The organism is Streptacidiphilus sp. MAP12-20 (genome assembly GCF_041262525.1).
GTDB lineage: Bacteria > Actinomycetota > Actinomycetes > Streptomycetales > Streptomycetaceae > Streptacidiphilus.
The window spans coordinates 1-40,931 of record NZ_JBGCCK010000040.1; the positions used below are offsets into that span (position 1 = coordinate 1).

Below are 40,931 nucleotides of genomic sequence, written 5' to 3' on the forward strand. Positions count from 1 at the left end.
GATCCCGCGAATCCGACCCCATCAGGGGACGCTTGCCCACGGCCATCGGAAACTCCTTCGAGTGGTCTCACCCACCACATCCCTGACAGTCCCGCCATGGAGACCCTGTTAGACGGCGATGCCGTTGTCAGTCGCCTGGGCCCAGCGAGCGGGCGGCGCTGTCGAGCCGTTGGATGATCTCGTTAAGGAGCTGCTCGAACTCAGCTTCCTCGTCCAGCGTGCGGGGGTCGAGGACCCCAGTGTTCAGCAGCTGCTCGATCGCTTCGACGTGGACGAGCACGTCCCGGAAGGCGTCCGCAGCCCGCCGGGCCCGACGGATCGACTCGGAGGAGATCGGCGAAGGCCTGCCGTAATCGGCCCCACTCGGCGCCGCGACGGGCAGTGTCGCCGTTACTCGCTCGTGACTTCCCGCAAAATTCTGCAGAGCAGGAACGGGCACCTCCGACCCCCCGTCCCCGGTAGCGGCTCGGACCGCCCGGCCACCGGCGCAATCTGTCCCTGAATTCCTCGCGCGCGCAGGGCGGCGCTGCGGTCGGTGCCCGACGGGTGACCATCTGGGTGGTGAGCTCGTCGCAGGCCGACCCGTGGGCGATGACCGGCAGGAGCATCGACTGGGCAATAGCGTCCGATCCAGGTGCGGCCTCGGAGTCCTGTCCCGACTCCGACACGGCGCAGCAACCTGCTGGATAAGCGGACGCAAGGTCACGTGCGTGAGGTGGGCCAGGACTCAAGGATCTCGACGGCGTCGATGCTGGGTTCCTCACGCTGGCGCGGCACGAGCGGCCGTGCTGCCTCGCGCGTGTAGGTCGCGCCGTCGGACGTAACGAGAGACTGGCCGGCGCCCGGGTCGAGGTCCTCGACGATGTGCAAGGAGCTGAGGTGCTCCCCCGTGCCGAAGACGGTCTCACCGCGATGGCGGAGCTGGATCGACTGAGGGGCGGGCTCGCCGGGGGGCACGGCCCAGGTACCGGTGCAGCCGTCGAGTACGGGATCGGCGGAGCTGAGGTGGAAGCTGCCTGTGGCATCGAGGTGAAGACTCGCGTCGGACCCAATCCAGAGCCCCGGGAGCGCTGGCGGCAGGTCGCCGGTGGGTGCGGCCTGCCGCAGGGACCTGCGGCCGTGCAGGATCCAGGCGCCGAAGACGGTGGGCAGCGCCAGGTCGGTGAAGGCGTTGCCGCCGGAGAAGAGCAACATTGCCGGGTCATGGACGGGGTTCAACGGCTGGCCGGCGAACCAGAGCCACACGGCGACGGCCAGGAGCTGCAGTCCCGCACCCACGAGCAAGGGCAGCCGACCCTCGAAGAGGCGCGGGCTGAGGAGGACCGTCGCGACCAGGACCAGGAGTGAGGTTGCTGCTCCGATGCCCGTCGCCTGGAGCAGGTTCCACAGCGCTGCCGCGTCGGCGATTCCCGCCGCCGGGAGGTACTGGTTGAGGTCCCAGCTGAGTGCTGTGGGCCCCAGCTGGACCAGAAGCGCCCCGCACAGCGTCGCGCCGGACGCGCGACACCACCTCGCGACGGCGGGCGGCAGCAGGTGCTCGCGAGGCATGCGTCTCCCTGGGAATTCGGGGTGGGGGTCCTGTGGTCCAGCTCCCGTCCGGGCCTGGTGCGACACCGTAAACCCGTGCTGACCAGCGCAGTCAAGAGTTCCAGGCAGATTCAAATCTGACTGGCTGTGAGTGCCGCACCCGCTGGTTCGCCAGGGCGAAGCGGCTTGTCCGAGTTCGTGCCAGGCTGACCGCTGTTCCTAATCTCACCAAGCAGCTCTTGACCCCCATAGACGACTAAACCCTAAAAATCGGGCGAACCCTCCTGCTCGCCATCCACATCACCATCCTGGCTACCTCGCTCACCACCTCCGGGACCGAGCAATGACAGCTGCTCGGCCTTCGTGCCCGTACCGGGGGTCGCTGGTATGTCGGTTGGCAGCGCGGGGCCTCTTCGGGCCGCCGCCCGCGCTGCGGCGGACCGCGGCCACGTGAGCTCAGGCTTCGGCTGTGAGCGAGTGCAGGATCTTGGCGAGCCGGGTGGTGATCTGCTCATGGAGTTGGTCGAACTCGGCTTCCTCGTCCGGTCCGTTCGGGACGAGGCATGGCGAGCTCGCGAGCCGTTCGATGGCCTCGATGTGGCTGGCGATGTCCCGGCTGAGCCCGACCGCGGTCCTGGCCATGCCCACCTTCGGAGCCGTTACCGGCACTGCACCGAGTTCACCGCTCGACGGCTGGCTTTTCCTGCTGTTCCGCATCCTCGGCGACATCTTCCGCAGCCAGGACATGGGCGGCTTCGCGAAGGCGATGTGGATCCTGTTCGTGATCCTGGTGCCCTTCCTCGGCGTGCTGGTCTACGTCATCGTGCGCGGCCACTCCATGGGCCAACGCGACGTGGAGCAGGACCAGAAGCAGGAGCAGGCGCTCCGCGCCTACGTCCGCGACGCGGCCGCCACCGATCAGCAGAACGCCGGCGGCGGCTCGAGCGTCGACGAGCTGGCGCGGCTCGCGGAGCTACGTGACAAGGGTGCGTTGAACGAGGAGGAGTTCCAGCAGGCCAAGACCAAACTCCTGGCTGCATGACCGCCGGACCCACGCACCGAGCAGCCGGGGTGGCCGCTTCCGCGTGCTCCGCTCGCGCATCGGACGCACGATAGGAGAGACCCGGCACAGGGCCGGATCAACACCATCCTGCTCTGGCAGGTGAGACCCGTGGGAGGACCGCATGGACCTGTCGGACATGGGACCGGTGGAATATGCCGTGATCGCGTTTCCCGGCAACCGCTTCCGCGGTGAGATCGCCGCCGAACTGGCGAGGCTGACCAGCCAGGGCATCGTCCACGTCATCGACCTGACCTTCATCAAGCGGGACGCCGCCGGCACCCTGGAGATCCTCGAACTGGACGCGCTGGACACCCAGGAGGCGCAGCAGTTCGCCGAGATCGACGGGGAAGTCTCGGGCCTGCTGAGCCAGGAGGACCTGGAACTGGTCGCCGAGGAGATCCCGCCGAACAGCTCCGCGGCGATCGTGGTCTGGGAGGACCGCTGGGCGGCCAGCCTGGCCAGGGCGGTCCGCCGCGCTGACGGCATTCTCATCGCTCACGAGCGGATTCCCGCGAACATCCTCGAGCTGGGCGCGGCGGACATCGCCGCCTGAGCCACGTCCCCGCTGCCCGTCCGCTCACCCCTGCGGACGGCAGACATGCCAACCCCGGGAGCCTCACCATGATCGGACGTCCCGTCGCCCGCGCCGGCCGTCGCGGCCTCATCGGCACCGCCGCCCGCACCGCCGTCGTCGCGGGCACCGCGACTGCGGTCAGCGGCCGTGTCGCGGCCCGCCAGCAACAACGCGCCACCGGGCAGATGGCCGAGCAGCAGCCACCTGCAGCCCAACCGCCAGCGCCGGAACCCGCGCCCGCAGCCTCGACGGGTGATTCGATTGCCGACCAGTTGGAGCGGCTCGGGGCGCTGCAGACCCAGGGCCTGATCACCGCGGAGGAGTTCGCCGCAGCAAAGCAGCGCCTGCTCGGCCTCTGACCCAGCCGCGGGCGGCACCACGCACGATCAGCTCGTGCGTGGTGGCGTACCGCCGCAGCGCCAGGTCGCTTGCCCTCGTGCACGCGTCGGCAGGCCACGTGGCTGGACATCTCCTCGGAGGCGTACTGCAGCCGCAGCCGCCCACGCCATCGGATACCTCCAGGCTGTTCTCAACGTGTTCTCAACGCGCTCGACCTCGAATGACAGCCGCGACACCGGCCTCCCCAAGCCCATGAGCAAGTTCCGGACCTGGGCAATCGAAGGGCCGCGAAAGCAGGGGAGAGCGCGAGACGCGAAAGGGGGGTCACGGACCGACGAATGGCGCGGCGCGGGCCTCCGCGTTCACGCGGCCTGCGCGGCGACGCGCCTGGAGTGCACGGCGTCGACAAGCGCCTGGTGCTCGGGCTCGTCGTCTGTGGAAGCCACCTGGTGATGCCCCTTCCGGGCGGACGGCTACGACCGGAACGTCGCCGCCCATCACCAGGGTCTCGCGGCACACCGACACTCGCTCGCCGGTGGGTGCGGCACACCGACACTCGCTCGCCGGTGGGTGCGGCTCACCACCAGCGTGCGGCGGTTGACTGCGACGGCCGGGTGGCGGACGTAGGCGTCGAACTGGTTGGCGCAGCGGCGCCGCCACGCCGAGGCACAGCCCTCAGGCGCAGCCCCCGTTACCCTCTTCGTAGCCCCGCAACGGGGCTCCCAGCCTCCGGCCCGGCATGACTGTTCCGCCCTGTAGTTCGATGATCCGGGGGGTGGTGTCACGTCGGCTCGTGCGGTGACTCAGTAGCCGGTCCCTCCCTTGACCCGGGCCCGCTCGACGTCGCTGGTCGCACCCTTCTGGTCCAAGGTGGCACATGCGCGGGCGATGTCCTCGGTCAGGCGCTCGATCTGCTCGCGGCTCAGGGTTTCCTTGACGAGTGCACGCAGGATCTTCACCCGCTCGGCGTTCGGCGGAAGCGTGTACGCCGGCACCATCCAGCCGCGCTCGGCCGAGAGTTGCCAGGCAATGTCGGACTCGTCGTAGGCGTGCTGGCCGGTGAGGCGGAAGGCGACCAGGGGTAGCTGCTCGAGGTCGCTGCCGATCACTTCGAAGCGGCCGCTGCTCCGCAGGTTGTCCGCCAACGCGAGAGCGTTCGACTGCATCGTCTCCATGACGTAGGCGTAGCCCTGGCGACCCAGCCGTACGAAGTTGTAGTACTGCGCGAGCACCATCGAAGCGCCGGTGGAGAAGTTCAGTGTGAACGTCGCGTCGGTCTTGCCCAGGTAGTTCTCGTAGAACACAAGGTCCTTGGCCAGGTCGGACTCCTCGCGGAAGATCAGCCAGCCGATGCCGGGGTAGACGAGGCCGTACTTGTGACCCGAGACGTTGATCGATCGGACCTGCTCGAGCTGGAAGTCCCATTTCGAGTCCGGGTAGAGGAAGGGCCACACGAAGCCGCCGCTGGCGGCGTCGACGTGGATCGGGATGTCGAGGTCCCGTTCCTTGCGGAAGTCCCGCAGGAGCTTGTCGATCCCGACGACGTCGTCCTTGTGGCCGGTGAATGTGGTGCCGAGGACGGCGACGACGCCGATCGTGTTCTCGTCGAGGTGGGGCTCCACGTCCTCAGGGCCGATCGTGTACTTGTCTTCGGCAAGCGGCACGATCCGCGGCTCGACGTCGAAGTAGCGGCAGAACTTCTCCCACACGACGTGGACGTCGCCGCCGAAGACCAGGTTGGGCCGGTCGACCGACAGGTTGGCCGCCTTGCGGCGCTCCCGCCACTTCCACTTCAGCGACAGCGCGCCGAGCATGATCGCCTCGGACGAGCCCTGGGTCCGACATCCGGCGGTCTTGCCCGGTGCGTGGAAGAGATCGGCGAGCATCCGCACACAGCGCTGCTCGATCTCCGCGGAGATGGGGTACTCCGCGTGATCGATGAAGTTCCGGTGGAGGTTTTCGGCGATGATCCGCTGCGCCTCCGGCTCCATCCACGTGGTGACGAAGGTGGCGAGGTTGCGCTGCGGGTCGCCCTCCATGACAAGGTCCTCGTCCAGCAGCCGCATGGCGTCCGTCGCGGTCATGCCCTCCTCGGGAAAGGTCGTCGAGGGAGCTGGCATGGTCAGAAAGCGGTTGCCAAACAGGGCTCCGGCGTCACTCTTGCTCATGTCGGGGACTCAACCACTTTCGGTCCGGGAGCCATGCCCAGGACTCGTGAGCCGGACTCGAAAACACCCGAACGGCCCAGTGCGGCGCGTTGCAGGCCTCGCTGGAACCGGTGTTGCTGGAGAGCCTGTCGAAGGAGCACGGACGGTTGCTCGGGCTGGCCACGTTCGTCCGCTCCGACCGCCCGGACGCCTTCGCGACGGCGGACCTGGACCTGGCGACGGCGCTCGCGGGGCGTGCAGCACTGAGCCTGGAGAAGGCGCTCGCCTTCATGGATGGGCATACGCGACGTGGCAATGAGCTTGCAGCGGCACCTGCTGCCCCGGGTTGCGCCGCGGCTCTCCGGCGTCGACTGCGCGCACGCCCACCACCATGGCGCCGAGGCGGCCGACTGGTTCGACGTCATCCCCCTGTCCGGGGCCCGAGAGCCTCGGAGACGCTCCGGGCGGCAGGCCGCGGGGTCGCCGGAGCCGGGAACCGATCCCCAGCTGCGGACCGTCCGCTCTCGGCTGTGACCTGCAGGATCGGTCTTGGGCAAGCGGGGTCGGCCGGATGGCCCCATGATGGAATCGCCACGTTCTGCAGCCCCGCACTCGAGAGGTCCCGGCCATTCGGACCGTTGCCTCCCACGGAGGACAAGGGAGGCGGTGGCCACGTCGTCATCCGCGCCGCAACCACCGTGGCCCCTGCCCCGGCGGCGGAATCCGCTGAGGCGCCGCAGCGACACCCTGCGAGGGTGGTTGCCGGCGCTCCTGGCCCTGGGCCTGGTCGCCGCCGCCGCTCTGTGCGTCTTGTTGGGCTTGCTCACCTACGTCGTCGATCGCGCCTCCGCCATGCGGCAGGCAGAGAATCTGCACGAGGTCCCCGCGGTGACCGTCGTACAACCCTTCGCGGCCGGCGTCGGCGTGAGGATCGCGACGGTCGACTGGATCGACGCCGGCGGCCGGCATGCAGCACAGGCGAGGGTCTCGGCCTCGACAGGGCTGGGCGACCATGTGGTCATCTGGGTCGATCGGAACGACGTCCCGCAGACCCCTCCCACCGGGGCCGCCCAGAGCGCCGGCACTGCCGTGGCGTACGCGGTGGCGTCGTTCGCCGGGGCCGCCACGCTCCTGGTCGGCGGACACGCCTGGGCCCGGTACGCACTGAACAAGCGAGTGGAGCGGTCCTGGGAAGAGGAGTGGACTCTTGTCGAGCCGGAGTGGAGCCGCTGGGGCCGTCGGGGCTGAGCTGGTACCAGGCCGCCCGCGGCAGCCCGTCATGCCGCCCCGTGGTCGCGCAGGTCCGCTTGGCGTCCGTGTGAGTCGCGGCGGCCGACCCGCCGCCAGACGGCCTGCTGGGCCTTGAGTGTGAGTGTGCCGACCGCGATCAGCACGACGATGTTGACGAGCAGTTGGATCAACGATCCACGGGCCTCGCTCCAGCTCCCGAACGCGGTGGAGACTCCGATGTCCGCGGCCGCCGGGATGGTGGTGACGGGGATGAAGACTCCGAGCAGTGCGCTCCGCACCTCGTGGCCCGATCTGCTTTCGACCATCCGTCATGTCCTCACGACGACCGGACGGCCACCGCATCAGGACGCCGGGGTGTCCGGGAGAACGGGGCCGCCTTCGACGTCCGCGTCCGTCTGAGCTTCGAGCAGACCGCGCGTGTCGAGGCGGTAGAGCAGGAACAACGCCGGCCCGACCAGCACGATCGCGATCGCGGTGACCAGGATCAGCCACTGCAACGTCCTGGTCGCGCCGGCCGCCTGCTGCACGGTGAGGGAGGTCGGCACCAGGTAGGGGCGCTGCGCCGTGCCCCAGGCGGCGATGACCAGGGCCACGGCGGCGACCGAGCTGAACCGGGCCCATCCCGCCCGCCCGACGACCAGCCACGCGGTGGCCACGGCGGCCGCCAGCGAGAGAAGCACCAGGAGGAGTCCGAGTCCGTGGGTGAGCCCGTGGTAGACGTACGAGGTGTGCTTGTGGGTGGTGGCGAGGCCGATCAGGGCCAGGACACCCACGACCACCAGGGCGCACCAGGCCCGCAGCCGGAAGTAGATCTCGAGGTCCCGGGCGTCGAAACGGCGGGCGTCCGCAGTGAGGAAGACCGCTCCCAGGAAGGCCGTGGCCGCGACCGCGAGCAGGCCGGCGATGACGGAGGTCGTGTTGGCCCAGACCTCGGCCGAAGCCGTGACGCCGGGGGCGGCACGGCCGGACGCCACGCCGCCGATCGCGGCTCCGAGGAAGAACGGGGTCAGCAGGGAGGAGACCGCGAAGACGGCACCGTAGATCCGGCGTCGGGCCAGCCGGCGGGTGGGCTTGCGCAGGGCGAATCCCGCGCCGCGCAGCACCAGGCCGACGGCGGCCAGGGCGAGCGGCAGCCACATCGCGCTGAACACGGCCTCGAAGAAGACGGGGAAGCCAGTCCACATGAGGATGAACACGAAGATCAGCCAGACGTTGTTGACCTCCCAGACCGGCTCCATGGCGTGGTCGATCAGCCAGCGCGGACGTTCTCCCCGCTCGGTGCCGCCAGCGACCAGGTCCCAGAATCCCGCGCCGTAGTCGACCCCGCCGCCGCAGGCATAGGCGGCGACAGCCAGGAGCAGGATCCACGCCACGACACCGGCGGTCATTCGGTGCCCCCCTTTGCCTGTCCGGTTCCGTGGTCGGGTGGCGGCGCCGAGGACCCCGGGGCGACGGCGGCCGGTTCCGGCCGGGGCCCGTAGGGCGTGTCGGTCTCCGGGCCCTCGTCCGCCGGGCGGGCCGGCCCCAGGTCGGCGCGGCGCCAGCGTCGGCTCATCATCCGGAGCACTCCCACGAAGGCACCGCCCAGGAGCAGGTAGACCACGACGATGATGCCGAACATGGTCCACAGCGAGCTCGCCTTGGTGGGTGTCACCGCGTCGGAGACCCGCATGTACTGGTAGACGATCCAGGGCTGGCGGCCCACCTCGGTGGTGATCCAGCCGCACTCCACGGTGATCCAGCTGGCGACGCCGGCCAGGGCGGCGCAGCGGAAGAACCACCGCGTCCTGGGCAGGTCCCGGCGCCGCCACCAGTACGCGGCGTACCACAGGGCGAGCGGGATCAGCACGCTGCCGATCAGCGCCATGATGTCGAAGGTCCAGTGCACCAGGGTCGCTTCCGCCGCGGTGGGCCGGTCGGCGGCCGGGACCGACGTCAGGCCGGTGACCTGTGTTTTCGCGCTGAATCCGGCGAGGAAGGAGTCCAGGTCGGGGATCTTCAGGCCGCCTTTGACGCCTCCGTCGGACTGCAGCCGGCCGAAGAGGTACTCGGGGACGTGCGTGCCGGTGTTCCAAACGATCTCGGCGGCGGCGAACTTCTCCGGCTGCTTGTGGTAGATCTGCCGGGCGATGTTGTCGCCGAGGAAGAACTGCACCGGGGTGAGGATCGCGGCGACGGTGAACGGGACGCAGAAGCCGAGTTTGTGGTAGCGGTCGCGGCGTCCACGGAGCCAGCCCACCGCGTAGACGCCAGCCACGACGTAACCCGCCGTCAGGAACATGGCGGCCACGAAGTGCCAGTACTCGGGGCCGAACATCGGGGTGAAGATCGCCTGCTGTACGGTCACGTTCATCGGCTTGCCGCTGGAGTCCAGGGTGAAGCCCTGGGGGGTGTTCATCCAGGAGTTGGCGCCGATGATGCCGAAGGCGCCCATCAGCGCGGCGAACGGCAGCGGCATGGCGAGCCAGAAGTGCGTCCACGGCTTGAGGCGGCGCCAGCCGTAGAGGTAGATCGCGATGAGCACGGCCTCCAGGAAGAACGCCCACGCCTCGACTCCGAAGCCGAGGCCGAAGACGCCTCCCCAGGTGCCCATCATCTTGGGCCACAGCAGCCCGAACTCGAACGTCAGGACCGTGCCGGTGATGATGCCGACGGCGAACTGGACGGCCATCACGGCCGACCAGCGCCGCGCGAGCAGCAGGGCGACGGGGTCGTTCCTGCGCAGGGCCCGGTGGTGCATGACCAGGGTGATGAACGGCAGTGCCACGCCGAAGGGCACGAGGAGGATGTGGTAACCCAGAGTGAAGGCCATCATCTGGCGGGCGGGTGCCTCCTGCGCGGGGCCGCTCGCCAGCAGAGCCGTGAGGGTGTTCATGCGGGCCTCGGTGGATCGTGCCGGATGATCGTGGGATCTGCCGGGGGGCCGGGCAGGGACGCCGGGTCCGCCAACGCAGCCTGCGGTCGAGGCGAGGTGAAGGCGCGTTCGCGCCGGGAGCCGGAGGCGAAGACCACCGCCCAGCTGATCAGCGCCCCGAGCCGGCTACGGAAGCCGGTGAGGAAGACGATGTGGATGAACAGCCAGATGAACCAGCCCGGCAGCCCGGACGCGTGGAACCTGCCCATCTTGACGACGGCACGGCCACGGGAGATGTAGGCCGCGCTGCCCAGATCCAGGTAGCGGAACGGACGCGCCTTCCGGGTCCGGCCCTCAACGGCGTGGCGGATCCGGCGGCCCGCGTAGGCGCCGCTCTGCATCGCGACCTCGGCCAGGCCCGGCAGCTTGTTCAGGCTCATGAGATCGCCGACGACCCGGATCTCTGGATGGCCGACGAGGGTGAGGTCCGGTTCGACCATGATCCGCCCGGCCCGGTCCTGCTCGGCTCCGGTCGCCCGGGCCAGCGCCGCGGCCAGGGGCGGGGCTTCGACCCCAGCGGTCCACAGCACGGTGCGGGCTTTGAAGCGTTCCGAGCCGCCGTCGTGCCGACGGACCGTCAGTCCCCGCTCGTCCACGTCGGTGGCGATCGAGCCGAGCCGGATCTCGACGCCGAGCTTGCGCAGCGTTCGGGCCGCGCGACGGGCCAGGACCGGACCGAACGCGCCCAGGACCGCGTCCGATCCCTCGAAGAGCAGCACCCTCGCCTGGCTCGGGTCGATGCTGGAGAACTCCCGGTCGAGGGTACGGCTCGCGATCTCCCGGATCTGCCCGGCCAGCTCGACCCCGGTCGGGCCCGCGCCCACCAGGGCGAAGGTGAGCCAGGCGTCACGTTCCTGCGGGTCCTCGGCCGACTCCGCCATCTCGAATGCACGGTAGATCCTGCGCCGCAGGCCGAGAGCGTCGTCCAGGGTCTTCATGCCCGGGGCGTGCTCGGCGAAGTCGTCGTGCCCGAAGTACGACTGCTTCACGCCGATGCCCACGATCAGGTCGTCGTAGGGAAGCGTGAGGCTGCTGCCGTCCGGGCGCACGGCGTGGACGACCCGCCCGTTCACGTCCAGGTCCGTCGCCGTCGCGAGCAGGCAGCGCACGCTCTCGTGACGGCGCAGGACAGCGCGCAGCGGCTGCGCGATCTGACCGCTGGACAGAATCCCCGAGGCGCACTGGTAGAGCAACGGCTGGAACAGGTGGTGCGCGCAGCGGTCCACCAGCGTCACCGCGACGGGTGCCCGCCGCAGGGCCCGGACGGCGAACAGTCCGGCGAAACCGCCGCCGAGGATGACCACGCGGCGTGGAGTGACGTGATCCTCCACCGGGGGTCAGCCTCCGGTGGCGAAGCCGGGGAAGAGGGTCATCCCGCCGTCGACGTAGAGCGTCGTGCCCACGACGTAGTCCATCAGATCCGACGCGAGCACGGTCACCGCGTCGGCGATGTCCTCCGGGTCGCCGACCCGGCGGTACGGGATCAGCTTCAGGAGCTCCTGCTCGGCCTCGGGCGTGTCCCAGGCGCTGCGGTTGATGGGGGTACGGATGGCTCCCGGTGCGACAGCGTTGACCCGGATCCCGTGCGGGCCGAGCTCCTGTGCCAGGGTCTGCATCAGCATCAGCACCCCGCCCTTGGAGGCGGCGTAGTTCGCATGGCCGGACCAGGGAATGATCTGGTGCACCGAGCTCATGCAGACGATCTTCCCCGCGGAGCGCGACACCTCCGGAACGACACCCCGGCGCAGGAACTCCTTCGCGGCTTCCCTGGCGCACAGGAACTGCCCGGTGAGGTTGACGTCGAGAACCTTGTGCCACTGCTCGACGGTCATGTCCGTCAGGGCGGCATCCCGCTGTAGGCCGGCGTTGGCCACCAGCACGTCGATCGTGCCGAACTCCTCCATCATGCGGGCGAACATGCCGACGACCTGGCCCTCGTCCGACACGTCCGCCTCGTGCGCGAAAGCCCGCACGCCGAAGCTCTGGATCTGGCTCACCACGTCCTCGGCGGCCTCCTTGCCGAAGACGTAGTTGACGACCACGTCCGCCCCCGCGCGACCCAGCCCGATCGCGGTCGCCAGGCCGATGCCGGAGTTCGCTCCGGTCACCAGGGCCTTCTGCCCGCGCAGCAGCGGCAGCGCCGCCGGCTGCCGTTCGCCGTCCGCCGGTGAAGTCACTGACGTCTCCCAACTTTGGTGTGTCCGAGCACAAGGGCCGACCGGTCTGCCGTTGCGACACAACCACCTTGAGCAGCCGGCCACGCGCAGGCACTCGCTTCGTTGGGCCGTCGGAGGTACCGCCGTCCACCCGATGGCGCAGCGGGGAGTATCACGCCCGCCGCGACCGCCCTCACGTCGGTGACACGACGACGTTCTCGACCTGCTCCCCCGCCAGATAGCGCTGTACCTGGGCGCGGATGAGCCGGTGCGCCCGCGGCAGGAACGCGGAGGTGTTGCCGCCCGTATGAGGACTGATCAGGGTACGGGGGGCATGCCACAGCGGATGCCCGGCCGGCAGCGGCTCCGGATCCGTCACGTCGAGGGCCGCGCTCAGCCGTCCCCGCCGCAACTGCGCCAGCAGTGCGGCGGTGTCGACGACGGCCCCCCGCGCCACGTTGACCAGCAGGGCGTCATCCCGCATCGCGGCGAGGAAGCCGGCATCGACTAGACGACGGGTCTCGTCGGTGAGCGGGAGAGTCAGGACCACGACGTCGCACCTGGGGAGAAGGTCCGGCAACTGCGCCAAGGCATGCACCGGTCCCCGGGCCGCCACCCTGGCCGATCGGGCCACCCGCAGCACCTCGCACTCGAAGCCCGCGAGCCGGTCCTCGACGGCCTCGCCGATCGAACCGTAACCGAGAACGAGGACGGTCCGGTCGGCGAGCGAGGGGAAGGAACCGCTCTGCCACGACTCGGCGTTCTGCGCCCGCACGAATCCGGCGATGCCGCGCAGCGCCGACAGGATGAGCGTCACCGCGAGCTCCGCTGTGCTCGTGTCATGGACGCCGCTGGCGTTGCAGAGGGAGACACCCGGAGGCACGAACGCCAGGAGGTCCTCCACCCCGGCCGACAGGCTCTGCAGGACCCGAAGCCGGGGCATGCGCCCGAACAACGGCGTGGACTCGGAGGCGAAGCCGTAGGGGATGACGAAGAACTCCACCCCGTCGAGCACGCCCTGCGGCGGCGGTTCGCCACGGCCGTTCCAGAGCGCCACCGGCACCAACGGCAGGAAGCCGATCTCGGTGGGCGCATAGGGAAGCAGCATCCGAGCCGGAGACCGGCCCGGCGGGTCCGCAGGGCTCATGGAACGAATCCCAGCACCGATCGCCGGCTCGGGCATCTCGGCCGACAGGGACACGGGACACGGACCGGACCCATTCGGGTCATTTGCGCGGGTACCGCGGCGCGGCAACGCTCGGCACGGCGCCTCCACGCGCGCAGGATCAGCAGGAGTGGTCGCAGGGACCACGCGAGACCCAGGAGAGGCTTCGTGGGCACATCCGGGACAGCGCCGACGATCGTGGTCGTCATGGGCGTCTCCGCATCGGGCAAGACCACCTTCGGTCGGCTGCTGGCGCAGCGCCTCGGAGTGCCCTTCCTCGAGGGCGACGACTTTCACTCGGCGGAGAACCGCGCCAAGATGACGGCGGGGCACCCGCTCGACGACGCGGATCGCGTGCCCTGGCTGGAGGCCCTGGCCGACTGGATCCGCGAGACACGGCGCGAGCACCGGGGTGGCGTGCTGGCGTGCTCAGCGCTCAAGGTCGAGTACCGGGATCTGCTGCTCGCGGCCAGTCCCGGCGTCTGGTTCCTGCACCTCGCCCTGGACCGGGAGGTCGCCCGTGAACGGATCTCCCGCCGGGCCGGACACTTCATGGCGCCGGAGTTGCTGGACTCCCAGTACGACACGCTCCAGCCCCTACGCGCGGGCGAGCCCGGCCTGACGATCGACGCCGCTGCGGACACCGCTGCCAACCTCGACCTGGTGCAGAGCGCCGTCACCCGGTTCGAAGGCGCGCACCATCGGACGCCGGACTCCGGCGATCTCTGACCGAGCGCGGTGGCGCGCGACCGTGGGGCTCCGTGTTCGACGGCGGCGCCGATCACGGCTTACCGAGCGCCTGGCGGCCCTGGGCGAGGACCCCTTGGCCATCGCGAGCCCGATGCGGGGACCGACTGAGACGACACCGACAGGCCGGGTGGCGGGACGGCCTGGGCCCCGCACAGCACGGCCACGCGGGGCGGCCTCAGGGCGTCTCCGCGGCCCAGGATCCCCAGGGTGTCAGACCCCAGCGCAGGACGTGCTGGTCGCCGCTTGCGAGGGTCACCAGGGTGTCGCCGCTCCGGAAGGCGTTCGCAGGGCAGGTCATCGGCTCAACGGCGAGAGCCCGCCGCCGGGCACCCTCGGGAAGCGTGTCACCGCTGTACACCTGCACGAAGTCCGCTCCCTCGCCGAGCCGGACGTCCACACCGCGCACACCGGACGGATGGGCCAGACGAACCACGGACCGGCCCGCGGCGTCACGTTCCAGGCCGGTGAAGGCGGTGTCGAGACGCCGCTCGGAGATGCGCTGCGGGGTGCGGAAGTCGTAATGGGTGCCCGAGACAGACTCGGTCGACGAGGGAATGCCCCGTTCGTCCGTGCGGAGCCAAAGACCGGCGGGCACGGTGAGCACGACGTCATCGACCAGCGCCGTCCCTACCGTGAGGTAGGGGTGCTGGCCGACGCCGTAGGGCGCGGCGCGTGAGCCGGCGTTACGCGCGGTGATCGCGACGTCGAGGCCGTCGGCGGTGAGCTCGTACGCGGCGGTGACGTCCAGGAGGAACGGGTAGCCCGGCTGGGGCCAGAGGGTGACGCCCAGCGTGACGCGGTGCTCAGCCGTCTCCCGCACCTCCCAGGAGGTCCAGCGCAGCAACCCGTGGATGGCGTTGCCGTGCTCGGGCTCGGTCAGCGGCAACTGGAGCTCTTCCCGTTGCCACGCGTAGGCGCCTTCGCGGACGCGATTCGGCCACGGGACCAGCAGCTGACCGCGTCCTCCGTCAATCGTGTCGTCGGCGCCGAATCCGTCGACGACGGACCGCCCGGCCACGCGGTAAGCGCGCAGGGCAGCGCCCAGCTCCACGATCACGGCTGTCTGCTCGCCTTGCCGAAGCCGGTGCTGGCGGCCGGTCAGGGAATCGGTCACACGCGGCCTCCTCGTGAGCCGTCGCGGCCTCGTGCCGCGCAACCGGTGCCTTCAGCGCCACCGGCAGGCTCCCCGGGCGACTCTGCTGGTCCGTGCTCGGGGGATCAAGACCGACACGGGTGAAGTCACCCGCTCGCACGTCCACCCGAGCCCGCCGACGGCTCACCGCCCGCCGGCTCGGATGCCTCCTGCCCGGCGGCGGGCGCGCCGTGTGGCGCGGCGGGTGGCTGCGGCAGCCTGAGCGTGAGGACGTAGGAGACCACGACAGCCACGATCACCAGCGGCATCACGGTGATTCCTTGCGTGCCCAGGAGAAGGGTTGCGAGCAGCACGGAGACCATCGGGAACCTGAGCATCGCTGCGGACATCGCGCCGACGCCCAGCGCAAGCCCGGTGGTCACGCCCAGACCGGGCAGATGCGAGAGCGCGATCCCGCCGGCAGCACCGACGAACATGGCCGGGAAGACGGGGCCGCCCCGGAACGCCGCCATGGACACGGAGTATGCCACCGCCTTGCAGGCCACCAGCACCACGAGGGCGCCGCCCGAATACTGGGCGCTGGTGTCGAGGAGGGGTCCGAGTCCGCTCTGTCCCGAGTACAGCACCCCCGATGCCGCATGCCCGGTCCACTCCGCGTAGCCGAGGGCGATCACCCCGACGACGACGCCCGCGAGCACGGTCGCCGGCAGCCGCCGTCGCTCGACCACTTTCAACAGCCGAAGGGCGAACCATCGGATCCCGGCGCCGACGAACGCCGCCGCCACTCCGATCAGGAGGGCCCAGCCGAACCCGGCGAAGTCCGGCCGGGCGGCGTGGGGGACGTTGGGCAACGACAGCGAGTACGTGCCCAGTCCGGTCCACGAGCCCAGGCCGGTGAAGATCAGCGCGCCGATGCCGGAGGCGAGCAGGCCGGGCACGAGGACGACGCCGAGCATCGGTCCGCCCAGGCCGGACATCTCCATCAGCAGGAAAGCCCCGAGCAGCGGAGAGCCGAGCAGGGTGCTGATCGCAGCGAAGCTCCCGGAGGCCCCGACGACGGCCGTCGCCTGCTTCGGGAACGACTTCCTGGCCAGCCGGAGCGCGGCCACGGCCAGTCCGCTGCCCAGCGCGATGAGCGGAGCCTCAGGCCCGATGACCGCCCCAAGGCTCAGTGAGACCACTGCGGCGAGCGCGACACCGGGCAGGTCGGCCGTCGGGGTCGGGCCCGACGCCACGAACCCGTGGGCCGGCTCGTGTCCGCCGCCTCCGGGGAGATACCGGATGATCGGGCCGACGACGAGCCCGGCCACGGCGAGGAGCGGCACCGGCCACCAGTTCGGCGTGCCGTGGAATCCCAGGGCCTTGGGCAGATCCGTGTAGGTCAGCGACTGGAGCTCGTTGACGAGCGCGAGAAAGCCGAAAGCCGCCGCCGAGATCGGGACACCGAGCACGCCGGCGATCAGGAGCAGCACCAGGTACCCGCGGCTGCGGACGAGCGTGAGCGGGTTCGCCGTGGCTGACGGGGGGCTCCCCTCCCGCTCGACCGGACGGCCAGGGGCGGTCACGCCGAGGCCTCCAGGGTCCCCGCGGCCTCACGGTACGAGGGCACGTTGGCTCGCACGATGTCCGCTCCCTCGGCGTCGTCGAAGCCGTTCGCTCGCCCGGTGATGACCAGGCCGGCCGACAGCCTCTTGGCGTCCCACTCCCGCGGGCCGGACAGGGTCTCGTCGAAGTCGTTGACAGGCATCGAAAGCCTCCTGACTGATCTCGCTGGTCCCGGAAGCCGCGGCGACCGGAGCGATCACGGCGCGCGCCGCGGACCGGCTCCCTGCCGAGCGGCTACCTTCGGCCTCGCGCAGTGCCCTACCGACCGATCATCGCTGCCGGGCTCCGATTCGGCATCACGGCATGCCCCGGGCAGTGACGTCGCAGGTGGTCGCGTACGGCTACGGGAGGCAGAGACCCTGGGCGAGCCGGATAGTGGAAGGCGGTGGGGGTTTTTCCTGAGATCTCCGGAGATTGGACAGCTCATGGAACGCTACCCTCCGATCGCCGACCACGGCCTCGTGGGCGACCTGCAGACCGCAGCCCTGGTCTCCGCCCAGGGTGTCGTCGACTGGTTCGCCGCTCCGCGGTTCGACTCCCCGAGTATCTTCGCCTCCCTGCTCGACCACGACAAAGGCGGCTACTTCCGACTCGCGCCAGACACGGAGGAAGGCTCCGGCGGCAAACAGCTGTACTACCCGGACACAGCCGTCCTGGTCACCCGCTTCATGTCGCCGGACGGCGTCGGCGAGGTGCTCGACTGCATGGATCCCGCGGGCGCGGAGACCGCCACCGACCGGCACACCCTCATTCGGTCCATCCGCTCGGTGCGGGGCTCGGTACGGTTCACCCTGGAATGCCGTCCGCGCTTCGACTACGGCCGCGCCAGCCACGACCTGGACCCTGCGTCCGACGGAGTGGTCTTCCGGGCTCCTGAGATCACCGCCCACCTGCAGGCCACCTTCCCGTTGGAACGTGATGCCAACGACGCCGTAGGCACCGTGACCCTCCACGAGGGCGAGACCGCGGTCGTCGTCTTCACCGTCTGCAGCCCCGTCGGTCCCCCGCCCCCGCCCGCGAACCTCGACAGGACGACGGAAGAGCTCTGGAAGGTCGTCGACTTCTGGCAGCGCTGGGTACGCGGGTCCCGCTACCGCGGCCGCTGGCCCGACATGGTCAACCGGTCCGCCATCACCCTCAAGCTGCTCACCTACGCGCCCACCGGCGCGCCGGTCGCCGCGGCGACGATGGGTCTGCCCGAACAGGTAGGCGGTGAACGCAACTGGGACTACCGCTACACCTGGGTCCGGGACGGCTCACTGTCCATCCGGGCGCTGCTCGACCTCGGGTTCACCGAGGAGGCGACCGCGTTCACCCACTGGCTTCGCAACCGGCTGCTGGCCGAGCGGGAGAAGGGCAGCAAGGAAGCCCTGCAGATCATGTACCGGGTCGACGGGGAGCCCATCCTGACGGAGGAAATCCTCGAACACTTCGAGGGATACCGCGGCTCCTACCCGGTGCGGGTCGGCAACGCGGCCGCGGACCAGCTCCAGCTCGACATCTATGGCGAGGCACTCTACGGCCTCTCCGAGGGCCGGGCGATCAGCATGCAGGCGGATTACCACGGCTGGAAGGCCCTCGCGGACGCCCTGGATTGGCTGTCCGACTCCTGGGACCGGCCCGACGAGGGCATCTGGGAGACCCGCGGCGGACGCAAGGACTTCACCTACAGTCGGGTGATGTGCTGGGCCGCCTTCGACCGCGGACTGCGCATGGCCTCCGAGTGGCGCCGACCCGCCGACACCGAACGCTGGACCAAAGCCCGGGACGCCATCCTGGAGCAGGTCATGACCCGCGGCTGGAACGACACGGACAAGGCCTTCGTCCAGCACTACGAGGGGACCCCCGTCCTGGACGCCTCGCTGCTGCTGATGCCCCGGGTGGGCTTCGTGGCCCCCCGCGACCCGACCTGGCTGTCCACCCTGGACGCGATGGACCGCACGCTGGTCTCGGACAGCCTCGTCTACCGCTACGACCCGGCCGCCTCCCCCGACGGCCTGCGCGGCTCCGAGGGGACCTTCAGCCTCTGCACCTTCCTCTACGTGGACGCACTCGCCCGCGCCGGCCGCCTGCGCCAAGCCCGCTACACATTCGAGAAGATGCAGACCTACGCCAACCACGTCGGCCTGTTCGCCGAGGAGGTCGGCCCCAGCGGCGAGCAACTGGGCAACTTCCCCCAGGCGTTCACCCACCTGTCACTCATCACCGCCGCCACCACCCTGGACGAGGCCCTGGACGGCATGCGCGACTGACGATCCTGGGCCGCCGTCCCCAGCCCCGGTGATCCGCCCGTCCGAGCACCGGCCGGGCGGATCACTTGTGCCGCAGCTCGCCCGCCGCGTAGCCGTCCGTGCACACGACCGGCTACGTGGCGGGCGTCGGTCCGGCCTGTCGCCTTTGAGCTCAACCGAGAGACCTTGGTCTCTCGATCCCGGATCAGGCCCGGCGGGACTGGCGCTGGAAGAGCCGCTGGGAGATCCTCAGCGCGAAGGCGCTGTAGAGGGCGAGCAGGATCAACGCGCCTCCGGTCGCCACGTCGGCGACCGCCGCGTCGCCGGCCTCGGCGTTGGTGGTGTAGCCCACGACGAACGGGGCGACCAGGAGCCACGCGCCCGCCAGCGCGACGACGCCGTCGCTCACCCTGGAGGGGTTACGGACCAGGCGGGCCATTCCGTTGAGGAACACCACGATCCCGACCATGATCTCGTTCAGGTGAGCGTCCTGGGACTGCGGGGTCTGCGGGTAGTCGAGCACCCAGAGCGTGACGAACAACCAGACCCCGATCCCCAGCAACAGATAGCCCACGGCCTGCCGCTGGTCCGCCCACCACAGCGGCCGGGGTGGGGTGATGGACCTGGGCGGACCGACGCCGACACTGACGGACGATGACGGTGATGTCACAAGCGCCATGACAATCCCTCCGGCTTCCTGAGCGTCGGGCTGCACGCAGCAGCGTCGCTGACCTGCCACGGAGCGATCCCTTGCATTATCGCTCCCCATCGATCACCACGCCCGGCGAGCGAGGCGCCGCGGGCGAGGACGTTCGTCACCCGGAGGGCCGCCGGTCAGCCGACAAGTTGGGAGATGCTTCGGCTGACTAGCCACAGGCCGGCGAGCAGAGAGATCGCGACGATGGCCTGATCCTCGTGGCTCTCGATCCACCCGACAAGCCTCGCCAACCGGTACCGGGCTGCCTCTGGTGAGAAGACGGCGTAGACCTGCATCGCCAGGAGGCTCATGGTGGACAGCAGGCAGAACCCCGCCAGGGCCAGGTATGTGGCGATACGGGACGCGTCGGCGTCGACCACCGTCGCGCAGCCGGCCGCGATGAGCCCCCACGGCTGCACCAGGACGGCCACGCCGGATGCGGTCCAGACGGAGACGTGGTCCAGCCGAGCGGTCCACGTAGGTGGCTTGCGGGGGCGGGCCAGCCCGCGGCGCTTGTGCTCGCCGTAGGCCACCAGCCCGACGCCGAGGGCCAGTTTGAATCCGAGGACCGCGTTGGACGGGGTGGAGCTGCGCGCGGGTGGGGTGCCGCCGGTCGCCAGGACCACCAGCGCGAGGACGAGGACGAGCGACGCGAGCCAGGCCAGGATGAAGGCCAGCCCCTTGCGCGCTCCCCGCTCCGCGGACAGCAGGAGAACGAACGCGATGATCGGCACCGGCTCGAAAGTAACGGCCAGGCCGAGCAGGGTAAGGTCAAGAACCATGGCGACCTGCCGCCGAGAGCCTCACGACCGCCGGGGGCGTCGCGGGCGTCGGGTCGGTGCAGACTTGGCATCCCTCGCTCGGCACGAGGGGGTCCGGCCCGCGGCGGACGCGGTGCCGTCTGTGCCGCCGAGCGGCGCGTTCTTCGACCACGAGGGTGCCTTCCGCTACGGTCGGGCGAGCGACCCGGGTACCGGCAACCTGGAGCTGGCCCTGGTCTGAACGGTTACCGCCTTCAAGTACCACGGCAGCCTGGTCCCTTCCACCACACTCGCACAGTGGGGTCCGTGGACTTCTTCGGGACTCACCCGAACGTGGGCCTTGGGGACGACGACCATCCGCCCACGGCACTGGCTAACCCTTGAGGAAGCGCTCCGCCCACAGTCGCAGCATCTCGTCGTCGAACGGACACGACCTCTACCTTCGCCGAGGGCGACATGACCAAGGTGGTCGGCTACGACATGTCCGGGCTCGCCGCGCAGCAGGTCTACGAGAGCGCCGGGGTCAGCCCGCGATGCACCAGTAGCTGGTGAAGTACGCGGCGGTGGTGGCGATCCAGGTTCGGCTGCCGAAGATCCGATCGCCCGCGGCGACGTGAGGCCGGACATCGACATCCGGTCCGCGGCCACGCTCGTCGCGGCGCCGCTGATCTATCGCCTGCTGGCGGAACGCGAGCTGCCCGACGCTCGCTTCGTGGACGACCTGGTCGAACTCGTCGTTCGGGCGGTCGCCAACCCGGCCTGACTCAGGGCGCACCGTCGAGCGGTGGTTTCGCGTCTCGCGCAGCCGCGAGGTGGAGGAGTTGCGGCCGGAGAGCCGCGTGCGATCGTGGAGATGGCGGTCGCTCTGGAGGTGGCAGTGCCTGGCGAAGACCGTAGCGGGGTCGGCGACGCCTTCCTGGAGGCGTTGTTCGCCCAGGCGCCCGTGGGTCTCTTCGTGTTCGACCCGGACCTTCGAGTGGTCCGTTTCAACCGAGCCGGAGAGGGTGTCCGCGGACTGCCCGAAGACGCCGTCCTCGGGCACACGGTCGCGGAATTCGCCGCCGTCGCGTTCGGCCCGGAGGTCCCCGAGGCGGCCGCGCGGGTGCTGGCCAGCGGCGAAACCCTGCGGGACCGGCTGTTCCACGGCTTCCGGGTGGACGATCCCGAGCGGCGCATGGCCGTGTCGGTGACCGCGTTCCGGCTCAGCGATCCCGCCGGGCGGGTGCTGGGACTCGCCGCGGTGGTCCAGGACGTCACCGAACGCGAGGCTGCTCTGGAGCGGCTCGGCCTGCACAACGAGGCGAACCGCCTCATCGGCTCCAGCCTCGACGTCGTCACAACCGCCCGGGAGCTCGCAGAGGTCGCCGTCCCCCGATTCGCCGACGCCGTGCTGGTCGACCTCGTCGCAGAGGTCGTCCGAGGGGACAGACCGGCGGCAGGTCCGCGCGCCGACGAGGCCGTGCTGTACCGGGTGGTCGACCAGGGCGCGCCCGCGCATCCTGACCAGCAGGACGCCGCCGCCGACTCCTCGGTCTTGCCCCAGCCGTATCCGTCGGCCTACGCGGAGGCGATGGTCTCCTTGGGACCGGTGCTCCTGGAGAGCCCGTCGAAGGAGCACAATCTGCCGCTCCGGGCGCGCTCCGCCCTTGTCGCGCCCTTGCTGGTCCAGGGGCATCTGCTCGGGCTGGCCACGTTCGTCCGATCCGACCGCCCGGACGCCTTCGCGGCGGCGGACCTGGACCTGGCGACGGCGCTTGTGGGGCGTACCGCGCTCAGCCTGGACAAGGCGCTCGCCTACATGCGCGAACGCGACGTGGCAACGAGTCTGCAGCGCCACCTGCTGCCCCGCGTTCCGCCCCGGCTCTCCGCCGTCGACTGCGCGCACGTCCACCACCACGGCGCCGAGGCGGCCGACTGGTTCGACGTCATCCCCCTGTCCGGGGCCCGGGTGGCGCTGGTCATGGGCACCGTCGCGGGCCGCGGCATCGAGACGGCGGCGGCCATGGGGCAGCTGCGCACCGCGGTGCAGACCCTCGCCGCCCAGGATCTCGCGCCGGAGGAACTGCTCACCCGTTTGGACGAGGCCACCGATCGGCTGGCCGAGAGCGACGGGGACAGTCCGGGCGAAGGGAGACCGCGAGGGTCGCCCGCGTCGTGCCTCTACCTGCTCTACGACCCGACGACGGGCCGCTGCACCGCCGCCAGCGCAGGCCACCCGGGCCCGGTCGTCCTCGGGCCGGACGGCCAACCGATTCCGTTCGCGGTCCCCGTCGGCCCCTTCCTGGGTGAGGGAGGTCCCTTCGAAAGCTCTACGACGGAACTACCGCCCGACACACTCCTCGCGCTCCACACCACCGGCCTCTCCCCCGCGACCAGCAGCCGGGCGAGCACCAACCGGCAGCGACTGCTGAGCGTGCTGACCTACCCGGGCCCCTCCCTGGAGCAACTGTGCGAGGCGGCCAGTGCGCTCCTGGCACCTGTTCCCGCCGAGGATCGCACCCTCCTGCTGGCCCGCACGCATGTGCTCGGCCCCGAGCACCTGGCCCTCTGGACGCTCCCGCCCGAACCCACGGTGGTGTCGACCGCGCGCCATCTCGCACGCCGCCAACTGGAGGCGTGGCACCTGGAACACCTCCAGGACACCACGGAGCTGATCATCAGTGAGCTGGTCACCAACGCCATCCGCTACGGGACCGGCCCGGTCACCGTGCGCCTGATCCACGACCAGAGCCTTACCTGCGAAGTGTCGGACGCCGGCAAGACCGCGCCCCACCTGCGCCGCGCACACGCGAACGACGAGGGGGCCGCGGACTCTTCCTGGTCATGCACTGCAGCCGCCGCTGGGGCACCCGGTACGAGCGCAACTTCAAGACCATCTGGGCCGAACAGGGCACACACGGTCCTTGAACCCGCCGATGGGATGGGCACCGGGCTTTGGCGTCCTACCCCATCGGCGGAGTCCAACCGGACTAGCCGCCGATGGCGACCGCGTCGTAGACCAGCCAGGAGCCGGTCGACTCCCTGGGACCGGTCGGCTCGATCTCGGGGAGGGCAACGACGAGCCGGCGCAGGCTGCACCTGCGGAGAATCAGCGGGTCCAGCCTGCGCGGCCCGACGCGCAGGCCGATTCGGCCTCAGTGGTGGAAGGCCACGCGAGGCGTGGATCAGCCGCTGGGTGCCGTAGAGACGGCTGCCGGTTCGTCGGTTGTATCGGACGCGTCCAGAAACTCGACGGCGGCGACCGCTCCCAGGACGGCCACGGCCAGCCAGAAGACGACCCAGCCGGTGGGGTAGCTCCACAGGCCAAGGATCACCGCGGCCACCGCCAGCACGGCCAGGAACAGCCATCGCTTGAAGCGGTGCACCCACGGCCCCACCGGGCCGAAGCCGAAGCCGGAGCGCGCACGGAGCCACGCGATTCCCTGACGGCACTTGCCACGGACCAGCACTGCGTAGCGGCCGCGGCCGGAAGCGTAGGCACCGAGCGCCACGACCAGTCCCAGAACCCCCACCGCCCTGATCGTGTGGCGCAGGAAGAACGCGATCTGATCGAAGATCGCCGACGCGGCCGCCTCGGAGGAGTCGGCGGGCAGATGGTCGAGAAAGATGTGCCGTCCGATCGCGAGGCCCACTCCCAGGATCAGCATGCCGACCGCCACTCCGAACGCCGCCGCGACGAGGGCACGTCGCCTGCGGGCGGCGAGCATCACCCCGCCGGCCGCGATCAGCACCGTGATGACGGGCAGCCAGTTCCCGATCGCGTTCAGCAGCCGGTAGCCGGTTTGGAGCTTGGAGACCTGGCTGGAGGTGAACAGCGTGAACGAGCTGTTCACGGTCGGGATGTGCGACGCCACACCAAGGCCGCTGGCCACCAGCCGCTGCTTCACCTGGTCCAGGGCCGGCCCCAGCTCGAGGACCACGTCGTTGCCGTGGAGCTGCACGGCGGCTGTCTTCTTGCCGGACAGGACGTTGTCCACCGCGGTGTGGGCGGCACGGTTGGCGTCGGTCCAGATCGTCACGAACGCGCTGCTGGTGACTACCCTCTGGGTCACCGTGTGCACCAGGCTGGTGACGCCGTTGGTGACCGGCCCGGCCAGGAGACCTTGCAGGGCCGATGCGGCTTTGGGAGGGATCCTTGTTCCGGAAATGGCCTGGCTGGCCTGGGCGACGAGCGAAGGCACGTCGAGTCGTTGTACGACGAGATCGGTGATCCGGTTGGTCGCCGCGCCCTGCACGGCGGTGTTGCTCGCCAGCGGGGCCATGGTGGCCACGTAGCGCGAGGTGTCGGAGATCTGGGAGTTCGCCCACGTCGCCACTACGCAGAGCGGGGCCAGTACCCATGCCACCACCAGCAGCACCAGCGAAGCACTTGAGCGCATCCGGTGGTGCTGTGGCGGTGACGGGGACGCATCCCTGACGGACGGTGAATCGCTTGTCGCCACGCTGGGCCTCCCTGGGCCGTCGAATCGAGGCCGATGCTCCAGCCAGCGAAGCCCTCCACGTGAGGAAGCGCGACCCGGACAGGGCGAACAGGTGACCACCCACCGTGGTCACCCCGCCCGCTCACACGTCCGCCGAGGTGGCCGCACGCACGGTCCTACCCGGGCGCGGAGTTCAGCAGCCGAGGAGCGAGGCCCGCGCCGATCGTGGCGGCGCCGGCCGACCCGACCACGATCAGCCAGGCACCGGGGCCGAGCGGAGTACAGCCGAAGAACTGGCTGACGCCCGGCGTTTCCACCACCGCGAACAACGCGCCTGCCGAGACGGCGCACGTGGCCAGCACCAGGGGACTGTGCCAGCGGGTCAGCAGGGTCTGGCCCAGCTGAGCGCCGACGAGTGCGGCCAGACCCATCGTGGAGGCGCGGCGCTTTCCCCCGGGGACCAGCCGGGTGAGCCGGCCCAGCTGCCACGCCAGCAGCGCGGCCAAGGCCGTGGCCGCACCTCGGACGGCGAGCGCGCGCACCATCTCCGCACCGGCGAAGCCCTGGGCCGGTTCTCCGGTCACCGGGGCTGCTCCTTCGCGTCCGCCGCGTTCCGCCGGAGTGAGCGCCACGGCCAGCGAGGGCAGCATGTCGGTGAGCATGTTGACCAGCAGGAGTTGGCGCGTCGTCAGGGGGGCCTGGCCACCCAGGGCCGCGCCCAGCACGGTGAAGGCGACCTCGCCGGCGTTGCCTCCGACCAGGATCGCGGCGGCGTCGCGCACGCTCTCCCAAAGGGCCCTCCCCTCGCGGAGGGCGTCCAGCAACAGTGACGTGTCGGGTGCGGTCAGGACCAGGTCTGCAGCGTTTCGAGCCGAGTGGGAACCGTGCCCGGCCACCGCGATGCCGACGTCCGCACGGCGGATCGCCGCGGCGTCGTTGGCTCCGTCTCCGGTCATGGCAACGACATGGCCCGCCCGTTGCAGATCCTTGATGATGCGTGTCTTCTGGGTCGGGGAGACACGGGCGAAGACCGCGGCCTGCTGCACCGCGGCGATACGTTCGGTGGTGGTCATGGCGTCCATCTGTGTACCGGTCAGGACCTGGCCGGCATCCGGGATGCCCAGCTCGGCGGCCACCGCGGCGGCCGTGGCGGGATGGTCTCCCGTGATCATGGTGACCCTGATCCCGGCCACGCCCAGCCTGCGGACGGACACCTCCGCAGCAGGCCGAGGGGTGTCGGCGATGGCGACGAACCCGAGTAGCGTCAGGTCGCGAACCTCCTCGGCGATGTTCTCCTGGATCGATGCCACGTCGGGTACGCCCCGCTCCGCGACTGCCAGTACCCTCAGCCCCTGCTTGGCCAGTGTGCGCACGGCGCTCCGAGCGGCCCGCCGCCTCGCCGTCGTGAACGGCTGATCCTCGCGACCCTCGCGACCGGCACGTCGGCGTTCCTCGGTACCGTCGAGCACGCGGACCCGGACGCACCGAGCCAGGATCACCTCGGGCGCACCCTTGACCGCCAACAGCGTCCCGCGACGGTCACGTCCCAGCGACGCGGAGTACCCGCGGCTGGTCTCGAACGGCAGCTCCTCCTCCATGGTCCAGCCGGCACCCGTGCCCCTGCTTCCTGCGGCCTCCAGGACCGCCCGGTCCGTGGCGTGCGACAGGTGCTGGTCGTCGGACTCCGAGGGCGGGCAGGCGCGCGCCGCCGTCTGGATGACCGCCAGGCCGTCCTTGCGTCCCTTGAGCAGGGGCTTCCCCGCGTGGTCCACCAACCGCACCAGATGCAGCCGGCCCTCGGTGAGCGTTCCGGTCTTGTCGAAGCAGAGCGTGTCGACCCGGCCCAGTGCCTCCAGAGCCCGGGTGGAGCGCACCAGCACGCCGAGCTTGGACAGCCGGCGCGCGGCGGCCAACTGTGAGACGGTGGCGACCAGGGGAAGTCCCTCGGGCACCGCCGCGACGGCGACCGCGACCCCTGACTCCAGCGCACGGCGCAAGGGCAACCCGCCGAGCATGCCCAGGGCGGTGACGGCGGCCCCTCCCACAGCGGTGGCGGGCAGGGCGATGCGCGTGAGCTCCGCGAGGCGGGCCTGCATTCCCGGCGATGCCTCGAGGTGCGTGGCGACGGTGGACGCCTGTCCCGCCTCGGTGGCCTCCGCAGTGGCCACGACCACGGCGAGACCGCTGCCGGCCAGCACCGTGGTGCCCTCGTAGACCATGCAACGGCGGTCCGGGATGTCGGCGTTGGGCGTCGGCTGTGGGGACTTCTCCACCGGCACGGACTCCCCTGTCAGGGACGCCTCGTCCACTTCGAGGGCCTCGGTGAGGAGCAGCCGGGCGTCGGCCGGGACGACGTCGTTGGCAGTCAGGGCGATCAGGTCTCCGGCTCGCAGCTCGCCCCCGGCGATCTCCTCGGTCGGCGCCTGGCGAAGTCGGGCCAGGGCGGTCGGAACGGCCGTCCCGGAACCGTCGTCGGCGGCCGCCGGGTCCGCCCGGGGGGCCGCGGGAAGGCGGGTACCTGCCAACAGGTCGCTGGGTACGAGGTGGGCGCTGAGTTCCTGACCGAGCAGCAGTTCTCCCAGGGCTCGCTCGGCGCGCATCCGCTGGATCCCGCCGATGACCGCGTTGCCCGCCATCACGCCGACGACCAGGAACGCGTCGATACTGGAGCCGACGATCGCGGATGCCGCGGCCCCCAGCGCGAGAACCGGCGTCAGGGGGTCGTCGAGCTCGTGCACGGCTGCCGTCGCCACTCGGATCGTCGCGCCGGCAGGCTCGACGACCGCGCGCCTGATCAGCGGGCTGTCCGCGAACCGCTCCTCCCACAGCTGGATCCGCTGCGCCAGGCCCATGGCCTCGGTGTTCGCTGCGAGCTCGTCCCCGGCCCGCTCGGCGTGGAGCCTTCGGTACACCTCGTCCGCCGCGAGGGCGTGCCAGGCGTTGCGGACCACCGGCCGTGGCGCGGGCCGGTGGTCCAGTCGACGGGCTGTGAGCGCGTTGGCGGTCATGGCCATCAGTGAGGCGGCATGGGCGGGCGGCAGATCCTGCCAGCTCGCCAGGGCGCGCAGCGGACCCCGGCGGCGTCGCGGACGGCCGGCCAGCAGCAGTGCGCCCAGAGCGGAGCCACTGAGGGACATCTGCGCGGCCCTGTGGCTGGCGCGGTGGGCGGCCGGAACCGCGCTCAGGACGCGCCACACCTCAGCCAGCCCAGGCCCGCACACCAGGTCGGCACGCCAGTCGGCGACACCGGTGCCGCGCAGCACGCTGACTCCGACGTCGGCGGCGTCCAGCGCCTGGTCGCGATCGTGCGCGATGACGAGCACACCGTGGCCTTCACGCTGCAGGGCCTGGACGTGCTCGGTCAGCTCCTCGGTGGCGACGGACGACTCGTCACCCCATGCGTGCAACTCGGCGGTGCTCGCATGCCGGGTCAGCACGACGTGCGCGGCGGCGTCATGCGCGGCCGTCAGGACGGCTTCGGCCAGTGGGTCGAGCGAGACACCCACCTGAACTCGGCCGTGGACCGTTCCATGACGATCGGTCAGGTCGAGAGTCAGGCCGAGGGGATCAGCGGGTCCGCTGCTGTCGACTGCGTCCGCCACCCGTCGCAGCAACCAGCTGGAGGCAGAGCTCCCGTCGGCCGCGCCGTCGTCGACAGCAGTGCCGCGGCCGGCCTCTTCATCCTCGGAGCGGGCGGAGGTGTGCGCGCTCCAGGGTCCGGAACCGGACAGGTCGGCTGGACCGCGATTCTCCAGCACGGCACCGGCCAGTTTCCAGACATCCGCGTCGTCCAGGGCGTCGCTGGTGGAACGGGCCCCGAGAATACGCTGTTCACCGTTGCACAACACCAAGGAGTCGAGGACGACCGCACTGACCCGGTCCAGGCGCCGCAAGGCGCCGGGCTCGAGTACCACGACCCCGCGGCGGGCCAGGTCGTGGCCGAGGATGGCGGCGAATGCCTCGCGCCCGTGACGGGCCGCCTTCGGCACGGTGGCGAGGACGACGTCGGCCGCCGCCGACGGGTCCCGGGTACCCAGCAGCACACCGGCACCACCGAGCAGGTGTCCGAGCTCGGTGCGGTTGCCCGCCGTCTCCACCGGTCCGGCCGGCAAGGGACATGGACGCTCGGGGCGCTCGGGGCGCACCGGCGGCTGCCCCGCTCCGTCGGGCACGACCAGGTGCTGCTCCCGCCGATTCCAGGACTCCCGCCGGGCACGGACCTCGAACAGTTGGAAGGTACGGTGGGCGGCGTCAGCAGCCAGCGGTGCCGCACCCTGTGCCATGCCCTGGACAACAGCGCTCATGAGTGCGAGCAGCGCGTCGGCGCGGAGCTCACCGAGGCGCTGCTCCAGCGCCTCCCGCACCCGCGGCATCGAGTCCGCCAGTGCCACCACGGCGTGCACCGGCCGCGGCACCAAGGGAAGGTCGGAAATCCGGCCCACCGCCGCAGCCGCCATCCCCACGCAGTCGGCGGCCAGGGCGACGCCCGCGGCGGAGACGGCCATGTCGTCGTCCGGCGGCGCGGCGTGCATGCCCTCCTCCGCGCGGCGGGCGTCGTGGGCCTCCTCCACCGACTCCACCAGCTCCACCAAGGAGTCGACGTCGACCGAGCCCTCGGCGAAGTCGACCAGAACGTGCCCGGTGACCGCGTTCACCTCGGCCCAGTTCACGCCCTCGACGCGGCGCAGTTCCTCGGTGAGCCGGCGGGCGTAGCGGTGGTGCTGCTCTCCGCCGCCGTGGAGACCGTGGGCCTGGATGTGCGCGCGACCGGCGCGAGCCCAGACCCGGCGGTCGCGACGGCCGCGAGCCAGGGCCGCCAGCGATTCGGTGACCTGCGCGCCCCTTCGAGACTCCCGATGGGCGGTCAGGCCGTCGCCGGAACGCTCCGCACGGTCCACGAACCGGTCCGCCGGGGATGGATCCCCATCAGCGGCGGACGTCGCGGGCGCTTCGGCGCGCAGCGCACGGACCGTCGCCCCACCGACCCTGGAGACCATCCGGGCCGTGACGTCCACACCGTCCAGCGCGCCTTTGGCAGCCAATGCGGCCGCCACCCCGGTCACCCGAACAGGCACGGACAACACCGCTCCCACCAGGGACGCGCCCGGAACGCTCACCACACAGCCGTCCTTCCGCGCTGGAACCAGCGGCGTCTTTCGACCAACCTACGCACCAGACCGGCGCCGCACCGTGCAGCCGCCGCCATCCGGCGCGTCGGCGCGCCGAGACAGGCCCGAGACAGGCCCGAGACAGGGCCGAACGGGTGATGCCCGGCTTCCACGGGCGACCCGTGCCGGTCAGGGTGCGGTTCGGACCCGGCGAGCTCGCCTCACCCGTCCCGGGGTGCGTTCTCCGACTGCGGACGTTCTCATGGCGGTATGGAGCCGAATCCGGCCAAGGCACACCGACGGTCGTCCTCCTCGTCGGGCGGACAGGAGGCCCAGCCGTCGCTGAGTGCCGCGGAGTTCCGCGCCCTGTACGAGCGGGTCCGGCGCCCGCCGACTCCCGGAGGACCCACCTGCGGCGCCATCGATCTGATCACTCCGGCGCACGTCGCCGCCGCGGCCCGCGAAGTTCGCAGCGGACGCCATGTCAGCCTCGCCGCGCCTGTGGAGACCAATACCGGGCCGGACAACCCCCAGCCGGCCGGACACCTGATGACCGGGGCGGTCGAGGGCACCATCGGCGACAGCGGACTGCAGTTCGCCAGAGACCACTTCGACATGAACGTCCACGGCGACGCCGACAGCCATATCGACGCCCTGTGCCACGTGATCTACGAGGGCACCCTGCACGACGGCGCATCGGCGAGCAGCGTCAAGGCCGACGGAGCGACCGCGCTGTCCATCGCACTCGCCGCCGACGGCATCGTCGGTCGCGGCGTGCTGCTCGACATCCCCCGGCTGCGCGGAGTGCCCTGGCTCGAACCAGGTGACCAGGTGAGCGCCGACGAGCTGGCCGCGGCCGAGGCCGCCCAGCACGTACGCGTCGGTGAGGGCGATCTGCTCTTCGTGCGTGTGGGTCATCGGCGTCGTCGAACCGAACTGGGTCCGTGGACCTCGGCGACGGCCCGTGCGGGACTGGAGCCGGGCGCGGTGGAGTTCCTGGCCGAGCGGCGTGTGTCGGTGCTCGGCAGCGACGGCAACAACGACGCGGCCCCCAGCACGACCGAGGGCGTGGACTTCCCGATCCACGTGCTGGCCGTCCACGGCCTGGGACTCCACCTGCTGGACTACCTGCAGTTCGAGGATCTGGTACCGATGTGCGAGGCGGAGGACCGCTGGTCCTTCCTGTGCGTGATCGCGCCGCTCAGACTGCCGCAGGCGACCGGTTCGCCGGTCAACCCGATTGCGCTTCTCTGACCGGCGGCGGCCGTGATGAAAGCGAGGCGGTCCGCCCAGGCTGCAGACGGGTTGGCATCCCCCTGGGCTCGAGCTCGGAGACGTCGACGATCAGGTCGATCTCCTCTCCCGACCCGGCCCGGCGGGGCGCGCTCAGCCCGCGGGCCCGACCAGCACGTCGACGTCGCCCTCTTCCGGTTTCGGCACCGCCTCCGTCATCGGAGCGAGCGCTCCGTCCGCGCGGATGCGGAACAACACATCGAATCCCTCAGGCACCGCGCGCTCCGCCGGTTGCGTGACAATCCCGCCGCCCCCCTCGCACCTGCGGTCGAGAGCCACCCTGGTCAGTGAGGGTGCGAAGAGGACCTGCCCACCGGTGAAGGGGGCCACGACGCCCTCGCTGTCGAGCGGCGGCCGCAGTCGGTACACCGGGCCGTCGACATTGGTCCGGAGAATCGTCGACGCCAAGGCGTTGAAGTCGTCTTCCTCCGTGAGCAGGAAAACGGCGGTGATCCCCTCAAGTTCGGCGCCTTCGCCGGTCGCCGCAGCCAGCAGCTCGCCGGGAGCGAGTTCGAGCCCGGCATCGCGGATGCGCTCCCGCTCCTGGTCCAGGCCGGCCCACATCACCACCTCAAGGCCCACTGACTTCAGAGCGCGTCCCAGGTCGATCACCCAGGCGCTGCCCCCGACCAGCAGGGGCCGGGAACGACTGGACCGCTGCACGTTGAGGCGGGCGGCGACGGGAGCCGCTGTGAAGGCGTACAGGGTCACGGTGCCCACGATCACCAAGAAGGTGATCGGCAGGATCTTGTCCGCCCCGGGCACGCCCTTGCTGACGAGTGCGGCAGAGAAGGTCGAGGCGCTCGCAGCGGCCACGATGCCTCGGGGGGCCATCCACCCGATGAAGCCGCGCTCGCCTCTGGTCAGATCCGTACGAACGGTCGTGACCGCCGCGACCAGGGGACGCGCGACGAGGACCATGACGGCGACGAAGCCGAGCGCCGGAAGGCCGAGGTGCCGTAGCGAAGCAGGCGTGATGGTGGCCGAGATGGAGATGAACAGCACCCCCAGGATCTGCTGCACCAGGGTCTCGAAGAACGGATTACGGGCCGGGATGTCCAGGCCCGGCAGGTTCGCGACAGCCAGACCCATCACCACACCCGCGATGAGTCCGGTGTCGTCCCGGATCACGTCGCACAGCGCCGCCACGCCGACGACCGCCGCGAGCTGGACGGACGTGCCGAGGGTCTCCGGTAGTCGAAGCCCCCTCAGCAGCAGCCACAACGCCGCCGCGCCGACCGCACCCCCGGCCAATCCGACGCCTGCGCTGCCGAGGAAATGACCGATCTGGCTGGCGACGGACCCCTTGGTGCTCGCGCTGACGGCGTGGAACACCAGGGCACCGAGAATCCCGCCGACCGGGTCGATGAGAGAGCCCTCCCACGCGAGGATGTGCTGGAGCCGGTCAACAGGGCGCACGAAGCGCAGCAGCGGACCGACGACCGTGGGACCGGAAACCACCAGAATGGCCCCGAGCATCACAGCGGCGCGATGGGACAGGCCGAAGAGCAACTCCGAGAAGATCAAGCCGAAGGCCCAGGTGATGAGCACACCGAGCCAGATCAGCCGCACAACGACCCGGCGCGTGTGGCCCTTCAGCCGCTGCAGATCGAGTCCGAGGCCGGCGTCGTAGAGGATCACCGCCACCGACAGGGACACCAGGGGCGAGAAGGCGGGACCGACGAGATTCTGCGGATTGACGTCGCTGGTGAGCGCACCGGCGGTGAAGCCGACCGGCAGCAGGATCACCAGAGCGGGGAAGCGGAATCGACTGGCCACGACCTGGCAGCCGACGGCGAGGACCACGGTCAGGCCGACACCCAGCAGAATCTGGTTGGCGGTCACGGACTTCTCCCATCGAGTGACGCATCGAACGTGCGACACCACCGTGATGCGGCCGCGCCCCGTCCCCTGTGACCGCGACTCACAACGCGTCCGACGTGCGCCACCGGGGTGACGCGTCAGGCGCGGCGATTCGCCATCACGCTCGGCCACAGACGCTAGGGCACCCAGCGGCGCGACCGCTCAACGCGGCGCGCGTGAAGCCTCCTGCTTCACCCGGTCGGCGGGAGTGACGATCCCACCGGCGCCGCGAGCGGCCCGAAGATGCCACCCACAGCGTCTGCGACATCACCGAGCGGACACGCGGAGAGCCGCCCAGGTGCACGATACGGATCACCGGGCGGTCTAGCCTGCTGCCTGTGTTCTCACCCGTACCTCACGATCGCCGCGTGTGAACGACCCGGATTCCGAAGGCATGACCAAGGCGGAGCGCCGCAGGCTTGTGATCCGCGCGGTGCTTCGTCCCACTCTGACCTCGACCTGCCTGGTGGTCCTGTACTTCGTGCTACCGATCGGGGAGCGCGCCACCGCCACGACCGAGGCCCTGCTGGCGGTCGGCCTGCTGGCAGTGGTTGTTCTGATCGCCCTCCAGGCGCGCGCCATCGCGCGGTCGCGCTTCCCCCGGATCCGGGCGATCGAGGCGTTCGCCCTGAGCGTGCCACTGTTCTTGGTGATCTTCTCGGCCTCGTACTTCCTGATGGAACGAGCCCAGCCGGTCGCCTTCTCCCAGCATCTGACGCGGCTCGACGCGCTGTACTTCACCGTCACCGTCTTCAGTTCGGTCGGGTTCGGGGACATCGTTCCGCGGTCCGAGCCCGCCCGGATCGTGACAACGATCCAGATGCTCGGCAACCTGCTGCTCATCGGCGTGGCCGTGCGGATCCTCCTCGGCGCCGTCCAGGTCGGCCTGCGACGAAAGACGACAGCTGACACGAAAGAGCACTGATCTGGTCGGGTGTGTGACCGCCCGTCATGCCGCTCCGTGGCCGCGCAGGTCCGCTTGGCTTCCGCGTGAGTCGCGGCGGCCGACCCGCCGCCAGATGGCCCGCTGGGCCTTGAGTGCGAGTGTGCCGACCGCGATCAGCACGACGATGTTGACGAGCAGTTGGATCAACGATCCACGGGCCTCGCTCCAGCTCCCGAATGCGGTGGAGACGCCGATGTCCGCGGCCGCCGGGATGGTGGTGACGGAGATGAAGACTCCGAGCAGTGCGCTCGTCCTGGCTTCCGTCAGCGAGACGATGCCCACGATTCCGGCCAGCGCCGCGACGGCGAACGAGAAGAAATTCGGTGTGTCGATCAGGCTGGAGACGGGTCGCAGGCCGGCGGTGAACGCCTTCGACTGAAACCCGAAGCCACGGATCATCAGGCTGAACAGGAACGTGGTGAGGATGGCCAGCAGGAAGCCGATGAGCAGCGCGAGCAGCCCCTGCCGGATCCTCGGCCGCGAGCGCTGGTCGATGCCGAGCGCGATGCTCACGATGGCCCCGTACTCAGGCCCGACGACCATCGCGGCGACGATGAGGATCTGGGAGTTGGTGACGATCCCCACGGCTCCGAGCAGGCCCGCGACGACCAGGTAGAGGTAGAAGCTCGGCGTGTAATTCCCTTCCGCGCGGATGCGGGCCTCGACCTGTTCCCAGACCGGCGCGTTCCCGACCGCGCCGGACCAGCGGGCTCGGGCCTCGTCGGCTCGAGCGGAGAAGGCCATGTCCACCGGCTCGATGACGATCGAGCCGCGCCGCTCCAAGCGAAGGTCACGCAGACGGCGCAGGACCTCGTTCGCCCCTCCCGTCAGCACGTCGCACACGATCGGGTCGCCGTCCGGATTTCGCGCAGCACCCGGCTGGACGACAAGGTTCAGGACATGGGGATCGCTGTCGAGGATCTCGATCACCCGCTCCGTGAGATCCGGGGGGCTGACCACGCGGACATGGATCATGTCCATGCTGAGCCTCCGGGTTCTGGCTTACCTGCCCTCCGCGCCCTGCGGTCATCTCCAGTAACACCGCAGCTGCGGGAATCGGCAATCGAAGGTCCGCCTGCAGGTCAGGCGGAAACACCGCGAGCGGGTGAATGTCCTGCCGTACCACCGCGCCCAGGTCGCCGTCCGGATTCGTGCCCGTTAACTTGCGAAGTGACACTGATCGGCCGATTCGCCCCCTGTGTTGCCCACCGAAGGTGGCAATCACACCCGGGCAGGGCCGAGGATCTGAGGACGGAGTCCAACGTGGCTGACGATCAGCACTACGATGTCATCGTCATCGGAACCGGCGCGGGCGGAGGCACCCTCGCCCACCGGCTCGCCGGCTCCGGCAAGCGGATCCTGATCCTGGAACGCGGCGGCTACCTGCCACGGGAACGGGACAACTGGGAGTCCACGGCCGTCTTCGTCAAGGGCAAGTACCTGGCCCCCGAGTCCTGGTACGACCGACACGGGAACGAATTCCAGCCCGAGGTCAACTACTACGTCGGCGGCAACACCAAGTTCTACGGTGCCGCCCTGTTCCGGCTGCGTCCCCAGGACTTCGGCGAACTGCGGCACCATGGCGGCATCTCCCCCGCCTGGCCCATCGACCACCAGGATCTCGAGCCCTACTACACCCAGGCCGAGCACCTCTACCTGGTACACGGCCGCCACGGCGAGGACCCCGGCGAGGGGCCGGTCAGCGCGCAGTACGCCTATCCGCCGGTGGAGCACGAGCCGCGGATCCAGCAGCTGAGCGACGACCTGGAAAAGCAGGGGCTGCACCCGTTCCACCTGCCCATCGGGGTCAACCTCACCCAGGACGAGCACGGCGGGGCCACCCACGAGAGCGTCTGCATCCGCTGCAACCGGGTGGACGGCTTCCCCTGCCTGGTGCGCGGCAAGGCCGACGCGCAGGTCATCTGCGTCGAGCCGGCCCTGGAGCACGACAATGTCCGGATGGTCACCGGCGCCAACGTGCGGCGCCTGGAGACCGACGCGACCGGACGCGTGGTCACCAAGGTCGTCGCCGAACTCGCCGACGGGTCAACGGCCGGCTTCAGCGCCGACATCGTGGTGGTCGCGTGCGGAGCGGTGAACTCCGCCGCGCTGCTGCTGCGCTCGGCGAACGACCGGCATCCACGCGGCCTGGCCAACAGCTCCGACGTGGTGGGCCGCCACTACATGCGGCACAACAACCTCGCCCTCATGGCGGTGTCGAACGAGCCGAACGACACGCAGTTCCAGAAGACCCTGGCACTGAACGACTGGTATCTCGGTGCGGACGACTGGGACTACCCGCTCGGCGGCATCCAGATGCTGGGCAAGTCCGACGCCGACCAGATCCGCGGCGAGGCGCCGCGCTGGGCCGGCAAGGCCTCACCGGACATGCCGTTCGAGGTCCTGGCCCACCACGCGGTGGACTTCTGGCTGTGCGGCGAGGACCTTCCGCAGCCGGACAACCGGGTCACCCTGGACGGTGAGGGGAACATCCACCTGGCCCTGGACGAGAAGAACAACATCGAGGGCCTCAAGCACCTGCAGCGCAAGCTGCAGGGGATGCTGGGGCATCTGGGCATGCATCCGCACCACCTGATGCCGCACAACCTCTACCTGCACAAGGGGATGCCGATCGGGGCCACCGCGCACCAAGCGGGCACCATCCGATTCGGCACCGACCCGGAGAGTTCAGCCCTGGACGTCAACTGCAAGGCCCACGACCTCGACAACCTCTACGTCGTGGACACGAGTTTCTTTCCGAGCATCGGCGCGGTGAACCCGTCACTGACGGCCATCGCCAACGCCCTGCGGGTCGGCGACCACATCGCCGAGCGCCTGGGCTGATGCCGGTGCCTGTCTCGCCTCCGTGCTCCGCCCCCGCGGTCGGTGTCCCCGGCCCGCGGCGGCCGCCGCGCCCAGGACCGGAGCGTTCGTCCGCAGTGCAAGATGCTCCGGCGGCGGGGCATCCGCGCGCTGTCTGCGCAGCGGTCGCGGGTCTCGCGGGGGCGCGCACGGTTGCGGCGCGCCCCGCAAGATCCGATCAGGACTGAGCGCGCGTGCCGGCGTCCTCTTCGGAGGGCCCGGGGACCGGGGAGATGGCGTTGTCGCGGATGGTCCTGGCGTACCAGTGCGCGCTGTCCTTCGGAATGCGGCGCTGGGTCGGGTAGTCGACGTAGACCGCCCCGAACCGCTTGGAGTAGCCGTATGCCCATTCGAAGTTGTCCAGCAGCGACCACAGGAAGTACCCGCGCACGTCGACCCCGTCGGCGATCGCGCGGTGCACCGCGGCGAGGTGTGCCCGGACGTAGGCGATTCGCTGCGGGTCGTGGACCTGGCCGTCGGCAGTGAGTTCGTCGTGGTAGGCCGCGCCATTCTCGGTGATCACCAGGGGCAGCCCCGGGCGGGTGCGGGCGACGTCGGTGAGCAGGTCGTAGAGGCTGCCCGGGTCGACCGACCAGTTCATCGCGGTGAGTTCACCAGGAGACTGGTGGAACACAACGGTCTCGGAGCCGGGCCACGGCGAGTGGTCGCTGGCGCCGTGGGCGTCGTTGCGGGCGGCCTCGCGCGGTGTGAGCCCGCTGCCCTCTGTGGGGGCGGAGACCAGGGTCGGTGAGTAGTAGTTGATGCCGAGCAGGTCGATCGGGGCGCTGATGGCCTCCTCGTCGCCGGGGCGGACCAGCGTGTCCCAGTCGACCAGGTGCGCGGTGTCCGCGCGCAGGTCCTGCGGGTAGCCGCCGCGCAGGATGGGCCCGGTGAAGATCCGGTTGCCGACGGCGTCGATGCGGCGGGCCGCGTCGAGATCGGGCTCACTCGTGGTGAGGGCACGGACCTGGTGCAGGTTCAGGCTGATCGCGGTACGGGCTGCGGCGGGGAGCTGGGCGCGCAGGGCGGCCAGGGCACGGCCGTGGCCGAGGTTCAGGTGGTGTGCGGCGCGGAGCGCGTCACCCGGGTCGGTGCGCCCCGGGGCATGGACGCCCGATCCGTATCCCAGGAAGGCCGAGCACCACGGCTCGTTGAGCGTGGTCCACACCGACACTCGGTCTCCGAGTGCCTCCGCCACGAGGGAGGCGTACTCCCCGAAGCGCTCGGCGGTGTCACGATGCGGCCAACCGCCCGCGTCCTCCAATTCCTGCGGCAGGTCCCAGTGGTAGAGGGTGACCACGGGCTCGATCCCGGCCTGCTCCAGCTCGTCGACCAGGCGCCGGTAGAAGTCCAGTCCGCTCTGCACGGCCGGGCCCCGGCCGGTCGGCTGGACCCGGGACCAGGAGACGGAGAACCGGTAGGCCTTGAGCCCCAGTTCGCGCATGATCGCGACGTCGTCGCGGTAGCGGTGGTAGTGGTCGACGGCGACATCGCCGGTGTCCCCGCCCGCGACCTTGCCGGGAGTGTGGCTGTACGTGTCCCAGATCGAGGGTGTCCGGCCGGCCTCGGCGGCGGCGCCCTCGATCTGGTACGCGGCTGTCGCCGCGCCCCACAGGAAGCCGGGCGGGAACACGAGTCGCTCGCGCTCGACTTCGGTACGAGGCTGGGAGGGCCGCTGCACGGTGGAGGTGGGAGGGTTCACGAGAGGGTCTCCTGGAGGAATGAGGGGGAGTCGGCGGCACAGCGGGCCAGCCTTTTGCCAGCTGGGCTCAGCCCTTGATGGCGCCTTGGGTGATGCCGCCGACGATGTGCTTGCCGAACAGGACGAAGACGAGAAGCAGGGGCAGGGTGCCGATCAGCGCGCCGGCCATGATGACGGACCAGTCGGTGGACCAGCCGGTGCCAAGTCCGGCCAGGGCGACCTGGACGGTGGGGTTGGTGGAGCCGTTCATGGCGATGATCGGCCACAGGAAGTCGTTCCAGGACTGCACGAAGGTGAGCATGCCCAGCACCGCCATGGCCGGCCGGGCGATCGGGACGACCACGTGCCAGACCGTGCGCAGCGAACTCGCGCCGTCCATCCTGGCCGCTTCCAGCAACTCGGTCGGCAGCGCCTGGAGCAGGTACTGACGCATGAAGAAGACGCCGAAGGCGGTGACCAGGGTCGGCAGGATCAGCGCGCCGAGATGGTTTCCAAGACCGAGGTTGCGCATCAGGATGAAGAGCGGGACAACGCTCAGCTGGGCCGGCACCGCGAGGGTGGCGACGACGAGGCCCATCAGCACGCCCCGGCCACGGAAGCGGAGCTTGGCGAAGGCGAACCCCGCGAGCACCGAGAAGGCGACTGTGCCCAGGGTCACGGACCCGGCGACCAGGGTCGAGTTGAGCAGGGCGACGCCCATGCCGCGACCGCCGGCGTTGTTCCACACGTAGGCGAGGTTCTTGAACAGGTTGCCGCCTGGCACCAGTGGCGGCGGCGTGGACACCACGCGGTGGGCGTCCGTGGAAGCGGCGACCAGGGTCCAGTACAGCGGGAAGAGCGAGACCAGCGCGACGAGCGCGAGAACGACGTAGGTTACCGGTCCGGCGTGGTGCTGCCGGCCCGCGCGGGACGCGCGCGGTATCAGTCGACGACGCCCGGCACGGTGCGCGTCTGCCAGTGACGGCCCAGTCGGCGAGGGCGTGACCGCGGCGAGCTGGCCGTGGCTGGGTTGGGTGGTGGTCATGAATTGTCTCCCCGTCACTGTGAGCGGCGCAGGCGGCGGGCGATAAGGGCGTTGGCCGCTCCGACGAGCAGCAGCAGCGCGAACATGATCCAGGCGATCGCGGAGGCCCGGCCGAGCATGCTGTTGCGGAACCCCTGGTCGTACATGAGCACGCCGAGCGTTTCGTACTGGTTGGCGGCGCCGCCCTGGTGCCCGCTCTGACCGCCGAAGAGGTAGGGCTCACCGAAAAGCTGGGTCGCGCCGATGGTGGAGACGACGACCGTGAAGAGGATCGTCGGCCGCAGTGCCGGGACGGTGACGTGCAGGAACTGCTTCCAGCGTGACGCGCCGTCAAGTGCGGCCGCCTCGTAGAGTTCACCGGGAACCGCCTGCATCGCCGCGAGGTAGATCAGGGCGTTGTAGCCGGTCCAGCGCCAGGTGACGATGACCGCGATGGCGATCTGCGAGGTCCAGCGTCCGGCCTCCCAGTGCACCGGACCGGCGCCGACCAGGCTGAGGAGCCAGTTGGCCATCCCGCCCTCGGGGCTGAAGATCAGCGCGAAGACGAGGGTGGCCGCCGCCACCGAGGTGGCGTAGGGGGCGAGTAGAGCGGTCCGGAAGAAGGCGCTGCCGCGCATCTTGTAACTGAGCAGGTGGGCCAGGCCCATGGCTATGAGCAACTGCGGCACCGTGGAGAGCACACCCAGGGTGACGGTGTTGCCCAGCGCGTTCCAGAAGAAGTGGCTCGGTGCACCGGTGAACAGGTCGAGGTAGTTCCCGAGGCCCACCCACTGGGACTGGTTGACGTTGTAGAGGCTCACCTGGTGCAGCGAGAGCCAGCCGGTGTAGAGCAGCGGAAACAGCCCGAAGGCGGCGAAGACCAGGAAGAACGGCGCCACGTACACGTAAGGGGATGCCTTGGTGTCCCACCGGTACATGCGACTGCGCCAGGCCTGACCTCGCGCCTCCCGGTCTCGGTCCGTAGCCGGGCCATCTGGGGGTGCGGATCTACTGCGACCGCTGCCGCCGCGCAAGTGTGTCGAAGTGGCCACGACTAGGGCTCCCTTCCTCGGGTTTCGTCGGCTGTTCGTCTTCCCTCGGCGCAGGCCACCGACGGAACCGGCGCCCGGGCGGGTCGGCACGACCCGCCCGGGAGCGAACGGCTACTGGATGCTGCTGTCGATCTGCTGGACGGTGGCGTTCCAGGCGTCCGTCGCGCTCTTGTGGTTCTGCTCGACGAGCAGAATTCCGTTGCCGAAGTCGCTCTGCAGGTCACCCGAGTGCGGGCCGAGTTCGGCGGGCTGGATGTTCTTGGCCGCCGCCGAGAAGATCTGACCGGTCGGCGCGTTCGGGCCGATGAAGGGATTCTTGAAGTCGGTCACCCCGGGCAGGCTGTACGCGCCCGTGTTGGAGGGGATGTTGCCCACCGACTGGAAGACCTTGGCCTGTTGGGCCGGTGC

At 70.3% G+C, this 40,931-nt stretch carries 32 protein-coding genes and 3 pseudogenes; 12 read left to right on the forward strand and 23 right to left on the reverse strand.

Annotated features, from left to right (window positions below):
• Positions 1–127: 127 nt before the first annotated feature.
• From ABIA32_RS32570 to ABIA32_RS32580, 3 genes are all read right to left on the reverse strand, one after another.
• Entirely contained in the window at positions 128–280 is a 153-nt protein-coding gene (locus ABIA32_RS32570) for a hypothetical protein (RefSeq protein WP_370103335.1), read from the reverse strand.
• A 422-nt stretch (positions 281–702) separates the two neighbouring features.
• Positions 703–1,548: a hypothetical protein gene (locus tag ABIA32_RS32575; protein ID WP_370103337.1), complete on the reverse strand. Its 846-nt coding sequence runs from the start codon at positions 1,546–1,548 to the stop codon at positions 703–705.
• Positions 1,549–1,983: 435 nt separating this feature from the next.
• Complete coding sequence (locus ABIA32_RS32580; RefSeq protein ID WP_370103339.1) at positions 1,984–2,169, reverse strand: hypothetical protein; 186 nt, start codon at positions 2,167–2,169, stop codon at positions 1,984–1,986.
• On the opposite strand from ABIA32_RS32580, the gene ABIA32_RS32585 reads away from it, so the two are divergent.
• The 3 genes from ABIA32_RS32585 (at position 2,168) to ABIA32_RS32595 (ending at position 3,523) form a co-directional block, all read left to right on the forward strand.
• Positions 2,168–2,569: an SHOCT domain-containing protein gene (locus ABIA32_RS32585; protein ID WP_370103341.1), complete on the forward strand. Its 402-nt coding sequence runs from the start codon at positions 2,168–2,170 to the stop codon at positions 2,567–2,569. The two genes, ABIA32_RS32580 and ABIA32_RS32585, sit on opposite strands and share 2 nt — an antisense overlap.
• Positions 2,570–2,711: 142 nt before the next feature.
• Positions 2,712–3,143 (forward strand): DUF6325 family protein, encoded by a 432-nt coding sequence (locus ABIA32_RS32590; RefSeq protein WP_370103343.1) that lies wholly within the window; start codon positions 2,712–2,714, stop codon positions 3,141–3,143.
• 68 nt (positions 3,144–3,211) lie between these two features.
• Positions 3,212–3,523, forward strand: a complete 312-nt coding sequence (locus tag ABIA32_RS32595; RefSeq protein WP_370103345.1) for an SHOCT domain-containing protein — start codon at positions 3,212–3,214, stop codon at positions 3,521–3,523.
• Between the two features lie 783 nt (positions 3,524–4,306).
• Here the strand turns inward: ABIA32_RS32595 and ABIA32_RS32600 are convergent.
• Positions 4,307–5,671, reverse strand: a complete 1,365-nt coding sequence (locus ABIA32_RS32600) for a glutamate decarboxylase (protein ID WP_370103347.1) — start codon at positions 5,669–5,671, stop codon at positions 4,307–4,309.
• Positions 5,672–6,409: 738 nt separating this feature from the next.
• Between ABIA32_RS32600 and ABIA32_RS32605 the strand changes: the two genes are divergently transcribed.
• Positions 6,410–6,898 (forward strand): hypothetical protein, encoded by a 489-nt coding sequence (locus tag ABIA32_RS32605; RefSeq protein ID WP_370103349.1) that lies wholly within the window; start codon positions 6,410–6,412, stop codon positions 6,896–6,898.
• Positions 6,899–6,927: 29 nt separating this feature from the next.
• On the opposite strand, the pseudogene ABIA32_RS32610 reads toward ABIA32_RS32605, so the two are convergent.
• The 6 genes and pseudogenes from ABIA32_RS32610 to ABIA32_RS32635 form a co-directional block, all read right to left on the reverse strand.
• Positions 6,928–7,173, reverse strand: a pseudogene (locus ABIA32_RS32610) (DUF389 domain-containing protein); the annotation flags it as partial.
• A gap of 69 nt (positions 7,174–7,242) precedes the next feature.
• Complete coding sequence (locus ABIA32_RS32615; protein ID WP_370103351.1) at positions 7,243–8,289, reverse strand: cytochrome d ubiquinol oxidase subunit II; 1,047 nt, start codon at positions 8,287–8,289, stop codon at positions 7,243–7,245.
• The gene (locus ABIA32_RS32620) at positions 8,286–9,776 is read right to left on the reverse strand and encodes a cytochrome ubiquinol oxidase subunit I (protein ID WP_370103353.1); all 1,491 of its coding nucleotides are present in this window, start codon (positions 9,774–9,776) and stop codon (positions 8,286–8,288) included. Before ABIA32_RS32620 ends, ABIA32_RS32615 begins: the two co-directional genes overlap by 4 nt.
• Complete coding sequence (locus ABIA32_RS32625; RefSeq protein ID WP_370103355.1) at positions 9,773–11,146, reverse strand: NAD(P)/FAD-dependent oxidoreductase; 1,374 nt, start codon at positions 11,144–11,146, stop codon at positions 9,773–9,775. The genes ABIA32_RS32620 and ABIA32_RS32625 overlap by 4 nt, the downstream gene beginning before the upstream one ends.
• A gap of 6 nt (positions 11,147–11,152) precedes the next feature.
• On the reverse strand, positions 11,153–11,992 hold the full coding sequence (locus ABIA32_RS32630; protein ID WP_370103357.1) for an SDR family oxidoreductase: 840 nt from the start codon (positions 11,990–11,992) through the stop codon (positions 11,153–11,155).
• Between the two features lie 172 nt (positions 11,993–12,164).
• Positions 12,165–13,118, reverse strand: a complete 954-nt coding sequence (locus tag ABIA32_RS32635) for a 2-hydroxyacid dehydrogenase (protein WP_370103358.1) — start codon at positions 13,116–13,118, stop codon at positions 12,165–12,167.
• A gap of 186 nt (positions 13,119–13,304) precedes the next feature.
• On the opposite strand from ABIA32_RS32635, the gene ABIA32_RS32640 reads away from it, so the two are divergent.
• Complete coding sequence (locus ABIA32_RS32640; RefSeq protein ID WP_370103359.1) at positions 13,305–13,865, forward strand: gluconokinase; 561 nt, start codon at positions 13,305–13,307, stop codon at positions 13,863–13,865.
• 196 nt (positions 13,866–14,061) lie between these two features.
• Here ABIA32_RS32640 and ABIA32_RS32645 read toward each other — a convergent pair whose 3' ends face one another.
• The 3 genes and pseudogenes from ABIA32_RS32645 to ABIA32_RS32655 form a co-directional block, all read right to left on the reverse strand.
• Entirely contained in the window at positions 14,062–15,000 is a 939-nt protein-coding gene (locus ABIA32_RS32645) for an aldose 1-epimerase family protein (protein WP_370103361.1), read from the reverse strand.
• Between the two features lie 125 nt (positions 15,001–15,125).
• On the reverse strand, positions 15,126–16,544 hold the full coding sequence (locus tag ABIA32_RS32650) for a chloride channel protein (protein ID WP_370103363.1): 1,419 nt from the start codon (positions 16,542–16,544) through the stop codon (positions 15,126–15,128).
• A pseudogene (locus ABIA32_RS32655) lies at positions 16,541–16,735 on the reverse strand (DUF2252 family protein); the annotation flags it as partial. The pseudogene ABIA32_RS32655 and the gene ABIA32_RS32650, both read right to left, overlap by 4 nt.
• 274 nt (positions 16,736–17,009) lie before the next feature.
• Between ABIA32_RS32655 and ABIA32_RS32660 the strand changes: the two are divergent.
• On the forward strand, positions 17,010–18,836 hold the full coding sequence (locus ABIA32_RS32660; protein ID WP_370103365.1) for a glycoside hydrolase family 15 protein: 1,827 nt from the start codon (positions 17,010–17,012) through the stop codon (positions 18,834–18,836).
• A 184-nt stretch (positions 18,837–19,020) separates the two neighbouring features.
• On the opposite strand, the gene ABIA32_RS32665 is transcribed toward ABIA32_RS32660, so the two are convergent.
• Together ABIA32_RS32665 and ABIA32_RS32670 are read right to left on the reverse strand one after the other, a co-directional pair.
• Positions 19,021–19,485 (reverse strand): SPW repeat protein, encoded by a 465-nt coding sequence (locus ABIA32_RS32665; RefSeq protein ID WP_370103367.1) that lies wholly within the window; start codon positions 19,483–19,485, stop codon positions 19,021–19,023.
• A gap of 164 nt (positions 19,486–19,649) precedes the next feature.
• Positions 19,650–20,294, reverse strand: a complete 645-nt coding sequence (locus ABIA32_RS32670) for a GAP family protein (protein WP_370103369.1) — start codon at positions 20,292–20,294, stop codon at positions 19,650–19,652.
• A gap of 64 nt (positions 20,295–20,358) precedes the next feature.
• On the opposite strand from ABIA32_RS32670, the gene ABIA32_RS32675 reads away from it, so the two are divergent.
• From ABIA32_RS32675 to ABIA32_RS32685, 3 genes are all read left to right on the forward strand, one after another.
• A complete protein-coding gene (locus ABIA32_RS32675; RefSeq protein WP_370103371.1) occupies positions 20,359–20,514 on the forward strand; it encodes a hypothetical protein in 156 nt (51 codons plus the stop codon).
• 357 nt (positions 20,515–20,871) lie between these two features.
• Entirely contained in the window at positions 20,872–21,036 is a 165-nt protein-coding gene (locus ABIA32_RS32680) for a TetR/AcrR family transcriptional regulator C-terminal ligand-binding domain-containing protein (RefSeq protein ID WP_370103391.1), read from the forward strand.
• 114 nt (positions 21,037–21,150) lie between these two features.
• Positions 21,151–23,457: a SpoIIE family protein phosphatase gene (locus tag ABIA32_RS32685; protein WP_370103373.1), complete on the forward strand. Its 2,307-nt coding sequence runs from the start codon at positions 21,151–21,153 to the stop codon at positions 23,455–23,457.
• Here ABIA32_RS32685 and ABIA32_RS32690 read toward each other — a convergent pair.
• Both ABIA32_RS32690 and ABIA32_RS32695 read right to left on the reverse strand, forming a co-directional pair.
• The gene (locus ABIA32_RS32690; RefSeq protein WP_370103375.1) at positions 23,438–24,652 is read right to left on the reverse strand and encodes a hypothetical protein; all 1,215 of its coding nucleotides are present in this window, start codon (positions 24,650–24,652) and stop codon (positions 23,438–23,440) included. The two genes, ABIA32_RS32685 and ABIA32_RS32690, sit on opposite strands and share 20 nt — an antisense overlap.
• A gap of 218 nt (positions 24,653–24,870) precedes the next feature.
• Positions 24,871–29,814: an HAD-IC family P-type ATPase gene (locus ABIA32_RS32695; protein WP_370103377.1), complete on the reverse strand. Its 4,944-nt coding sequence runs from the start codon at positions 29,812–29,814 to the stop codon at positions 24,871–24,873.
• Between the two features lie 330 nt (positions 29,815–30,144).
• Between ABIA32_RS32695 and ABIA32_RS32700 the strand changes: the two genes are divergently transcribed.
• Complete coding sequence (locus tag ABIA32_RS32700; protein WP_370103393.1) at positions 30,145–31,056, forward strand: cyclase family protein; 912 nt, start codon at positions 30,145–30,147, stop codon at positions 31,054–31,056.
• A 132-nt stretch (positions 31,057–31,188) separates the two neighbouring features.
• On the opposite strand, the gene ABIA32_RS32705 is transcribed toward ABIA32_RS32700, so the two are convergent.
• Positions 31,189–32,940 carry a cation:proton antiporter gene (locus ABIA32_RS32705; protein WP_370103379.1) on the reverse strand — a complete coding sequence of 584 codons (1,752 nt, stop codon included), beginning with the start codon at positions 32,938–32,940 and terminating at the stop codon, positions 31,189–31,191.
• 388 nt (positions 32,941–33,328) lie between these two features.
• Between ABIA32_RS32705 and ABIA32_RS32710 the strand changes: the two genes are divergently transcribed.
• A complete protein-coding gene (locus ABIA32_RS32710; RefSeq protein ID WP_370103381.1) occupies positions 33,329–33,883 on the forward strand; it encodes a potassium channel family protein in 555 nt (184 codons plus the stop codon).
• Positions 33,884–33,907: 24 nt separating this feature from the next.
• Here ABIA32_RS32710 and ABIA32_RS32715 read toward each other — a convergent pair whose 3' ends face one another.
• The gene (locus tag ABIA32_RS32715) at positions 33,908–34,885 is read right to left on the reverse strand and encodes a DUF389 domain-containing protein (protein WP_370103383.1); all 978 of its coding nucleotides are present in this window, start codon (positions 34,883–34,885) and stop codon (positions 33,908–33,910) included.
• A 282-nt stretch (positions 34,886–35,167) separates the two neighbouring features.
• Between ABIA32_RS32715 and ABIA32_RS32720 the strand changes: the two genes are divergently transcribed.
• The gene (locus ABIA32_RS32720) at positions 35,168–36,748 is read left to right on the forward strand and encodes a GMC oxidoreductase (protein ID WP_370103385.1); all 1,581 of its coding nucleotides are present in this window, start codon (positions 35,168–35,170) and stop codon (positions 36,746–36,748) included.
• 196 nt (positions 36,749–36,944) lie between these two features.
• On the opposite strand, the gene ABIA32_RS32725 is transcribed toward ABIA32_RS32720, so the two are convergent.
• The 4 genes and pseudogenes from ABIA32_RS32725 to ABIA32_RS32740 all read right to left on the reverse strand — a co-directional run.
• A complete protein-coding gene (locus ABIA32_RS32725) occupies positions 36,945–38,447 on the reverse strand; it encodes a GH1 family beta-glucosidase (protein ID WP_370103395.1) in 1,503 nt (500 codons plus the stop codon).
• An 88-nt stretch (positions 38,448–38,535) separates the two neighbouring features.
• A complete protein-coding gene (locus ABIA32_RS32730) occupies positions 38,536–39,492 on the reverse strand; it encodes a carbohydrate ABC transporter permease (protein WP_370103387.1) in 957 nt (318 codons plus the stop codon).
• Between the two features lie 14 nt (positions 39,493–39,506).
• Entirely contained in the window at positions 39,507–40,523 is a 1,017-nt protein-coding gene (locus ABIA32_RS32735) for a carbohydrate ABC transporter permease (RefSeq protein WP_370103389.1), read from the reverse strand.
• Positions 40,524–40,634: 111 nt separating this feature from the next.
• A pseudogene (locus tag ABIA32_RS32740) lies at positions 40,635–40,931 on the reverse strand (sugar ABC transporter substrate-binding protein); the annotation flags it as partial.

What these genes read in the sequence shown, in the direction of transcription:
- ABIA32_RS32575 (WP_370103337.1), bottom strand. Translation starts at nt 1,548, where the DNA reads ATGCCTCGCGAGCACCTGCTGCCGCCCGCCGTCGCGAGGTGGTGTCGC.
- ABIA32_RS32585 (WP_370103341.1), top strand. Translation starts at nt 2,168, where the DNA reads ATGCCCACCTTCGGAGCCGTTACCGGCACTGCACCGAGTTCACCGCTC.
- ABIA32_RS32580 (WP_370103339.1), bottom strand. Translation starts at nt 2,169, where the DNA reads ATGGCCAGGACCGCGGTCGGGCTCAGCCGGGACATCGCCAGCCACATC.
- ABIA32_RS32590 (WP_370103343.1), top strand. Translation starts at nt 2,712, where the DNA reads ATGGACCTGTCGGACATGGGACCGGTGGAATATGCCGTGATCGCGTTT.
- ABIA32_RS32595 (WP_370103345.1), top strand. Translation starts at nt 3,212, where the DNA reads ATGATCGGACGTCCCGTCGCCCGCGCCGGCCGTCGCGGCCTCATCGGC.
- ABIA32_RS32600 (WP_370103347.1), bottom strand. Translation starts at nt 5,671, where the DNA reads ATGAGCAAGAGTGACGCCGGAGCCCTGTTTGGCAACCGCTTTCTGACC.
- ABIA32_RS32615 (WP_370103351.1), bottom strand. Translation starts at nt 8,289, where the DNA reads ATGACCGCCGGTGTCGTGGCGTGGATCCTGCTCCTGGCTGTCGCCGCC.
- ABIA32_RS32620 (WP_370103353.1), bottom strand. Translation starts at nt 9,776, where the DNA reads ATGAACACCCTCACGGCTCTGCTGGCGAGCGGCCCCGCGCAGGAGGCA.
- ABIA32_RS32635 (WP_370103358.1), bottom strand. Translation starts at nt 13,118, where the DNA reads ATGAGCCCTGCGGACCCGCCGGGCCGGTCTCCGGCTCGGATGCTGCTT.
- ABIA32_RS32660 (WP_370103365.1), top strand. Translation starts at nt 17,010, where the DNA reads ATGGAACGCTACCCTCCGATCGCCGACCACGGCCTCGTGGGCGACCTG.
- ABIA32_RS32670 (WP_370103369.1), bottom strand. Translation starts at nt 20,294, where the DNA reads ATGGTTCTTGACCTTACCCTGCTCGGCCTGGCCGTTACTTTCGAGCCG.
- ABIA32_RS32690 (WP_370103375.1), bottom strand. Translation starts at nt 24,652, where the DNA reads ATGCGCTCAAGTGCTTCGCTGGTGCTGCTGGTGGTGGCATGGGTACTG.
- ABIA32_RS32715 (WP_370103383.1), bottom strand. Translation starts at nt 34,885, where the DNA reads ATGGACATGATCCATGTCCGCGTGGTCAGCCCCCCGGATCTCACGGAG.
- ABIA32_RS32730 (WP_370103387.1), bottom strand. Translation starts at nt 39,492, where the DNA reads ATGACCACCACCCAACCCAGCCACGGCCAGCTCGCCGCGGTCACGCCC.